This is a genomic window from Streptomyces sp. NPDC094143 (assembly GCF_040303825.1).
Taxonomy (GTDB): Bacteria; Actinomycetota; Actinomycetes; order Streptomycetales; family Streptomycetaceae; genus Streptomyces.
Genome location: NZ_JBEOTZ010000021.1, coordinates 1 through 55,484, shown reverse-complemented (window position 1 = coordinate 55,484; position 55,484 = coordinate 1). Strand labels below are relative to the sequence as shown.

The window sequence follows — 55,484 nt, the reverse complement described above, 5'->3', positions numbered from 1 at the left end:
GGTGCCGCGCATCATCGTCATCAGCAGCTCGTAGCCCTGCCGCTGGTGGAACGACTCCTCCTTGCAGATCCGCACCATGGCGCGCGCGTAGGGCCCGTACGAGGAGCGGCACAGCGGCACCTGGTTGCAGATCGCGGCGCCGTCGACGAACCAGCCGATCACGCCGACGTCCGCGAAGCTGAGCGTCGGGTAGTTGAAGATCGACGAGTACTTCTGGCGGCCCTCGATGAGCCGCTCGGTCAGATCGGCGCGGTCGGCGCCGAGGGTCTCCGCCGCCGAGTACAGGTACAGCCCGTGCCCGGCCTCGTCCTGGACCTTCGCGAAGAGGATGGCCTTGCGGCGCAGCGACGGGGCGCGCGTGATCCACTCGCCCTCCGGCTGCATGCCGATGATCTCCGAGTGCGCGTGCTGCGCGATCTGGCGGATCAGAGTCTTCCGGTAGCCCTCCGGCATCCAGTCGCGCGGCTCGATCCGCTGGTCCCGCGCGATCGTCGCCTCGAAGTGCCGCTGGAGAACCGGCTCGGTGCCGTCCGCCCCCGGGGGGCTGGAGTGTGTCGTGTCCATCCGTCCCACTTCCCAACCGACCATTCGTTCGGTCCATGGTATGACAAGGCGCCGCGCCTTGGTAAGACCCGATCCCTTGACAGGCACCGAGGCGAATTGATTACTTGGCGGCACCGAAGCTAACCGAATGTTCGGTCGGGCTACAAGGTGGTGCGAGAAGTGAGCCATACCGCTGACGCGACACCGGCCGCGGAGACGATGTTCGCCGCGGACGAGGCCTCCCGCGGGCTCGGCATCGAGCTGCTGGAGCAGGGCGAGGGGACCGCCACGCTGCGCATGACCGTGACCCGCTCCATGGTGAACGGGCACGGCATCGCCCACGGCGGGTACGTCTTCCTGCTCGCCGACAGCGCCTTCGCCTGCGCCTGCAACAGCCACGGCCCGGTGACGGTCGCGGCCGGCGCCGACATCACCTTCGTGGCCCCGGCCCACGAGGGCGACGTCCTCGTGGCACGGGCCGAGGAGCGCACCCGGTACGGCCGCAGCGGCCTCTACGACGTGACCGTCCGGCGCGGCGACGAGGTGATAGCGGAGTTCCGGGGCCGCAGCCGCAGCATCAGCAGCACGAGGTCGGAGGAGCCGGCATGACCAGCGAGACGGGGACCACGACGGACGGCGCGGCCGGGGCCGGCCGCCGACGGGGCGAGCCCCTCCCCCACGACCTGCTGGACGACGCCGAGCGCCTGACCCGCGAGCAGCTGCGCGAGCTCCAGCTGGACCGGCTGCGCCGGAGCCTGCGGCACGCCTACGAGAACGTGGAGACGTACCGCAGGAAGTTCGACGCGGCCGGGGTCACGCCCGAGGACTGCCGCTGTCTGGAGGACCTGGCCCGCTTCCCCTTCACCACCAAGGCCGACCTCAGGGAGACCTACCCGTTCGGCATGTTCGCGGTCCCGATGGACCAGGTGCGGCGCGTCCACGCCTCCAGCGGCACCACCGGACGCCCCACGGTGGTCGGCTACACGGAGAACGACCTGTCGATGTGGTCGGACCTGGTGGCCCGCTCGATCCGGGCGGCCGGCGGGCGCCCTGGCCACAAGGTGCACATCTCCTACGGCTATGGACTGTTCACCGGCGGCCTCGGCGCGCACTACGGCGCCGAGCGGGCCGGGTGCACGGTGATCCCCGCCTCGGGCGGCATGACGGCCCGCCAGGTGCAGATCATCCAGGACTTCCGGCCCGAGATCATCATGGTCACCCCGTCCTACATGCTCACGCTGCTCGACGAGTTCGAGAGGCAGGGCGTCGACCCGCGCACCAGCAGCCTGCGCGTGGGCATCTTCGGGGCCGAGCCGTGGACGGAGGAGATGCGCCGCGAGATCGAGGAGCGGACGGACCTGCACGCCGTCGACATATACGGGCTGTCGGAGGTGATCGGCCCGGGCGTCGCGCAGGAGTGCGTGGAGACCAAGGACGGGCTGCACGTGTGGGAGGACCACTTCTATCCCGAGGTCGTCGACCCGATCACGGGCGAGGTGCTGCCCGAGGGCGAGGAGGGCGAGCTGGTCTTCACGTCCCTGACCAAGGAGGCACTGCCGGTCGTCCGCTACCGCACCCGCGACCTGACCCGGCTGCTGCCCGGCACGGCCCGGCCCGCGTTCCGCCGCATCCAGAAGATCACCGGCCGCTGCGACGACATGATCATCCTGCGCGGGGTGAACGTCTTCCCGAGCCAGATCGAGGAGATCGTGCTGCGCACCCCCGGGGTCGCCCCGCACTTCCAGATCCAGCTGACCCGTCGGGGCCGCCTGGACCACATGACCGTGCGGGTCGAGACCCGCCCCGGCACCGGCCCCGGGGAGCGGGAGGCGGCGGCCCGGGCGATCGCGCAGGCCGTCAAGGACGGGGTCGGCGTCTCCGCCGAGGTGACGATCGTCGAACCGGAGACCCTGGAACGCTCCCTGGGCAAGCTCCGCCGGGTGAAGGACCTGCGCGAGAAGTGAGATGAACAAAGCGACGCCCTACCGGCCGTAAGCGGACATCAGGGACGAAACGCCGACGTGGTCCTTCGTGGCCCCGCCCCGACCGGCGACGATGCCGTGTCATGGACATCTTGCTCGTCGCCAGCGCGTTCAACAGCCTGTCCCGGCGTGTGTACACCGAACTGTCGGACGAGGGACACCGGGTGGACGTCGCCCTCACCTCGCACGGGACCGACGCGGTCCGCGCCGCCGTGCGCGAGCGGCGTCCGGAACTGATCGTCGCGCCGATGCCGACGTCGGCCCTGCCCGAGGACGTGTGGCGGGAGCACACCTGTCTGATCGTGCGGCCGGGGCCGCCCGGCGACCGGGGCCCGTCGTCCCTGGACTGGGCGATCGAAGAGGGCGCGTCCGAGTGGGGCGTGACGGTGCTCCAGGCCGAGGCGGCACCGGACGCGGGTGACATCTGGGCGGACGCGGCCTTCCCGGTGCCGCCGGCCGGCAAGAGCGACGTGTACCGCAACGAGCTGTCCGACGCCGCCGCGGCCGCGGTGCTGCTCGCGGTGCGGCGCTTCGCCGAGGGATCGTTCAAGCCCCGGCCGCAGAGCGACCCCGGGATCCGCGTGGTGTGGCGGGACTACTTCCGCCAGGAGCAGCGGCGGATCGACTGGGAGAACGACGACACCCGGACGGTGCTGCGCAAGCTGCGCGGGGGCGACTCGCGACCGGGCGTCCTGGACGAGCTGTGCGGCCGGGAGGTGTATCTGCACGGCGGGCACCCGGAGGACCGGCTGCGGGGCGCGCCCGGCGAGTTGCTCGCGACCCGGTCCGGCGCGCTCTGCCGGGCCACCCGGGACGGCGCGGTGTGGATCCCGGAGCTGCGCCCCCGCCGGAGCTCGGGCGATCCGGCCCCGTTCCGCCGCCCGGCGGCCTCGGTGCTCGCCGGCTTCCCGGCGCCGCCCGACAGCGGTCCCGGCATGCCGGGTTCGCAGGACCGTCCGTACTGGCTGCCGGAGATCGCCGCCCCGCTCGAACTGCCCCCCGGCCGCACCACCTGGGCCGACATCCGCTACCGGCAGCGCGGTGCCGTCGGCTTCCTGTCCTTCTCGTTCCCGGGCGGGGCGATGAGCACCAGGCACTGCCGCAGGCTGCTCGCCGCCTACCGGTACGCGCTCACCCGGCCCACCTCGGTGCTGGTGCTCGGCGGTGCCCGCGACCTCTTCTCCAACGGCAGCCACCTGCACGTCATCGAGGCCTCCGGCGACCCGGCGGGCGAGTCCTGGTCCAACCTCCTCGCCATGAACGACCTGATCGAGGCCGTGCTGCGCACCACCGACCGGGTGGTGGTCGCGGCCCTCGGCGGCAACGCGGCGGCCGGCGGCGTGATGCTCGCGCTGGCCGCCGACGAGGTCTGGTGCCGCACGGGGTGCGTCCTCGACCCGCACTACCGGAACCTGGGCCTGTACGGCTCGGAGTTCTGGACGTACTCGCTGCCGCGCCGGGTGGGCGCCGAGACGGCCGAGCGGCTGACGAGCGAGGCGCTGCCGGTGAGCGCGGCGACGGCGGAGCGGATCGGTCTGGTGGACCGTCTGGTGCCGGTGGCGCCCATGGAGTTCACGGCGGAGGTCGAGCGTCTGGCCGCGGAGGTGGCCGCCGACCCGGACCTCGCGCGCCGGATCACGACCAAGACCACGGCACGGCACGCGGACGAGCTCCAGCAGCCCCTCGCCGAGTACCGGCGGAGCGAACTCGCCCGCATGCGCGCCGCGTTCTTCGACCCGGAGGCCCCGTACCACGCGCTGCGGTCGGCTTTCGTGCGCGGGCTCCCGAACGGCTCCGCCCCTCCGCCGGCCCCGGCCGGCACGGCATGAGCGCGCGTCCGCTGCCGGCGGGCGCCGGCGTCCCCGTCCAGGCCGTCTCCCAGGCCCCGGCGGGTGCCCGCGCCGCGTGCCCCCGGGCATGACGACGGCCCGTCGGCGGAGCGCGACGGGCCGGTGCCGGGAGGTGCGGACCAAAGGGGCCTGGGGCGTCACCGCCGGATGCCGGAGAGCCGGCGGGCCAGCAGCGGGATGATCACCGCGGCGGCCACCACGTGGGACACGGCCAGGACGACCTGGGTGGACACGGCCGTGTGCGGGGCGACGGCGGGACCGGCGAGGGACAGCGCGGTGAGGGCGACGGTGGTCACCGTGAAGGTACGGGCGGGCTTGCGGGCCCAGCGGGCGAGCACGACCGCGAGGACGATCCCGGCTACCGACCAGAACACCACCCCGCCGAAGAACCCGCCGACCGGGATCCGCGCGGCCTCGGTGGCCCCGGGGCTCGCCGCCTCCATCGGGACGCCCGCAGCCCGGGCCAGGAGCGCGAACGCCTCCGTCACGACGGCGCCGGCCAGGGTCGCCAGTACGCCGACCAGCCAGACGGGACGTGCCGAGAGGAAGCCCGTGACGGTCCGGGAGGGGGCCGGGACGGTCCGGGTCTGCGGGGTCGTGGCACTCATGTCACTGTCTCCTGAGGGAAGTCGAGGCGCCGGGTGCGCCTTCCGCAGAGGTGGACGGCGGGGCGCGGCGGAACTCATCGGTCGTCAGGCGAATTTCACGAACGGCCGGCCGTTGGTCCGGATGGCACACGTCACCCGCACCAACCCGCGCGTCGCGGGAAGGCGTCACCGCATGGACCAGCCGACGAACCACCCCCGCCCCACCACGAGCCCCGCCGCCACGGCCCTGGCCGACCCGCTGGTCAACAAGGGCACCGCCTTCACCCGCGGCGAGCGCGAGGCACTCGGTCTCGACGGGCTGCTCCCGCCCGCCGTGGAGACCCTGGACGAACAGGTCGCCCGCGCCTACGAGGCGTTCCGCGGCTACGACAAGCCCTTGAACCGCCACATCTACCTGCGGCAGCTGCAGGACACCAACGAGGTGCTCTTCTACCGTCTGGTCACCGAGTGCCTGGAGGAGCTGCTGCCGGTCGTCTACACGCCGACGGTGGGCGAGGCCTGCCGGCGGTTTAGCGAGATCTACCGCCGGCCGCGCGGGCTGTTCCTCACCTGGGAGGACCGGCACCGCTTCCGCGACATCCTGCGCAACCGCCCGCACGGCGACCAGGACGTGGACGTCATCGTCGTCACCGACGGGCAGCGCATCCTCGGGCTCGGCGACCAGGGCGTCGGCGGCATGGGCATCCCCATCGGCAAGCTCAGCCTCTACACGGCGATCGGCGGCATCCACCCGGCCCGCACCCTGCCGATCCTGCTGGACGTGGGGACGGACAACGAGGACCTGCTCGGCAACCCCCGCTACCTGGGCCGCCGGGACCGCCGGCTGACGGGCGCCGAGTACGACGAGATGATCGAGGCGTTCGTCTCGGCGGTCGAGGCGGAGCTGCCCGGGACGCTGCTGCAGTGGGAGGACTTCGCCACGGCCCACGCGTACCCGATCCTGGAGCGCTACCGGGACCGGCTGCTCACGTTCAACGACGACATCCAGGGCACCGCGGCCGTCACGCTCGGCGCGCTGTCCACCGCCGCGGACGTGGCCGGCACGCCCCTGCCCGAGCAGCGGCTGGTGATCCTCGGGGCCGGGTCGGCCGCGATCGGCGTCGCCGAGATGATCAGGACCGCCATGATCGACGAAGGGCTGACCGAGGACGAGGCCACGGCCCGGTTCTGGATCCTCGACGTGGACGGCCTGCTGGTGTCGTCCCGCTCCGGACTGTCCCCGCAGCAGCGGGTGTTCGCCCGGGACGACAGCGAGGTCGCCGACTGGGACGGCACCGGCCTCGCCGAAGTGGTGCGCCGCGTCGAGCCGACCGCGCTGATCGGCCTGTCGACGGCGCACGGCGCCTTCACCGAGGAGGTCGTGCGGCAGATGGCCGGCACCTGCGAACGGCCCGTCATCTTCCCGCTGTCCAACCCCACGTCCCACTCCGAGGCCGAGCCCGCCGACCTCACCCGCTGGACGGACGGCCGCGCGCTGATCGCCACCGGCTCGCCCTTCCCGCCGCTCACGGTGGACGGGCACGAGGTGCCGGTGGCGCAGTCGAACAACGTGTACGTCTTCCCGGCCATGGGTCTGGCGGTGACGGCGAGCCGGGCCACGCGCGTCACCGACCGGATGCTGGTGTCCGCCGCCCGGGCCGTCGCACGGTGCGCGGTGCGGGCGGCCGACGGCGTCGAGGGCCCGGTGCCGCTGCTGCCGCCCCTGGCCGGGATGCGCGACTCCGCCCGTGAGATCGCCCTCGCCGCGGCCCTCGCCGCCGTGGAGGACGGGGTGGCCCCGCGGGCGACGGAGGAGGAACTGCGTGAGGCGATCGCTCGGACGCAGTGGACACCCCGCTACGCGGACTGAGCGCCGCGCCGCGGGTCCGCCCCGGGGGACGTACGGTCCAAGCTCAACGGTCGCCCCGGGGAGGCATCGGCCCCTGGACCAGCGGCACCCCCTCACCGGCGGCGTGCTGGACGCCGCCGCGGACGCGTTCGAGCGGCTGCGCCCGCGGCTTTCGGCATCGCCTACCGCGTCCTGGGCAGCGTGTCCGAGGCCGGGGACGTGGTGCAGGACGCGCGGTGAGCAGCCGCAGCGCCACCTCGCGGTAGGCGAGCCTGCCGTCGGCCGCCGCCAGCTCGATCAGGCCGCACGCCGTGATCGCGCCGACCGACGCGTCCTTGATGTCGTGCGGCTGCTGCGGAGCCCGGTAGTCCCACACCGGGACGTGGTGTCGCCGTTCTGGGAGTAGACCCACCTCTCGAACTTCGTGCCGACCGGGAAGGCCGTCACGGCCGGGCGACGGTGCGCAGTTTCTCGACGGCGCAGTCGGCGGCCGCGCGCAGCGTCCGCGGGGTGGGCACGGGTGCCGGAGCGGCGACGGCGGGTGCCGCCGCCGTCACCGTCGCCGCGGCACCGGCCGCCGCCGCCGGCACCGAACGCCGGGAAACACGCATGCAGATCCCGCCCGGACAGTCGCCCTTTTTGACACGTTTGCCACGCTTGGGAACGGTCAACGATGTCGAGGACCGGACGGAGAGCGAGCGCATCCGGAGGCGGACGCGGGATGAGCCCCACCAGACGCAAGGTGCGCGACGGGTGGCACCGGCTGGGGGCGCACACCCTCGTCCGGCGGGGCCGCGAGGTGGAGTTGATGCACCGGGCCATGGGGTTCGCCACGCTCGCGCTGGTCACGCTGGCGCCGCTGCTGATCGTGGTGGCCGCCGCCGACCCGCTCGGGCGCGGCGGCTTCGCCTCGTGGCTGGCCGACGGCATGGGGCTGTCCGGGCGGTCCGCGCGGGTGCTGACGGACATCATCAGCCCGCCGCGCGAGGTCATCGGCACCACCAGCGTGCTCGGCGGCGTCGCGCTCGCCGTCTTCGGCGTGGCCTTCGCGGGGAGCGTGCAGAACGGCTACGAGCGCATCTGGGGTCTGGCGGCCGGTCCGTGGCACCGCGTCTGGCGCCAGGCGGTGTGGATGATCGCCATGACGGTGTACCTGTACCAGGAGGTGCAGACGCGCAGCCTCGTGTCCGGGCCGGAGCGGATCGTGCTGAGCGCGGCGTCCGGTGTGCTGTTCTTCTGGTGGGGGCAGCGCTTCCTGCTGGGCGGGCAGGTCCGCTGGAGCGAACTGCTCCCCGGGGCGGTGGCCACCATGGCGGGCCTGGTCGGCCTGCGCACGTTCTCCCACTTCGTCTTCACGCCGCTCATCGTCACCAACGCCATCAGCTACGGAGCCGTCGGCGTCGTCCTCGTCGTCGAGTCCTGGCTCATCGGCGTGGGCTACGTCTTCTTCGGCGGGACGCTGCTGGGCCGCTGGCTCCTGGAACACCAGGGGCGGGGACGTACGGCCGAGCCCTGACGTGATGGCCGCCAGGTCGCGGCCCGCCTGCCCGACGACCCGCGTAACCGCCCGGGTGGGGCCCGGCCCGATCGCCTATCTTGGCGCCCATGCAGTCCTACACGATCGGCCAGGCCGCACGGCTCCTCGGCGTGAGCCCCGACACCGCGCGCCGCTGGGCGGACGCCGGGCGGGTGGCGACCCATCGGGACGAGGGCGGGCGGCGCCTGATCGACGGCCGGGACCTGGCCGCCTTCTCCGTGGAACTGGCCCGGAGCGACGGCGCCGACGAGGACGCCGCCCCGTACACCTCCGCGCGCAACGCCTTCCCCGGCATCGTCACCGCCGTGAAGCTCGGCGACGTCGCCGCCCAGGTGGAGATCCAGGCCGGACCGCACCGCCTGGTGTCGCTGCTGACCCGGGAGGCCGTGGAGGAACTGGGGCTGGAGGTCGGGATGGAGGCCACGGCCCGGGTGAAGTCGACGAACGTGCACATCGACCGGGCCTGAGACGTCCGTACGAACGCACATACCAGCCTCGTGAAGCACTTCCCCCGCTCATGCGAACCCACAGGAGACTTCCCCCTCGCATCTGCGGCACTATCATCGACGTACGCATGCACGCCCACCGCACAGGGGGCGCGGCCGTGTCGCCCGAGAGTTGGCCAAGGGAGTGCACCCGTGATGACCCGTACCGCGCGCCGCCGTCCGTTCCACACCGCGATGGCGTCAGCCGCCGCCCTGCTGGCCCTGGGCGCGTGCTCGTCGTCCGGGCCGGACACCTCGGGCTCCCCGGCCGCCGGTGAGTCGCCGGGCCAGGTGACCGGCGAGGTGACCGTCTTCGCCGCCGCCTCGTTGCAGGACGGCTTCACGAAGCTCGGCAAGCGCTTCGAGCAGGAGCACCCCGGCACGAAGGTCACCTTCAGCTTCGGCGGCAGCGACTCCCTGGCCGCGAGCATCACCGGCGGCGCCCCGGCGGACGTGTTCGCCGCGGCCAGCCCCAAGACCATGAAGATCGTCACGGACGCCGGTGACGTCTCCGGCACGCCCGCCCCCTTCGTCCGCAACGAGCTGGAGATCGCCACGCTGCCGGGCAACCCGGACCGCATCTCCTCCCTGAAGGACCTCACCGCCAAGGGCCTGAAGGTCGTGCTGTGCGCCCAGGAGGTGCCGTGCGGCGCCGCCGCGCGCAAGGCCCTCGACGCCGCCGGGCTGAAGCTGACCCCGGTCTCCTACGAGCAGGACGTGAAGGCCGCCCTGACGAAGGTCGAGCTGAAGGAGGCCGACGCGGCCGTCGTCTACAAGACGGATGTGCGCGCGGCGGGTGACAAGGTGGAGGGCGTGAAGTTCCCCGAGTCCGCCGACGCCGTCAACGACTATCCGATCGCCCTGCTCAAGGACGCGCCCAACGCCGGGGCCGCCGAGGCGTTCATCGCGCTGGTGCGGTCCGCCGAGGGCCGCCGCGTCCTGGGCGAGGCCGGGTTCCGCACGCCGTGACCGCCCCGTCCGACAAGCCGGGCGCCACGGCCGGCGCCCTCCGCGGCGGGCCGCGGCGCCGGGGTGCGCGGACCGGCGTCCCGCTGCCGCTGCTCCTCCCCGCGCTGATCGGCGTGGCCTTCCTGACCGTCCCGCTGCTCGCCCTGCTCGTCCGCACCCCGTGGCAGGGCCTGCCCGAGCAGCTGACCAGTGCCGCCGTGTGGCAGGCCCTGAGGCTTTCCCTGCTCTGCGCCACGGCGGCGACCGCGGTGAGCCTGGTCATCGGCGTGCCCCTGGCCTGGCTGCTGGCCCGGGTCGACTTCCCCGGCCGCGGGATCGTCCGGGCCCTCGTCACGCTGCCCCTCGTGCTCCCGCCGGTCGTGGGGGGTGTGGCCCTGCTGATGGCCCTCGGGCGCAACGGCATCGTCGGGCGGTGGCTGGACGCCTGGTTCGGGATCACCCTGCCCTTCACCACGGCGGGGGTCGTCGTCGCGGAGGCGTTCGTGGCGATGCCGTTCCTCGTCATCAGCGTCGAGGGCACCCTGCGGGCCGCCGACCCGCGCTACGAGGAGGCCGCCACGACCCTGGGCGCCTCCCGCTTCACCGCGTTCCGCCGGGTCACGCTGCCGCTGATCGCCCCGGGCATCGCGGCCGGCGCGGTGCTGGCCTGGGCGCGGGCGCTGGGCGAGTTCGGCGCGACCATCACCTTCGCCGGCAACTTTCCCGGCCGCACCCAGACCATGCCGCTGGCCGTCTACCTGGCCCTGCAGAACGACCCGGAGGCCGCGATCGCCCTGAGCCTGGTCCTGCTGGCGGTGTCGATCGCGGTGCTGGCCGGGCTGCGGGACCGCTGGATGAGCGCGGGGTGACCGGCATGGGCGAGAGCCGCATGAGCGGCCGGGGCAGCCGGACGGACGAGGCCCGCGGGGCCGGGGCCCCGGACCACGACGTCCGTGCCGGCTCCGGCGCGGACGGGCTGGACGCCCGTCTCGTGGTGGACCGCGGCGGTTTCCGCCTCGACGTGGCCCTGACCGTCGCACCCGGTGAGGTGGTCGCCCTGCTCGGCCCGAACGGCGCCGGCAAGACCACCGCCCTGCGCGCCCTCGCCGGTCTGACCCCGCTCACCGGCGGCCATCTGCGGCTGGACGGCACGGACCTGGACAGGGTGCCGCCGGAGTCCCGCCCGGTCGGCGTCGTCTTCCAGGACTATCTGCTCTTCCCTCACCTCACGGCCCTCGACAACGTCGCCTTCGGCCCCCGCTGCCGGGGCGCGACGAAGGCGGAGGCCCGCGCACAGGCCGCCGCGTGGCTCGACCGGCTGGGGCTCGCCGACCACGCGGGCGCCAGACCGCGCAGGCTCTCCGGGGGCCAGGCCCAGCGCGTCGCCCTGGCCCGCGCCCTGGCCACGCGCCCCCGCCTGCTGCTCCTGGACGAGCCCCTGGCCGCCCTGGACGCCCGTACCCGCCTGGAGGTGCGAGCCCAGCTCCGGCGGCACCTGGCCGACTTCGAGGCCGTCGCCGTCCTGGTCACGCACGACCCGCTGGACGCCATGGTGCTGGCCGACCGCCTGGTCGTCGTCGAGCACGGCCGGGTCGTCCAGGAGGGCACCCCGTCCGACATCGCCCGCCATCCGCGCACGGACTACATCGCGCAGCTGGTCGGCCTCAACCTGTACCGGGGCGAGGCCGACGGCCACACCGTCCAACTCGCCGACGGCCCGTGCCTCACCACCACGGAGCTGCTGTCCGGCCCGGTCTTCGTGGCGTTCCCGCCCGGCGCCGTGACCCTCCACCGCAGCCGCCCCACCGGCTCCAGCGCCCGCAACCTCTGGCGCTGCGAGGTCGCCGGCCTGGAGACGCACGGCGACCAGATCCGCGCCGACCTCACCGGCGAACTCCCCCTCGCCGCCGACCTCACCACGGTCGCCGCGGCCGAACTCGACCTGCACCCGGGCGCCGAGGTCTGGGCGACGGTGAAGGCGGCACAGACCCACGCCTATCCCGTCTGAGCACGGACCGCGACGGTGCCCCACCCCAGGCGGCGCAATACGGTCCGGGCGTTGTACGACGCTCCCGCCCATCGGGCATGGTGGTCTGACTCATAGCCGTGGCCTGAACTATGTTGCCTCACCACATGTGCGCCTGACCTGCGGGTTTCTACGGTGTGCCGATACGTACCCGTCCCCACCGCACACGAGGAAGTGGCGCACATGGCCTCCGCAGCATCCGCTCCCCCGACGCCGAACAGCCTCAAGCGCATCGTCGCCGCGTCCCTCATCGGCACCACCATCGAGTGGTACGACTTCTTCCTCTACGGCTCCGCCGCCGCGCTGGTGTTCAACAAGCTGTTCTTCCCCGACTCCGACCCGCTCGTCGGCACGCTGCTGTCCTTCCTGACGTACGCCGTCGGTTTCGCCGCCCGGCCCCTGGGCGCCCTGGTGTTCGGGCACTACGGCGACCGGCTCGGGCGCAAGAAGCTGCTGGTGCTCAGCCTGCTGCTGATGGGCGGGGCGACCTTCGCGATCGGCCTGCTGCCGACGCACGCCACCATCGGCTCCGCCGCGCCGGTCCTGCTCACCGTGCTCCGGCTGGTGCAGGGGTTCGCGCTGGGCGGCGAGTGGGGCGGCGCGGTGCTGCTCGTGTCGGAGCACGGGGACGCGCGGCGGCGCGGCTTCTGGGCCTCGTGGCCGCAGACCGGCGCACCGGCGGGACAGCTCCTCGCCACCGGCGTGCTGTCCCTGCTGACCGCCGTGCTGTCGGACGCCGCGTTCACCGACTGGGGCTGGCGGATCCCGTTCCTGCTCTCCGGCGTGCTGGTCATCGTCGGTCTGTGGATTCGTCTGTCCGTCGACGAATCGCCCGTGTTCAAGCAGGCGCTGGCGCAGGCCGAGGCCCGCAGCGCGACCAAGGACGCGGAGGCGGAGAAGCTGCCGCTCGTCGCCGTGCTGCGCCACCACTGGCGTGACGTCCTGGTCGCGATGGGCGCGCGCATGGCGGAGAACATCAGCTACTACGTGATCACCGCGTTCATCCTCGTCTACGCCACCACCTCGGCCGGTGTCTCCAAGCAGACCGCGCTCAACGCGGTGCTGATCGCCTCGGCCGTGCACTTCGCGGTCATCCCGGCGTGGGGCGCGCTGTCCGACCGGATCGGCCGCCGGCCCGTGTATCTGGTGGGCGCGGTCGGTGTCGGGCTGTGGATGTTCCCCTTCTTCGCGCTGATCGACACCGGCGGCTTCGGCAGCCTGCTCCTCGCCGTGACCGTGGGGCTGGTGCTGCACGGGGCGATGTACGCGCCGCAGGCCGCGTTCTTCTCCGAGATGTTCGCGACGCGGATGCGCTACTCCGGGGCGTCCATCGGCGCCCAGTTCGCCTCCGTCGCGGCCGGCGCGCCGGCGCCGCTGATCGCCACCGCGCTGCTGTCGGACTACGGCAGCTCCACGCCGATCGCCCTGTACGTCATCGCCGCGGCCGCGCTCACGGTCGTCGCGGTGGTGGCGGCCAAGGAGACCCGCCACCGGGACCTGGCCGATGTCGCCCCGCAGGCCGACGCGGAGCCGGCGGCGGCCGCGCCGAGGGACGCCCGGGTCCTGTGAACCGTGTGGCTCCAGGCCGGCCCCCGTTCGCCGCAGGCGTGCGGGGGCCGGTGCCGTGCCCGAGGGGGGCAGGGCCGCCAGTGCCGTGCCGGGTGTGCGGGAGGTCCGTACGGGGTGCCCCGCGGGGTCAGTGCGGCGCGGGTGCCGACAGCCGGTGCAGTCGCAGCGCCAGCTGGATCTCCAGGGCACGGGCCGGGCTCTGCCAGTCGTCGCCGAGGAGCCGGCCGACGCGCTCCAGGCGCTGGGCCACCGTGTTCACATGGACGTGCAGTTCGTCCTTGGTGCGCGCCGGGCTCATGCCGCAGGCGAAGTACGCCTCCAGCGTGCGCAGCAGCTCCGTACCGCGGCGCCGGTCGTACGCCACGACCTGGCCGATGGTGCGGTCGACGAAGCCCGGGATGTCCCGGTCGCCGGCCAGCAGCAGCCCCAGGAAGCCGAAGTCCTCGGCGGCGGCCCCGTCCCCGGTGCGGCCGAGGAGGCGCAGCGCGTCGAGACAGCGGCGGGCCTCGCCGTAGGCCGTGGCCACCGCGTCGGGGCGGGTGGCGAGGTCCTCGGCGGGCGCGGAGGCACCGACGGTGACCGGGGCGTGGACCGCTGTGCCCAGCTGGCGGGCGGCGCCGCGGGCCAGTCCGGTGGCGGTGGCGCCGGGGCCGAGCGGCAGCAGCAGGACCGTGCCGCCGTCCCGGGCGGCGGCGAGGCCGTGCCGCGTGGCAGCCAGGTGGGACGCCGCGGCCGCCAGGCGTCTGCGGACGTCGGCCTCCTCGTCGGCGCCGGCGGCGCCGCCCTCCAGCCGTGCGGCCAGCACCACGTGGACGGCGTCGAGGTCGGCGTCGAGGCGGGCCGCGCGCTCCCGCAGCACGCGCGGGTCGCGGTCCCGCGCGTCGAGCAGGTCGTCCAGCAGCTCACCGCGCACGCGCTGTTCGGCCTCGGCGGCGGACCGGCGGGCCAGGAGCAGCAGGGACGTGACCATGGCGGCCCGCTCCAGCGTGCGCTGGTCGACCGGGTCGAGGCCCGGGTGGCCGCGCAGCACCAGCGCGCCCAGCAGTTCGCCGCCGGCGGCCACGGCCGCGATCCAGTCGTCCTCGTGGCGCACCGCGTGACCCTCCGCGCGGGACGCCTCCAGGGCCCCGGCCGGTGCCGCGGCGGCCTCGGCGAACTCGACCGTGCCGTCGAGGACCTGTGAGACCGCGGCCGCCACGTCGTGCACCCCGCCCCCGCGCAGCACCAGTTCGGCGAGCCGGTCGTGCACGTCGGAGGCGCGCTCGATGACACCGCTGCGGTCCCGGATGATCTCGTTGGCCCGCTCCAGGCCGGCGAGGGCGGACCGGGTCTCGGCGAGCAGGTTGGCCGTGTCGATGGCGGCCGCGGCCAGGGCGGCGAAGGAGCCGAGCAGGGCGATCTGCTCCCGCTCGAAGACCCGGGCCCTGCGGTCCGCCGCGAACAGCACGCCGATGACGTGGTGCCCCAGCGTCAGAGGCACGCCCAGGATCGCCACGAGCCCCTCGTCGCGCACGCCCGCGTCGATGGTGTGGGTGTGCTGGAAGCGGTCGTCCTTGAAGTAGTCGTCGGTGACGTAGGGGCGTGCGGTCTGGGCGACCAGGCCGCCGAGGCCCTCCCCCATGCCGAGCCGCAACTGCTGGAACCGGGCCGCGACCGAGCCCTCGGTGACCCGCATGTAGGTGTCGCCCCGCGCCGGGTCGTTCAGGCTGAGGTAGGCGACGTCCGTGCCCAGCAGGGAGCGGGCGCGCTGCACGATCGCCTGCAGCACGGCGTCCAGGTCGCGCAGCCCGGCGAGGTCGTGGGCGGTCTCGAACAGCGCGGACAGCTCGGCCTCGCGGCGGCGCCGTCCCTCCAGCTCCGCGCGGACGCGCAGGGCGAGTGGCTTGGCCTGCTGGAGCGCCGCGATCCACTCCGCGGGCCGCCCTTCGGCGCGCGCGAGCAGCACCGGCTGCTCGTAGGCGTCGGCGGACGCGCCCCGGGCCAGGAGCTCCAGGTACGGAGTCTCGGCACTCGCCGGGCGTTCCCCGGCGCCGGCGGGGCGCTCGGCTTGCTGCACGTGATCGCTGGACATGCTCACAGGATTCACCATGACCCCGCCGTCCCGTCAGGCCTGTGGACAACCGCCGGGCGGCCCGGCCCTCAGTGGGCGGTCCAGCCGCCGTCGAGGACGAGCGAGGTGCCGGTCACGAAGGAGGCCTGGGGGGCGCACAGGTAGGCCACGGCCTCGGCGACCTCCTCCGGTTCGATGAGCCGTTTGACGGCGCTGTCCTGGAGCAGCACCTCGGACAGGACGCGCTCCTCGGGGATGCCGTGGGCCCGCGCCTGGTCGGTGATCTGGCTCTCGACCAGTGGGGTACGCACATAGGCGGGGTTCACACAGTTGGAGGTGACACCGTGGGGCGCGCCTTCGAGGGCGGTGGTCTTGGACAGACCCTCCAGGCCGTGCTTGGCGGCCACATAGGCCGACTTGTAGGCCGAGGCGCGCAGCCCGTGGACGGACGACACGTTCACGATGCGGCCCCACCGCTGCCCGTACATGTGGGGCAGGGCGCCGCGGATGAGCCGGAACGGCGCCTCCAGCATCACGGTGAGCACCGTGTGGAACACCTCGGGCGGGAAGTCCTCGATGGGCCGCACGAGTTGCAGTCCGGCGTTGTTGACCAGGACGTCGGTGCCCGCGGCGGCGAGTTCGGCGGCGTCCAGGTCGGTCAGGTCGAGCACGTGCGGTTCCACGGTGCCCGCGAGGCCGTGGCCCTGCGCGGCGAGGGCCTCCAGGCCGGCGGCGTCCCGGTCGACGGCTCTCACCTTGGCGCCGGCGGCGGCGAGCCGCAGCGCACAGGCGCGGCCGATGCCGCCCGCGGCGCCGGTGACGAGCGCGGTGCGGCCGCCGAGGTCGAGCGGACTGGCGTGGGGAGCCGGGAGGACACGGGGCGCGGTCATGTCTCGACCCTAGGCAGGGCCACGCCCTCGACCCATGTGGTCACACCCCACAGTTCAGCCGGATCCAGTGGGGTCGAACCATGTGGGGGCGTCCGACAGGGCCTGCTTGATCCGCAGCAGGTCGAACTCGTCCAGCTCGGGCAGGGCGTCGATGTCGAACCAGGCCACGTCCAGCGACTCGTCGTCGTTGACCCGGGCCTCACCGCCGACGGCCCTGCAGCGGAAGGTGATGTCCATGTACTGGCAGACGTCGCCGTTGCCGTAGGTGACGGGTTCCATGGCCTGGACGAGGACGACCCGTTCGGCGACGCAGCGCACGGCCGTCTCCTCGTAGACCTCGCGCACGGCGCAGGCCGCGGGCTGCTCCCCCGGGTCCGGGATGCCGCCGAGCACCGACCACCTGCGCGTGTCGGCCCTGCGGTTCAGCAGCACTCTGCCCTCGTCGTCGAAGACGAGGGCGGTGACCCCGGGGAGCCAGAGCAGCTGGTGCCCCGCGGAGGCGCGGAGCGTGCGGATGAAGTCGGGAGTAGCCATGGTCACGACCCTAAGGGGCCGGTCGGGGCGCCCCGGCGGGTTTCCGGCGGTGTGCGGACGGTGTACGGCTACACGTCACCGGCGCGTCGCCCGCGCAGGCCGGCGCCGACCGCCCAGCCCAGCCCGCCGGCCGCGACGAGCACCAGCGCGATCTCCGGCAGGACGCCGAGCCGGGTGGCGGGGGTCTGCGAGGAGCGCAGCGGCACCTTCTGCACCAGCGAGTCGGCCACGAACATGCCGGTCCGCTGCGTGATCCTCCCGTCCGGCATGATGAAGGCGCTGACCCCGCTGGTCACCGGCACGGCCACGGTCCTGCTGTGCTCGACCGCGCGGACGCGGGACATGGCGAGCTGCTGGTACGTCATCTCACTGCGGTCGAAGGTGGCGTTGTTGCTCGGCACGGAGATCATCTGCGCGCCGTCGGTGACCTCGGAGCGCACGGCCCAGTCGAACGCGGCCTCGTAGCAGGTGACGAGGCCGACCCGGGCGCCGTCCATGGTGAACACGCCCGGTTCGGTGCCCCGGCTGAAGTCCTGGCGGACCATCGCCGTCCAGTCCGGATTGATCGCGCCGATGAGCGAGCGCAGGGGGAGGTACTCGCCGAACGGCTGGATCTGGCGCTTGTCGTAGATGTCGACCGGGCCCTTGGCGGGATCCCACAGGATCTGCTCGTTGTACAGCCTGCCGTCGCGTTCCACGACGCCGCCGACGGAGACGGGCACGCCGACGGCCCGGGCCGCCGCGTCGATCACGGTGCGGGCGTCGGGGTTGGCGAAGGGGTCGATGTCGGAGGAGTTCTCCGGCCACAGCACGAAGTCGGGCCGGGCGACCTTGCCGGCCCTCACCTCGGCGGCCAGACGCTCGGTCTCGCGCGCGTGGTAGTCGAGCACGGCCCGGCGCTGGGCGTTGAAGTCCAGGCCCGCGCGCGGGACGTTGCCCTGGATCACCGCGACGGTGACGCTGCCGTCCTCGGCCTTGTCGCTGACCAGCGGGCGGGCGGCGAACGCCCCGAGGAGCGGAACGCCCACGCTCAGCACGGCGACGGCGGCCGCCGCGGGCCGTACGACCCCGGTGGCCCGCCTCCTGAGACCGAGGCGCACGGCCTCGTGGAGCCCGAAGCCGCACAGGACGACGGCGAACCCGAGCACCGGAGTGCCGCCCACCGCGGCGAGCGGCAGGAACACCCCGTCCGCCTGCCCGAACGCGACCTTCCCCCAGGGGAAGCCGTCGAAGGGCGCACGCGCGCGTGCCGCCTCGCCGGCGATCCACACGGCGGCCGCCCACACGGGCGCGCCGGGCAGCTTCGACACGGCCGCGATACCCGCGCCGACCAGCGCGACGAAGACCGCCTCGATGGCCACCAGGGCGAGCCAGGGGCCCGGCCCCACCTCCACTCCGGTCCACACCAGCAGCGGCAGCAGGAAGCCGAGGCCGAAGAGGTAGCCGAGACCGAGTCCCGCCTTCCAGCCGCGGCCGCGCAGCACCCAGCCGAAGACCGCGAAGGCCGGCGGGGCCAGCCACCACAGGGTGCGGGGCGGGAAGCTGACGTAGAGGAGCAGGCCGGAGAGCGCGGCTGCGGCGGCCGGGACGAGCCGCCGGGCCCAGACCCGCGCCCGGGGCGCGGTCCGCGGCTCCAGCTGGTCCGACTCGTCGACGGAGGTTGCGGTGACGGTCACTCCCGGAGTCTAAGTCGGGTGGCCCGCGCGCCGACAGCGCGGTCCGTGGCACCGCCGGCCGGCCGCCGCCCCGGGTGCGGCGGCACGCGGCCGCCCCCGCCCGGCCGGGCCCGGGCCCGTCGGCCGCAGCAGCCCTCCTGCTCATTTCGTCACGAGACATCCCCAAAACCTCCACCAGCCGTTACGGTGTGCCGAAGCCCCGGTCGCGCTGCCGGTGGCCGGCCCCGGTGACCGGGGTCATCACAGGTCGGGGGCGACTGGTGCGGGGGGCTGGGCGGGGTGGGTCGAGGCGGGATGGCGTCCGCGTCCGGGGTGGACGCCGACGGCGAGAGAAGAATCGTTTTGGACGCGGCGGGCGTTGTGGTGCTGGGGGCCTGTGCCGGCTGGTCCCTGATCACGGCGGCGGCGCACGACGGCCGGCCGGAGGGGGTACTGCTCGCGGTGCTGGCCGTGGCGGCAGGGTACGCGGCGGGCCGGATCGGCGGGGCGCTGTCGCCGGTCGTGGCGCCGTGCGCCGGTGCGCTGGCCGGTGTCGGGCTGACGCTGGCCGTTCCGCACCTGGCTCCGGGCCCGCAGATCTCCACGCCCCTGGGCCACGCCGGGGCCACCGCCGCCGTGCTGACGCTGTCGGCGGGCGCCGCGTGCTGCGCGGCCTGGGCCGCTCCCGGGCCGGCCGCGCGGTTCGTGCTGCGCCTGCTGGCCGCCGGGACCGCGGTGCTGGCGGCGGTGCTCGGTTCGGCCACGGGCTGTGTCACCTGTACCGCGGTGCTGCTGTGCTCGCTGGCCGCCGGTCGCACCCGGCACCGCGGGGCCGGTCTCGCCGCGCTGGCCGGGGTGGCCGGGGTGGTGACGGGACTGACCTGGGCGATCGCCTCGGGGGCCGTGCCGGGCGGGTTGGCCGCCGCCCTCGAAGAGCGGCTGACGCCGCACCGGGTCCGGCTGTGGCAGGACGCCTGGTACCTGCTGCGCGAGAACAGCGCCCTGGGCGCGGGCCCGGGGCGCTTCGGGGAACTGAGCCCGGCCTCCGCCCCGTCCCTGCTGTCCGACGGCAAGCCGCACTCGGCGCCCCTGCAGCAGGCGGCCGAGCAGGGCCTCATCGGGCTGGCCCTGCTGGTGGCGGCGTTCGGCTGGATGATGTACGCGCTCTGGCGCGGCCCGCGCCCGACCCCGGTGGCGCTGACCGCGGGCGCGGCCCTGACGGCGCTCGCCGCCATCGCCGCGATCGGCAACGCGCTGAGCTTCACGGCGGTGTCGGTGGGGGCCGGCCTGCTGGCCGGCCTGGCCACGGCCCGCCCGCTCGCCGACGAAGGACCGGGCCGCTCCGCGGACGCGCAGACGCGGGACACCGGCCGCGCTCCCGCGTGGTGACGCTGGATACGTCTAGTGGGCGGGGGCCCCGGGCTTCCCGGGCCGCAGCCGCGCCTTGATCACCTGTACGGCCGCCTCCGCGTCGTCCACGGTGATCGTGAAGGTATGTCCGTCCCACAGGTCCAGCACGACGCCCTCCCCCCGTCGCACCACCACCGCGGTGCCCTTCTCGGGCCGCCACCGGTAGCCCCAGCCACCCCAGTGGCGGGGCGTGACGTGGGAGGTGTAGCTGGCGCCCGCCACTTGGGAGAGGGGGATACGGCGGCGGGGCACGCCGATGTGGCCGCAGCGCACCTCCAGGTGGTCCTCGTCGACCCGCAGGGCGACGTGGACGAAGGCGAGGGTCCCGAAGAGGACCAGCAGCCCGGCTGCGATGCAGCCGACGACGGCCATGACGAGCGGGGCCGCGCCGGAGGTCCACGCCGAGTCGACGGCCAGTTCGATGCCGAGCGCCATGCAGGCGGCGCCCACGAGCGCCAGCAGCCACTGGACCCGGTTGGTGGCCCGGCCGGTCCAGACCTCGGGAGGCACGTGGGGGGCGTTCTCGCCGTGGCGGTGGTCCCTCATGCCTTTGAGGGTACTCAGCTTTCGCTCCGCCGGTACCTCGTGGCGGAGCGTGACTGGGCCGGGTGGGCGGACCGCCCATCCGGCCAGGCGGTGTGGGCGGACCGCCTCTGCGGCCGGGCGATGTGGGCGGATCGCCGGTCCAGCAGGGCGGCGCCGCGCGCCGGGCCGCGACCGGCGACGTGCGTGTCGTGCGGTGTGCGTCTCGTGCCGTGTGCGACGGGCGGCGTGCGACGGGCGGTGTGCGTCAGCCCGCCGGGGTGACCGCCTGCAGCAGCCGCCCCTCCTCATAGGCCAGGGCAGGCGCGGGCAGCGCGCCCTCGCGTCCGCTGAGCAGCACGGTCAGCGTGCCGTGGGACGTCGCCCCCGGCGCGGGCCGCGCGCCGAGCCGGCGCAGGGCCTGGGCGGCCACGGCACCCGCGGAGCCGTGCAGCACGAGCGGCGGGCGGCCGGGGCGCTGCACGGCGGTCCGGATGCGCTCGGCGACCAGTTCGTAGTGGGTGCAGCCGAGGACGACGGTGGTCACGTCCTCGGGCGTCAGCCCGGCCGCCGCGGCCACGGCGGCGTCGATCGCCGCCTCGTCGGCGTGCTCCACGGCCTCGGCCAGCCCCCAGCAGGGCACTTCGGTGACGGGCACGCCACCGGCGAAGTCGCGGATCAGGGTCCGCTGGTACGGGCTGCCGGTGGTGGCGGGGGTGGCCCAGATGGCGAGGTGGCCGCCGCCGGCCGCGGCGGGCTTGATCGCCGGGACGGTGCCGATGACCGGGAGACCCGGTTCGAGGCGGGCGCGCAGGGCGGTGAGGGCGTGCACGGTCGCGGTGTTGCAGCCGACGATCAGGGCGTCGGGGCGGCGCACGGCGGCCGCCTCGGCGACGGCGAGGGCGCGCTCGGTCAGGTCCTGCGGGGTGCGCGGGCCCCACGGCATGCCGTCGGGGTCCAGGGAGAGCACGAGATCGGCGTCGGGGCGCAGCCGCCGAACCGCGGCGGTGGCCGCCAGCAGACCGATACCGGAGTCCATGAGCGCGATCTTCACCCGATCACGATAGACGATGAGCGGTCCCCGGCCGCTCCCGTGGGGCAGACTGCGCGCGTGAGCGCCCTTGTATGGACTGCCGCTGTGTCGCTTCTCGCCTGGCTGTGGCTGCTGCTCTGCCAGGGCTTGTTCTGGCGCACGGATGTGCGGCTGCCGCCGCGCCGGGAGCCGGACGCCTGGCCGTCGGTGTGCGTCGTGGTCCCGGCCCGCGACGAGGCGGCGGTGCTGCCCGCCGCGCTGCCGTCGCTGCTGCTGCAGGACTATCCCGGTCGCGCGGAGGTCTTCCTCGTCGACGACGGCAGCAGGGACGGCACCGGCGATCTCGCGCGCAACCTGGCGGAGCGGCACGGGGGGCTGCCGCTGACCGTGTCCTCGCCGGGCGAACCGCCGGCGGGCTGGACCGGCAAGCTGTGGGCGGCACGTCACGGCATCGGCCTGGCACGCGCGCGTGACCCGGAGTACCTGCTGCTGACGGACGCCGACATCGCGCACGCCCCGGACAGTCTGCGGGAGCTGGTGGCGGCGGCCCGCGCGGGAGGTTTCGACGTCGTCTCGCAGATGGCGCGGCTGCGGGTGGAGAGCGTGTGGGAGCGGTTCGTGGTGCCCGCCTTCGTCTACTTCTTCGCGCAGCTGTATCCGTTCCGCCGGATCGCCGCAGCCGGGACCCGGACGGCGGCCGCGGCCGGGGGCTGTGTGCTGCTGCGGGCCGGGACCGCCGAGCGGGCACGGATCCCGGACGCCATCCGGCACGCCGTGATCGACGACGTGGCCCTCGCGCGGGCCGTCAAGCGCGCCGGCGGTCGCGTCTGGCTGGGGCTCGCCGACCGGGTCGACAGCGTGCGGCCGTATCCGCGGCTGGGTGACCTGTGGCGGATGGTCTCGCGCAGCGCCTACGCCCAGCTGCGCCACCACCCGCTGCTGCTGGCCGGGACGGTGGCCGGTCTTGTCCTCGTGTATCTGGTGCCGCCCGCGGCCGTGCTCGCCGGCCTGGCCGCGGGCGATGCGGCCGCAGCGGTCGTCGGCGGGCTGGCGTGGCTCGTCATGGCGGGGACGTACCTGCCGATGCTCCGCTACTACCGCCAGCCGCCGTGGCTCGCCCCCCTGCTGCCGTTCACCGCGTTCCTCTACCTGCTGATGACCGTCGATTCGGCCGTGCAGCACTACCGGGGACGCGGTGCGGCCTGGAAGGGCCGCACCTACGCCCGCCCGGACGCCGTGCCCGACGAGGGCTGACGGCCATCGCGGGGTCACTTCCTGCCAGGGGTCCAGTTCATGCCCCACCCGTAGGCGTAATCGACGGTGCGCTGGGGGCTCACGCCGCGCTCGGGCACCAGGTACCGCGCCTCGCGCTGGACGACCAGGTCGTCGCCCGTGTTGGTGATCAGCGCCAGGGCGCACACGAGGGAGGGGACCGTGCACTCGTCGAGGGAGAACTCGATCGGTGCCCCGTGCTGCGGCCGGAGGGTGACCGTCGCGTTGAGCTCGGCGAACGAGCGGGCGCCCTCGTAGATGGTGACGAAGACGAGGATGCGCCGGAAGACGTGCTTGTGGTCGAGGTTGACGGTGAGGTTCTCACCGGACGCCACGGCACCGGTGCGGTCGTCGCCGTCGAGGTGGATGTACGGGGGCTGGTGCAGCGCCCCGAAGGCGTTGCCGAGGGCCTGTACGACGCCCTTGCTCCCGTCGGTGAGTTCGTACAGCGCGCACAGGTCGAGGTCGAGGTCGGAGTGCAGCGCGGTGGGGCGCCCGAACTTGCTGCTCCACCCCGAGAACTGCTTGCGGACCTCCCAGTTGAGGTTCACGTGCAGCGCGCCGGAGGTGCCGCCCTGCTTGGTCAGCGAGACGGAGGGGGCCGCCTTGGTGAGCGTCACCTTGGTGAGGCGGACGGGCGTCGCAGGGGGCGCGGCGGGCGCGGGCGGAGCCACCGGGGGCGTCGCCGGCGGGCGGGTGTACGCCGCAGCGGCGGGAGGCGCCGGGGCCGCGGCGGGTGCCGGGGCCGCCTGCTGCGGTTCGTCGACCGTGATGCCGTAGTCCGTGGCCAGCCCTTCGAGGCCGCTGCTGTAGCCCTGCCCGACGGCACGGAACTTCCAGGCGCCCTGGCGACGGTAGAACTCGCCGAGCACGAAGGCGGTTTCGGTGGTGGCGCCGGGGTTCTCGAAGCGCGCGACCGGTGTGCCCCGGTCGTCCCGGACCTCGATGTACAGGTCCGGGACCTGCCCGAACGTGCCTCCGTCGGCGGAGGCGGCGAGGACGACCGTGTCGACGGCGGGCTCCACGCGCGCGAGATCGACCAGGAGCGTGTCGGTGATGCGGCCGCCGGCGTCGCGCTTGCCCTCGTGCCGGATCGCGCCGGAGGAGTGGGCGGGCTGGTTGTAGAAGACGAAGTCCGCGTCGGAGCGGACCTTTCCCGCGACGAGCAGCAAAGCGGAGGCGTCGGCATCCGGCACGCCCGGTCCGCCGCGCCAGCCCACTTCCACGCGCAGTGCCGCCGCGGGCACCGGAGTGTTCGACCCTTTCAGCATGTGCATGTCCGCCCCCATCGCCTGGCACCGGGCCGGGACCGCCCCGGCCGTCCGTCCGGATCCGTCGCGTTACGTCGAGTCCGTCGGCACAACCTATTCCTCCCGGCCGCGAACGCCCATGCACCGGTCGCCGGAAGATCGATGGCCAACCGCCGGTAACCCGCCCGGAACTCGGCCTTTACATGACCAGGAACGGGTCCGGCGCCCCTTTTTGCCGAATTCGCTCGTATTGGGGATCCCAGGTCACTGCGGGAACGGAAAACAACCCTCTTATCGGTCTCCCCAACCAGCACATCGTGGGCTTAACTTATGTGCCATGACCTCCCCCCGCTCCACCTATGGCGGCGGCTACTACTCCGCCTCCTTCCCGGACACCCCGATCTACGACAAGCTCGTCGCCGAGCGGGGCACCCCGCAGATCGCCCCGATCCGGGTCCCCGCGCAGTACGACATGCCGGGCAGCCACCTGCCCGCCCTCCCGTCGGCGCTTCCCGCGCTGCCGGCGGCGCCTTCCCAGTCCGCCTACGGCTATCCGCAGGCCCAGCAGCCGGCCCCGCTCCAGCAGGCGCCCGCGGCGTACATCCCGCAGCAGGCCACCGCTCCGCGCGGCTACCCCGGCCCCCAGCCGCAGCAGCCCCGCCCGGCGGTACCCGCGGGTTACGAGGCGATGCGCCCGGCGGCTCCCCGGCCGGCCCCGGCTCCCTACCAGGACCCGTACAACAACCAGCAGTACCGCGGGTACTGAGCCGCACCCGGGGGCCGTCCGCGCCGGCTGGCACGATGGCCCCATGGGGAACGCACACCTGCACGCGATTCACGTCCATCCGGTCAAGGCGGTCCGGGGCCTCGCGCCCCGGGAGGCCGCCGTGGAGCCCTGGGGGCTGGCCGGAGACCGGCGCTGGCTGCTGGTCGACGACGTGGGAAAGGCCGTCACACAGCGCCAGCAGCCGCGCCTCGCGCTGGCCGCCGCCGAGCTCCTGCCGGACGGCGGCGTCCGGGTGTCCGCGCCCGGCAGGGAACCGCTGACGGTGCCCGTGCCCCGGCCGATCGGCACGGTGCCGGTGCAGATCTTCCGCGACAAGGTCGACGCGGTCCCGGCCGGGGACGAGGCGGCGCACGCCTGGTGGAGCGGCTACCTGGGCATCGGCGTGCGCCTGGCGTACCTGGACGACCCGGCCACGCGCCGGCCGGTCGACCCGCGGTACGCCCGGCCCGGCGAGACGGTCTCCTTCGCCGACGGTTTCCCGCTGCTGCTCACCACGACGGCCTCGCTCGACGCCCTCAACACCCTGATCGCGCAAGGGGACCACGCGGACGAGGGCCCGCTGCCCATGGACCGCTTCCGGCCCAACGTGGTCGTGGCGGGCACCGACGCCTGGGCCGAGGACCACTGGTCGCGCCTCGCCGTCGGGGAGGTGACCTTCCGCGTCGCCAAGCCGTGCGGCCGGTGCGTGGTGACCACCACCGACCAGGGCACGAGCCAGCGCGGCCGTGAGCCCCTGCACAGCCTGGGGCGGCACCGGCGACTGGAGGGGAAGCTGGTCTTCGGGCAGAACCTGGTGCCGCTGTCCCGGGGCACGATCCGGGTCGGGGACCCGGTCACGATCCTCGAATGACGCGGGCGCCACCGTCGCGGGCCGGGTGGGAACCGGTCCGCCGGACCGGGCGTTTGCGTGAGGGGGGACGTTCGTGCGAGGCCCCGGCGAGAGGTGATTTCGCTCTCTCTCCACAGGTATCGCGCGTGGACGGCTCCGCCGGGGGGCTATCACAGAGCGGGAAGGGGGTGCGGGCGGTGCGAGCGATCAGCGGACTCTGGCGCTGGCGGCGCAACCCGCTGTGCCGCGCGACCGATCTGGCCGAGGCCTGGCTGGCGCTGGCCGCCCTGCTGCTCGTCCTGCTGGCCGCCCCGCTGGCCGGCGCCCTCGTCGGCGGCGCGGCGCAGGACGCCCTGCAGCGCTCCGTCCGCGAGCAGCACCAGGCGCGCCACCTGGTGACGGCCACCGTGGTCCGCACGCTGGACCGCTCCCCGCTGGACGCCGACCCCGAGACGTCGACCGGCCGGGACCTGCGCACACGGGTCCTCGCCGACTGGGCCGCCCCGGACGGCACCGCCCGCCAGGGCCCGGTGCTGGCGGGCCTGAAGGACCCGCGGCAGGGCGACGAGTTCCGCATATGGACCGACCGGCACGGCCGGCTGGTGGCCCGCCCGCTGGACTCCGCCACGGCGTCGACGCACGCGGTCCTCGCCGGGTTCGGTGCGGCCCTGGTGACCGGCGGCCTCGTCGAGGGCGGCAGACGGCTGATCGTCTGGCGCATGGTCCGCCGCCGGTACGCCCGTTGGGACCAGGCATGGGACAAGGCGGGCCCGGACTGGGGCAGGACGGGCACCGGCAGCTGACGGCCTTCCGCCTCTGGTCAACCCACCACCCGCGCGCACGCTACGGTGGTCCGGCCGAACCGTTCGGCACAACCCGCGTGCGAGCGAGCAGGAGGGGCGCGCCGGGTGTCGACGCCGCGCGCGACCGGCCCGCCGGGCCGGGCACCGCCGCGGTCCCGGCACCGCCCGGCCCGCCCCGAGGGCGAACGAGCCATCAGTACGACCGAGGTGGGGGCACAGCTACACCATGGCACAGGGCACGGTCCAGGTGACGCACACCGGCACGTCGCGGTGGCGGCGCCGCACGGGTGAGTACGCATCGCTCGCCGCCGCCCTGGAGGCCGCGGCCGACGGCGACGTCCTCACCGTCGCCCCCGGCACCTACCGGGAGAACCTCGTCGTCCAGCGGGCGGTGACCCTGCGCGGCCCGGAGAACGCTCCCGGCTCGGTGCGGATCGCGCCCGTGGACGGGGTGCCGCTGACCGTGCGCGCCTCGGCGGTGGTCCACGACCTGCACGTGGAGGGCCAGGACGCGGCCTCCCCGGCCGTGCTGGTGGAGGAGGGCACCCCGGAGCTGCGGGACGTGCGGGTGGTGACGCGGTCGGCGGCCGGGATCGAGGTGCGCGGCAGTGCCCGGCCCACGGTCCGGCGGTGCGCGGTCGACAATCCGGCGGGCGTCGGCATCGCCGTACTGGACGGCGCGGGCGGGGTGTTCGAGGAGTGCGAGGTCGTCGCGGCCGGCCAGGCGGGCGTGGCGGTCCGCGGCGGCGCCCACCCCCGTTTCGAGCGCTGCAAGGTGCACCACGCCTCGGGCTCGGGCCTGTCGGCGACCGGGGAGAACTCGGCCCTGGAGGCGGTGGGCTGCGAGATCTACGAGGTGCGGGGCAGCGGCGTGCACATCACCGGCCGCGCCACCGCGCACCTCACCGACTGCGATGTGCACCGCACGACGGCCGACGGGGTCACGCTCGACACGGACGCGGTGCTCACGCTCGCCGACTGCCGTATCCACGACATCCCGGAGAACGCGATCGACCTGCGTTCCCGCTCGGTCCTCACGCTGACGCGCACGACGGTGCGGCAGTTCGGGCGCAACGGCCTGTCGGTGTGGGACCCGGGCACGCGCGTGGACGCCAACCAGTGCGAGATCTTCGACAGCACCGGCGACTACCCGGCGGTGTGGGTCAGCGACGGCGCCACCGCCGTCCTGGACTCCTGCCGGGTGCACGACGTGCCCGACGCCCTGTTCGTGCTCGACCGGGGCTCGCGGGCGGACGTCGTGGACAGCGATCTGTCGCAGGTGCGCAACACGGCCGTGTCGGTGAGCGACGGCGCCACCGCACAGCTCGACGACTGCCGGATCCGCGACGCGGCCACGGGCGCCTGGTTCCGCGACCACGGCAGCGGCGGCACGCTCAGCAACTGCACGCTGGACGGCACCCAGACGGGCGTGATCGTCACCAAGGGCGCCGACCCGACGGTGGAGCGCTGCACGGTCGACTCCCCGGCGGAGGCGGGTGTCTACGTCTCGGCCGGGGGCCGCGGCAGCTTCCTGAACTGCCGTGTGACGGGCAGCGGCGGCTACGGCTTCCACGTGATCGACGGCAGCCGCACGACGCTGCGCAAGTGCCGGACGGAGCGGTGCGCGCGCGGGGGCTACGAGTTCGCGGACGGCGGGGCGGACGCGGCGTCCGGGACGGGCCCCGTCGTCGAGGAGTGCACCAGCGACGAGAGCGTGGGGCTGCGGGCGCCCGCGGCGGCGCCGGAGGCGGCCGTGCAGACGGTGAGCCACTCCGCCGGGCTGCTGGGCGCGGTCCCGGGGCAGCGCACCGAGGCGGAGCCCTCCCCACCGGTCGCGGAGCCCGCGCCGCCGGCCCGAAGCTCCAAGGACGTCCTCGGGGAACTGGACGCGCTGGTGGGCCTGGAGAGCGTCAAGCGGGAGGTGCGCGCCCTCACCGACATGATCGAGGTGGGCCGGCGGCGGCAGCAGGCGGGCCTGAAGGCGGCGTCGGTCAAGCGGCACCTGGTCTTCACGGGCTCCCCCGGCACCGGCAAGACGACGGTCGCGCGGCTGTACGGCGAGATCCTCGCCTCCCTCGGGGTGCTGGAGAAGGGCCACCTGGTGGAGGTGTCCCGGGTCGACCTGGTCGGCGAGCACATCGGCTCGACCGCGATCCGCACGCAGGAGGCGTTCGAGAAGGCGCGCGGCGGCGTGCTGTTCATCGACGAGGCGTACGCGCTGTCCCCGGAGGACGCGGGCCGCGACTTCGGCAAGGAGGCCATCGACACGCTGGTGAAGCTGATGGAGGACCACCGGGACGCCGTCGTGGTGATCGTCGCCGGTTACACGGCGGAGATGGAGCGCTTCCTGTCGGTCAACCCCGGTGTGGCCTCCCGCTTCTCACGGACCATCACCTTCAGCGACTACGGCCCCGAGGACCTGCTGCGGATCGTGGAGCAGCAGGCCGAGGAGCACGAGTACCGGCTGGCGCCGGGCGCGGCGGAGGCGTTGCGGACGTACTTCACGCAGCTCCCGAAGGGCCCGGCGTTCGGCAATGGCCGCACCGCGCGGCAGACGTTCGAGGCGATGGTGGAGCGGCACGCGAGCCGGGTCGCCCAGCTCGCCGAGCCGAGCACGGACGACCTGACGCTGCTCTACGCCGAGGACCTCCCCGAGCTGCTCTGAGACCGGCTACGCGGCGGGCGGCTCGGGTGTGTCGCGGGGCGCGGGCACCCCGGGCCGCAGCCGGGCCAGCAGCGTGCGCCGTTCCTCGGCGAACACCGGGTCCGCCTGGTAGTCGGAGTGGCCGAGGATCGGCGCGGGCAGGGGCAGCAGGTCGGTGCGGCCGTAGGCGAGGGGGTCCCGCAGGGGCGGGTGGTCGACCTGGGGGCCGCGGTCGCCGGGCAGGCGCATCGGGCCGCCGATGGGGTCGGTGAGCCGGTACAGGTTGCGCCAGCAGTCGACCTCGCGGTGCAGGGCGCCGAGCGCGGCGGGCCCGAAGTGCGCCGGGAACCAGCGGCCGTAGAGGCGCTCCAGCGGGGAGCCGTAGGTGAGCAGGGCGACGCGCCTGCGGGCGGACGGGGCGAGCTGCCAGGCGGCTGCGGCGGCGAGGACGCTGCCCTGGGAGTGCCCGGAGATGACCAGCCGTCCGCCGGTGGCGCGGGTCCAGGTCGCCATCCGCCAGGTCAGGTCGGGCACGGCGCGCTCGGCGTAGCAGGGCGGGGCGAACGGGTGGGCGGCACGGGGCCAGAAGGTGCCGACGTCCCACAGGATGCCGATGGTGCGGCGGGCTGCGGCGTCCTTGTAGGCGCGGCGGCCCCAGGTGACGAAGAGTATGAAGCCGAGGCCGATCAGCCAGGAGCCGAGGGCCTGGGCGGTCTCGGCGGCGCCGTGGAGAAGGGGGGTGGTGCCCCGGGCGGCCTCCCCCGGTGTCTCGTCGGTGGCGAGGGCGCCCACGAGGGCACCGGCGCCGAGCAGCAGGGTGACGCCGGAGGTGACGGCGACGATCCGGGGTCCCCGGTCGGTGAGGGAGGCCATGGCGCGGGTGGAGGCGATGCGGCGGGTGCGGGCCCGGTCCAGCGTCTCCTCCGGGTAGTCGCGGGCCACCGCGTCGCGCTCGGCGCGGGCGAGGGTCCACGCCCGGTGGGCCAGCCAGCCGAAGAGCCCCAGCACCACCACCAGCAGGGGCGGGATCACGGACGCCTGCCAGGTCAGCAGGACCGGAGGCCCGTCGAGCGACGCCCCGGTGCCGTCCAGCCAGTCGGAGACGCGCTGCGCGACGCCTCCGGACATCACCCCGCCGAGGGCGCAGGCCAGCATGGCGACGGCCGGGCCGCCCAGGCCCCGCAGCACCGCCCGCCGGTCGGGGTCGGTGCGGTGCAGGGTGTGGGCGACGACCGCGAGGACCACCACGAGCAGGCCCTGCACCAGGGTGATCCCCCCGAAGGCCGTGTCGCCCGGCAGCCGTCCGTCCGACTCCCAGCCGGGACGGTCCCACCCCGCGTACAGCAGGGTGAGGGCGAGCAGGACGAGCGCGACCGCCGGCAGGCGCCGTACGTACCGCTCGTCGAGTTCCCGGTCGACGCGCTTCTCGCTGCGGCCCCTGCGGCACACCACCCAGACGACGGCGACCGCGCAGGCCGCGAGGGCCGCCTCCAGGAGCAGACCGAGGGTGTCCAGGACGGCCGGTCCGCCGGGCGCGCGGTCCTGGCGGGCGGCGGCGCTGCCGACCGCCGCGGCGACGGTCAGCAGCCCGGCGGCGGTGTGCGCGGCGCGCAGCCGGGCCACCAGCCGGCGTCCGTACCAGAACCCGGGGCGGCCGAGCGCGGTCGCCCCGGGGTCCTCGTCGGGTTCGGGGTCGCGGGCGATCGGCTGCTGTGACTCGTAGTCGCTCCAGGTGCGTCGGGAGAGGTACCACAGGAGGCCGGTCAGGGCGGTGGGGACGAGGGCGGCGAGGGCGAGCCTGCGGCCCGGGGCGCTCCACCAGCCGCCGTCCGAGACGGTGGGTGAGAGGAAGCCGAGCCAGGAGTGGCGGTCGGCGCACGCGGGCGTGCCCGCGCACTGCCAGGCGGTCAGGTCGAGGGCGACCTCGCACGCCGCGGCGACGAGCAGCACGGTCAGGGTGAGTCCGGTGAGCCGTACCAGCAGGCCGTACAGACGCACGGTGCGGCGGCGGCCGCGGGCGCTGGGGCGCATCCAGTGGGCGAGGTTGACGACCATGAAGGGCAGCAGCAACAGCCACAGGGCCCGGGTGCCGTTGCCGGAGGTGAGGTTGCACCAGACGTAGGCCTCGGGCACCGGCCCGTCGCGGCGCGCGGCGCCCGGGCTGTGCTCCGCGTCGACGTCGTCGGCGCGCCGGAAGACGGCCGCGGTGTCGTCGCCGGTGATCCGTACCGTCCGCGGATCGCCCAGCATGTCCTGGGGCGTGGTGCCGCCCACGCCGTGGACCAGGAGTTCCAGGGCGGTCCCGGTCTCGCCCGCCCGTGCGGCCGGACCGTCGGGTCCGCCGGTCGACGCATGTTCCTGCGCACGTTCCACTGATTCGCACTTCCCCCGTGACACGCCGTCGGCTCTGCCCGTGCGGGCACAAGGATCTCCACTTCGGGGGCGCCCCACACCTGCTGTCACGGAATCTCCCCGATCCGTGACGAAGCCGCGCCCGGGAGGAGCCATCGGTGGCATGCGCGCGACGAGCGGGCGGGTGGCGCCCTCCGTGACACGACATGCGAGGATGGGACGTCCGCGCACCGGTGCCCGGGGGAAATGTCCCGGTCGGGGAGGGTGCGCCGGGCGTGTCGGACGGCATTGAGGCGAAAGGACCGGAGCGTACGTGAGCGAGAATCAGAACCTCCTCGCGGAGCAGCGGCGATCCCTGATCCTCGACGAGGTCCGCCGCCGGGGCGGGGTCCGGGTCAACGAGCTGACGCGCAAGCTCGGCGTGTCGGACATGACGGTCCGCCGCGACCTCGACGCGCTCGCCCGCCAGGGCGTTCTGGAGAAGGTGCACGGCGGCGCGGTCCCGGTGGTCGAGGCGAGTACGCACGAGCCCGGCTTCGAAGCCAAGTCGGGGCTGGAGCTGACCGCCAAGGAGGACATCGCCCGGGCCGCGGCCAAACTGGTCGCACCGGGCGCGGCGATCGCCCTGTCCGGCGGCACGACGACCTACGCGCTGGCGCACCAGCTGCTGGACGTGCCCGACCTCACGGTGGTCACCAACTCGGTGCGGGTCGCCGACGTCTTCCACGCCGCCCAGCGCACCTCGGGCCCCCGGCAGGGCGCGGCCACGGTCGTGCTGACCGGGGGCGTGCGCACGCCGTCCGACTCGCTGGTGGGGCCGGTGGCCGACCAGGCGATCGCGGCACTCCACTTCGATCTGCTGTTCCTCGGGGTGCACGGCATATCGGTGGAGGCCGGGCTGTCGACGCCGAACCTCGCGGAGGCCGAGACCAACCGGCGGCTGGTGCAGTCGGCGCGGCGGGTCGTGGTCGTCGCCGACCACACCAAGTGGGGCAAGGTGGGGCTGAGTTCGTTCGCCGCGCTGGAGCGGATCGACACGCTCGTGACCGATGCCGGTCTGCCGGACGAGGCGCGCGGGGTGGTCGCGGAGCATCTGCGGCGGCTGGTGGTGGCCGGGGAGCCGGAGCCCGACGAGGCCGCGGACATCTGACGGGGCGCCAGCCGGGGTGACGCCCTCGGTCGCTCACCGTCCGGCTGTGCGAGGAGGGCTCCGTCCGTGGCTCACCGTCTGCGCCCGGTCGGTCTCGACCTCGTCGGGATGGCACCCGTACGGCACGTCTTCACCCGGCGGATCCCGGTTCGGCCGGCGGCGGTCCACGGCGCGCCGGTGGACGTCCCCGGCTGGGCCGACTGGTTCCCCCGGGTGAAGGCCGCCCGGGCCCTCGACGGTGGCGCGGGGCGTTCCGGGACGCCGTGACGGCTTCGGAGCGGTGGCTCACGGCCTGACACCGGTGCCGCGGGAGCCGCCCCCGCGTGAATTGCGGTCCCGCGGCGGCCGAAGGCCCGCGGGCCTCAGCAGGGCCAGGTGCCCGTCCGCAGGAACGTGTCGATGGCGGCCGTGTAGGGCGCGATGTCCAGGCCCTGCCCGGCCAGCCAGGTGTCCGAGTAGTACTTGTCGAGATACCGGTCCCCGGGGTCGCACAGCAGGGTCACGACACTGCCCTGCCGCCCCTCGGACACCATCTCCGCGACGATCTTCAGCGCGCTCCACAGGCCCGTGCCCGTCGAACCGCCCGCCTTGCGGCCGATGGCACGTTCCAGGGCCCGGACCGCGGCGACGCTGGCCGCGTCGGGCACCTTCATCATGCGGTCGATCGCGCCGGGCACGAAGCTCGGTTCCATGCGGGGCCGCCCGATGCCCTCGATCCGGGAGCCGCAGTCACACGTGACGTCCGGATCGCCGGTGGTCCAGCCGTCGAAGAAGCAGGAGTTCTCGGGGTCGGCCACGCAGACGCGGGTGTCGTACTGCATGTAGTGCACGTAGCGCGCGAGGGTCGCTGAGGTGCCGCCGGTGCCCGCCGTGGCGACGATCCACGCCGGCTCGGGGAACCGCTCCATGCGCAGCTGGCGGAAGATGGATTCGGCGATGTTGTTGTTCCCGCGCCAGTCCGTGGCGCGTTCGGCGTAGGTGAACTGGTCCATGTAGTGGCCGCCGGTCTCGGCCGCGAGGCGGGCGGACTCCTCGTACATGGTCCGGGGGTCGTCCACGAAGTGACAGCGGCCGGAGTGGAACTCGATGAGGCGGATCTTCTCGGCGCTCGTCGTGCGCGGCATGACGGCGATGAAGGGCACGCCGATCAGTTTCGCGAAGTACGCCTCGGAGACGGCCGTCGAGCCGCTGGAGGCCTCGATCACCGGTCTGTCCGGCCGGATCCAGCCATTGCACAGGCCGTACAGGAACAGGGAGCGGGCGAGCCGGTGCTTGAGGCTGCCGGTGGGGTGGGTCGACTCGTCCTTCAGATACAGGTCGATGCCCCAGCGCTCCGGCAGCGGGAACCGCAGCAGGTGCGTGTCGGCCGAGCGGTTGTGGTCGGCCTGGACCCTGCGGACGGCCTCTTTCAGCCACGCGCGGTAGCCGGTGTCACTGTGGTCGACGTCGAGGGTCACGCCGGTCCGGGTCTGCTGGGGAGTACTCACGAGGGGGCTCCTAACGCTGCGCGCCGACGACGGATCGCGCGGCCGACACCCCGATCATAAGCACCCGGCGCACGCTTCTCACCTGCATAAACGCACCTTTGAGCCCCCCAAAGCGCCCCCTGGGGCAGAGCCGGTGCAAGGGGGCGCGCGCTGCCGGGGGCGCATCCGCGAGCGTGCTGCGGGCGCCCCCGGCCGAGGGGTCCGCATCCACTGGTGCTCGACGCCGGGTGGGGGCAGACTGCACCGCGGGACCGAGGCCCGGTACGTGCCGGGCCGAGGCTCCCGGCAGGCCACGACGCAGCCCGTGAGCAGTTCCCGGGCGGGGCACACTGGGTCAGGACACGAGCCCGTACCGGGCGCCGCGGGGAGCGGGCCGGTACACCGACACGCACAAGGGGGCGGGTGACATGGCGGAGCCGGAGTTCAGGGCCACGGGTGTGCGGATCGGGAAGCGGCTGCGTTCGCTCACCCGGGCCGGACAGGTCCGGATCAGCGGCGGCCGGCTCGAACTGCTGACCAGCTACGGCAGTGAGATCGACAGCGCCCCGGTGCAGGCCGTGCGGGCGTCCAGGCCCTGGTTCGGCCCCGAGGACCGGGCGACGGCCGACCTCAACGGCAAGCGGTACCTGCTCACCCTGGGCGAGCGCGATCCCGCCCCGGGCGAGCCGGGGCCGCCGGCCGCGCGGCGCTTCATCGAGGCCGTGCGCCGGGCGGCGGGGCGTGACGACTGAGATGTCCGCGAGTTGCGCTCCCCCACCCCCTGCGTCACTCTGGTCTCACGTCACTCTGGGTTTACCGGCGATAACGCTGCGAACCAGCCCGCCGGCCACGACAGCGGGCGGCAGCGTGACGAAGGCGCCCTGCTGGATCCGAACTCCGTGTTCTTCCGGACCTCACGTCGGGGAGTCGCAGCCGTGATCAGTTACCCAAGCAGGCACTGCACGGTGGAGCTCCAAGCCCTGCCGTCGCGGATCGGCCAGGTCCGCAGAATCGTATCTGCGCAATTGCGCTACTGGCACCTGGACGCCCTGATCGACCGGGCCTCGCTCGGCGTGACGGAGCTGTTGTCCAACGTCCACCGGCACGCCCAGCCCGACAAGACATGCACAGTGGAGATAGAGCTGCTGCTCGACCGGCTCACGGTCTCCGTGCGCGACGGCGATCCACGGATGCCCGTGGTCGACGACGCCGAGCCACTGGCGACCTGTGGTCGCGGGCTGGCGATGGTGGCCGCCATGAGCGAGAGCTGGGGCGTGCGGCCGGACGGCGAGTCGGGCAAGGTCGTGTGGTTCACCCTGCCGACGTCCGCTCCGGCGGTGGCGGCTGCGCCGACGCGCCGGCGGCGCGCGGCCCAGGAGAATCCCGCGCGCCGGTTCGCCGAGGTCGGGCACTCCGCCGAGGTACTCCTGCCCGAACATGCTCCCGCCCGGTCCGCCGTTGCCGGCTGACCGGGCGGTGACCACCGTCCTCGCGGGGTCGCGCTACGCGGACCTTCACCCACCCACGCGCCGCCTGTAACGGCCGGTTGCATCGTCGAGGTCGGCCGTGGGCGGTGATCTCCGTGGGCGGCTTGCGGGGCGCCGGGGGGGCCGGCCCACCCACCCGCTGCCCGTGACGGCCGGTGGTCGTCGCGGTCAGGGCTTGCCCTTCGCATGGCCGAACTCCTCGTTCAGGACGGACAGGCGGCGCCAGTACTCCTCCTCGTCGATCTCGCCGGAGGCGAAGCGGTGGCCGAGCACCGCGACGGGTGAGTGCTCGGCCACCCCGAACCGGCGGCCGCGGCCCACGGTGCGGCGCAGCAGTGTGATGCCGCCGCCGATGACCAGCGCCCAGATCACCGGGAAGAGCAGGATCGACGGGCCGGGCCCGCCGTCGCCGAAGTGCGCCAGGGTCTGCATGTCGTCGATCTCCTCGTTCCCGTGCCGGAATCCGTGTCGTCCCGAGCGTCGCCCCGCCAGGGGCCCTCGGTCGTCGTACGGTCAGCGGCACTGCGCGTACCTCGCCCGGAGTACGGACCCCGGAGTACGGACGGAGTTGTAACTACTGGTATGTACACTGAGGGCATGAGCACCTCGGAACGGCTGATCGAGTCGACCCGCGAACTGCTGTGGGAGCGCGGTTACGTGGGCACGAGCCCCAAGGCGATCCTGGAGCGGTCGGGCGCCGGGCAGGGCAGCATGTACCACCACTTCAAGGGCAAGCCCGACCTCGCGCTCGCCGCGATCCGGCGGACCGCCGAGCAGATGCGCGCCACCGCCGCGAGCGTGCTCGACGGGCCGGGGACACCGTACGAACGCATCGAGGCGTATCTGCGGCGCGAGCGGGACGTGCTGCGGGGCTGCCCGGTCGGCCGGCTGACCATGGACCCGGACGTGATCGCGAGCGCCGAGCTGCGCGCCCCGGTCGACGAGACGCTCGACTGGCTCCGCGGGCGGATCGCCGCACTCGTCGAAGAAGGCCGGGAGCAGGGGCAGTTCGACCCCGCCCTGGACGGCGGGGAGATCGCTGCCGCGATCGTCGCGACCGTCCAGGGCGGCTATGTGCTCGCCCGCGCCTCCGGCTCCCCCGCCGCGTTCGACGCGGGCGTGCGGGGGCTGCTCTCCCTGCTGGCACCCCGCACCCCCTGAGGAGGCCTCCGGTGCACGCCCTGCAGTACGAGATCACCCTGCCCGCCGACTACGACATGGGCGTCATCCGCGACCGGGTGGCCCGCCGGGGGCATCTGCTCGACGACTGGGACGGGCTCGGCCTCAAGGCCTATCTCGTGCGCGAGCGCGGCCTGCGCGGCTCGCCGGTCAACGCCTATGCGCCGTTCTACCTGTGGAACACCGTGGAGGGCATGAACGCCTTCCTCTGGGGCGGCGGCTTCCAGGGCATCGTCGACGACTTCGGGCGCCCGTCCGCACGGCAGTGGACGGGTCTGGCGTACGAGGAAGGAGCGGGCGGGCGGCCGAGGTTCGCAGTGAGGAGGAGGCAACAGCTCGCGGCCGAGAGGCCGTTGGCGGGGGTCGCGCAGGACGCGGCCGCCCGGGCGCGGCGGTTGGCGACGGAGGACGGCGCGCTGCTGGCCGCGACCGCCGTCGACACGAGCCGCTGGGAGCTGGTGACGTTCTCCCTCTGGGAACACGAGACGGCTGATGCCGAGGGGGACCTTTTCGAGGTGCTGCACCTGTCGGAACCGGGCCGGGACCGGATACGCCGGGGACGCCTGTGGTGAGCGCGGTCCGCACGGTGCTGGGGGACGTCCGCCCCGGGGAGCTGGGCGTGTGCGACGCCCACGACCACCTGTTCTTCGGCAGTCCCCGGCTGCCCGGTCAGGAGCTGAACAGCGTGGCGGCGGCCCGGGCGGAGCTGACCGCCTTCCGCGGGCAGGGCGGCGGGGCCGTGGTGCAGTGGACGCCGTACGGGCTCGGGCGGCGGGCCGCGGACCTGCCGGCGCTGTCCCGGGAGACCGGTGTGCACGTGGTGGCGGCGACCGGGCTGCACCAGGCCGCGCACTACGACGAGGACACCCTCGGCCGGCTGCGCGGCCGGCTCGCCGGCCTCTTCGTCTGCGAACTCACCGAGGGCATCGGCACGTCGGGGGTGCGGGCCGGGCTCGTGAAGGTCGCGGGCGGCTTCCACGCCCTGGACGCGCACGCCCGGTGGACGCTGGCGGCGGCCGCCGAGGCGCATCACGCCACGGGGGCGCCGATCGCCGTGCACCTGGAGCTGGGCACCGGCGCCCTCGACGTCCTGGACGTGCTGTGCGGGGAGTGGGGGGTGCCGCCGCACCGGGTGGTGCTCGGGCACCTGAACCGCTCCCCCGACCTCGTGACGCACCGGCAGGCCGCGGAGTCCGGCTGCCATCTCGCGTTCGACGGCCCGTCCCTCGCGCATCACACCACGGACTGGCGGATGCCGGACGCCGTACGGGCCCTGGCCGACGCCGGGTTCGGCGACCGGCTGCTGCTGGGCGCGGACACCACCACGGCCGCCGCCCGCTCGGTGAACGGCGGCCCCGGGATGCCCTACCTGCTGCGCCGGGTGCGGCCCCGCCTCGTCCGGGCCGTGGGCGAGGAACTGGTGCGGCGGATCCTCACGGAGAACCCCGGCCGGGCCTTCGGGGCCGAGTGGCGGTGCTGAGCGGCCTCAGCCGGAGGCCTGGTCGTTGTCCTTCATCGCGCCCCAGCCGTGCCAGCGGTCGACCTCCACCCAGGCGCTGACCCGGGGCCGGGCCCGCTCCGGGTAGGGCTTGCCCGTGTAGTGGCGGGAGAGCAGGTCGATGTCGGTCAGGCCCTCGTCGTCGTACATCTCGGTGACGCGGCCGATGAGGGTGACGTGGGTATACCAGTCGTCGCCGGCGAGGACGGTGAGGGTCACGCGCGGGTCGCGGCGCAGGTGCTTCAGGCGGACGCGGCCGGCGTCGAGGTTGATCAGCACCCGGCCGTCCTTCCACACGTACCAGGTGGCGGTCGAGACCGGGGCGCCGTCGGAGCGCAGGGTGGCCATGACGCACGGGTTGGGCCGGCTCAGCAGGGCCTCGGCCTCGGGCGGCAGCGGCGGCTTGGACATGGTGGAACCTCCTGGGTTCTCGAGGGGTGTTCAGGCGGACGGGCTGTCGTCGAAGCTGGCGAAGTAGGCGGCGGCCATGTCCTCGTCGCCGTGGCCCCGGGCGGCGGCGCGCTCCATGCGGGCGGCGGCGGCCTCGGCCACGTCCAGGCGGACGCCGTGCTCCGCGCCGGCCCGGACGATCAGGTGGGCGTCCTTGGCGGCGGTGCTCACCGCGAACTGGGGCGGGGTGAGCCTGCCGTCGAGGACCAGGTCGGACTTGGCGCGCAGATAGCCCATGTCGAGCGGGCCGCCCGAGACGAGGTCGAAGAAGTCGCGCGGATCCACGTCGAGGGCCTTCGCCAGGGCGAGGGTCTCCCCCGCGGCGGCCGTGACGGCGAGGACCCAGCTGTTGGCGACCAGCTTCAGCCGGGTGGCGGCGGCCGTGGCCCCGTCCTCGCCGGTCCACACGGTGCGCACGCCGACGGCGTCGAAGACCGGCGTCACCCGGTCCCGGCCCCCGGTCGGCCCGGCGGCGAGCACGGTCAGCTTCCCGGCCTCGGCGGGCTGCCGGGTGCCCAGGACGGGGGCGTCGTAGAAGACCAGGTCGTGCTCGCGGGCGAAGGCGGCCAGCGCGGCGACGTCCTCGATGCCGGCGGTGCTGGACTGCACCCACGGGGTGCCGGGGCGCAGGGCGGGGGCGGCCTCGCGCAGGGTGTCCAGGGCGGCGGGACCGTCGTGGAGCATGGTCAGGACGACGTCGGCGCCCCGGACCGCCTCGGCGGGCGTGCCGGCGATGTGGGCACCCTCGGTGGCCAGGGGTTCGGCCTTGGCGCGGGTGCGGTTCCAGGCGCGGACGGTGTGCCCGGCGCGGGCGAGGTTGCGGGCCATCGCGGCGCCCATGATGCCGGTACCCAGAACGCTCACGGTGAGCTGATCGGTCATTGCGTCGACTTCCTCGGTGGTGCGGGCCTGCTGTCTGCCCACCAGCCTGCCCGTTCGGCGGCTCGCCTTCCCGGAAGCGACGAGGTCAAGCGCGATACCAGTGGGGTCAGGTTCCGGTTCGGCCGTGAGTGCCCGGCGGACGGGTGACGCCGGGTCAGTGACGGTCCGTCAGGGCTGCCAGCGGATCGTCGAGGACCGGCTGCCAGGCCAGTTCGGCCGCGCCGACCAGGCTGTTGTGGTCGAGGGTGCACGCCAGGATGGGGACGCCGCCGCTCTGGCCCCACAGGCTGCGGTCGGCGACGACCGCGCGCAGGCGGCCCGGGTCCGCCTCCAGGAGCGTGCGGTGCAGGCCGCCGAGGATGATCCGGTCCGGGTTGAGGATGTTGACCAGGCCGGCCAGTCCGAGGCCGAGCCGGTCGATGAGGGCCTCGGCGGCGGTGCGCACGCCCGGGTCGTCGTAGTGATGGCGCACCAGGTCGATGGACTGCTGGAGCAGGGACACCTCGGGGCCCGGCTCGCGCCCGGCCTCCGTGAGGAAGGCCAGCGGGTCGGTCTCCACGTCGAGGCAGCCGCGGCTGCCGCAGTGGCAGGGGCGGCCCTCGGGGTGCACGGTCAGGTGGCCGACCTCCAGCGCGAGACCCGAACTGCCCCGGTGCAGGCGGCCGTCGAGGACGAGCGCGCCGCCGACGCCCCGGTGGCCGGTGGCCACGCACAGCAGGTCGCGGGAGCCTCGTCCGGCGCCGTGCCGGTGCTCGGCGAGCGCGGCGAGGTTGACGTCGTTGGCTGCGAAGGCGGGACCCTCGATGCCGGCCGCGCGCACCTGCTCGGCGAAGATGTCCCGCACGGGCGCGCCCGCGGGCCAGGCCAGGTGCAGGGGGTTGAGGGCCAGGCCCTCGGGTTCGGCGACGGCGGACGGTACGGCCAGGCCCGCGCCGACGCATCTGCGCCCGGTCTCGCGCAGCAGCTCGGCACCGGCAGTGACGACGGAGGCGAGGACCTTCGCCGGGTCGGCGTCGACCGTCTCGCACCCGGGCGCGGTGGCGACGATCCGGCCGCCCAGCCCGACCAGCGCCGCCCGGAACCCGTCGGTGTGGACCTGGGCGGCGAGGGCGACGGGCCCGTCCTCGGCGACGGCGAGCCGGTGCGAGGGCCGGCCCTGCGAGCCGGCCGCCGCGCCGGGCCGGGCGTCGACCCGGATCAGCCCGAGCGCCTCCAGCTCGGCGGCGACCGCGCCGGCCGTCGCCCGGGTCACACCCAGCTCGGCGGTGAGCACGGCCCTGGTCGGGGCGCGTCCGGTGTGCACGAGCTCCAGCGCGGGTCCGAGGGCCGTGCGCCCCCGGTCCAGCCGTGTCCTCGACGTGCTCCCGTCCCCCGGCCGGGGGTCCGCCTTCCCGCTCATGAGGGCGAGTCTGTCATGATCCGCCGGAGCGGCGGCCTACAGGCCGCTGACCCGGAGCGTGATGTTGAGCCGTCCGGTCAGGCCGAGCCCGGGCGGTGCCGTGCCCGCGTGCACCCGGGGCACCCCGTGGTGGGCGAGCCGGGAGGGGCCGCCGAAGACGAACAGGTCGCCGCTGCGCAGCTCGACGTCGGTCCAGGGCCGGGTGCGGGTCTCGGTGTTGCCGAAGCGGAAGACGCAGGTGTCGCCGAGGCTCAGTGACACCACCGGCGCGTCCGACTGCTCGTCGCTGTCGCGGTGCATGCCCATGCGGGCGTCGGCGCCGTAGAAGTTGATCAGCGCGATGTCGTAGGCGGGCGCCGGGCCCCCGAGGGTGTCGCGGACGGCCCGGCGGCCCAGGTCGCCCAGCCAGTGCGGGAAGGGCTTGACCGGGGCGCCGTCCCCGTCGGTGACCGTGCGGGCGTAGCCGTAGGGGTACCAGTGCCAGCCCAGGCACACCTGCCGGGCGGTCATGGTGCCGCCGCCGGGGGTGCGGACCGTGCGCAGTCCGGCCGGCGGCCGGGCCCAGTCGCGGCACGCGTCGAGCAGGGCCCGCTGCTCGTCGGCGCCCAGCCAGTCCGGCACGTGCACCGCGCCGGGCGCGACCTCGGCACGGGCCCTGGGGAACAGCTCGCCGTCCATGCCCTCCATCCTGCCCGACCGGGACTGAGCTGCGGCTCGGCTAGCCTGGACGCACGATGAACGACCGTATGACGACGCCGTGGGGCGCGCTCGCGCTGACCCGTTTCCCCGAGGACCCGCGCGAGACGCTGCGCGCCTGGGACGCCTCCGACGAGTACCTGCTGCGGCATCTGGCCGCGGAGGACGTCCCGCTGTCGGGCACGGTCGTGGTGGTCGGGGACCGCTGGGGCGCGCTGGTCACGGCGCTCGCGGAGCACCGGCCGGTGCAGATCACCGACTCGTACCTGACGCAGGAGGCGACGCGCGCGAACCTGGCGCGGGCCGGGGCCGAACCGGGCGGGGTACGGCTGCTCACCACCCAGGACCCGCCGCCGGAGCGCATCGACGTGCTGCTGGTGCGGGTCCCGAAGAGCCTGGCGCTGCTGGAGGACCTGTTGCTGCGGCTGGCGCCCGCGGTGCACGCCGGGACGGTGGTCGTGGGCACGGGGATGGTGAAGGAGATCCACACCTCGACGCTCCGGTTGTTCGAGCGGATCCTCGGCCCGACCCGCACCTCCCTGGCCGAGAAGAAGGCCCGCCTGATCCGCTGCACGCCGGATCCGGCACGGGAGCGGCCCGCCCGTCCGTGGCCGTACGTCTACACGCTGCCGGACGGGATCGGCACCGTCTCGGGGCGCACGGTGGTCAATCACGCGGGGGTCTTCTGCGCGGACCGGCTCGACATCGGCACCCGGTTCTTCCTGCGGCACCTGCCGGAGGGCCGGGGCGGCCGGGTGGTGGACCTCGGGTGCGGCAACGGGGTCGTGGGGACGGCGGTGGCGCTGGCCGACCCGGACGCCGACGTGCTGTTCGTCGACGAGTCGTTCCGGGCCGTGGCGTCGGCGGAGGCCACGTACCGGGCGAACGGCCTGTCCGGGCATGCCGAGTTCCGGGTGGGCGACGGGCTCGACGGGGTGCCGTCGGGCAGTGTCGACCTGGTCCTCAACAACCCGCCCTTCCACTCCCACCAGGCGACGACGGACGCCACGGCCTGGCGGATGTTCAGCGGGGCGCGGCGCGCGCTGCGGCCCGGCGGGGAGCTGTGGGTGATCGGCAACCGGCACCTGGGCTACCACGTCAAGCTGCGCAAGCTGTTCGGCAACAGCCGAGTCGTCGCGAGCGACCCGAAGTTCGTGGTGCTGAAGGCCGTCAAGCGGTAGGCGCGCCGAGTGTCCGGAGGGTCCGGGCCACGGCCCGGGTCATCGCCTCCCGGGCGGCCGTGAGGTAGCCGCGCGGGTCGACCGCTTCCGGGCGGTCGGTGAGGAACTCCCGGATGGCGCCGGTCAGCGCGATGTTCAGGGCCGTGCCGATGTTGACCTTGGTGATGCCGCCCGTGACCGCGGCGGTGAGTTCGCCGTCCGGGACGCCGGAGGAGCCGTGCAGGACCAGCGGTACGTCCAGGGCGGCCGACAGGCGCTTGAGGAGCGCGTGGTCGAGGGCCGCCGTGCGGGTGGTCATGGCGTGGGCGCTGCCGACGGCGACGGCCAGGGCGTCCACGCCCGAGTCGGCGACGAAGACGCGGGCCTCCTCGGGGTCGGTGCGGGCGCCCGGGGCGTGGGCGTCCAGCGGGGGTCTGCCGTTCTTGCCGCCGATCTGGCCCAACTCGGCCTCGATCCACAGGCCGTGGGCGTGGGCCCAGTCGACCGCCGCCCGGGTCGCGGCGAGGTTCTCCTCGTAGGGCAGCCGGGCCGCGTCATACATCACGGAGCTGAAGCCGGCGTCCACGGCCTGGTACAGCAGGGCGTCGCTCTGCACGTGGTCGAGGTGGAGGGCGACGGGTACGGCGGCCTGTTCGGCGGCCGCGGCGGCGGCGCGGGCGAGCGGCAGCAACTGTCCGCCGCGGAACCGGACCGCGTTCTCGCTGACCTGGAGGACGACGGGGGCCCGCGCGGACTCGGCGCCCGCGACGACGGCCTCGACGTGCTCCAGGGTGATGATGTTGAACGAGGCGACGGCGCAGCGGGCGGCGGCGGCGCGGCCGACGAGTTCGCCGGTGGTGGCAAGGGGCACGGGGTCTCCAGGGTCAGGGCGCGAGGATCACCGAGCGGGTGAGGTGGCGCGGGCGGTCGGGGTCCAGTCCGCGGGACGCGGCGACGGCGACCGCGAGGCGCTGGGCCCGGACCAGTTCGGCGAGCGGGTCCAGGTCGCCGGCGATCCACAACGCCCCGGTGGCGCGCACCTGTTCGGCGAGGCCGTCCGGCGCGTCGCCGAGCATCCAGGTGACCGTGCCGGTGGTGCTGACGCTGATCGGGCCGTGCCGGTACTCCATCGCCGGGTACGCCTCCGCCCAGGCCAGGGCGGCCTCGCGCATCTTCAGCGCGGCCTCGTTCGCCAGGCCGGCGGTCCAGCCGCGTCCGAGGAAGGTGAACTGCCCGCGGTCCACGAGCCCTTCGGGCAGGGGCTGGGCCAGGGCGGTCCGCGCGTCGGTGACCGCGGTGTGGGGGTGGAGGCCGAGGTGCGCGCGCAGCAGGGTGAGGGCGGTGGTGGCGAACCGGGTCTGGACGACGGACCGTTCGTCCGCGTAGGCGAGGACGGCGAGGTCGTCGGCGGCCGTCCGGACGGGGGTGTCCGGGTCGGCGGTGATCGCGGTCGTGCGGGTGCGGCCCTTCAGCCGGCCGAGCAGGTCGAGGACCTCGGTCGTGGTGCCCGAGCGGGTGAGGGCGACGACCCGGTCGTAGGGGCGGCCGTGCGGGAACTCGGAGGCGGCGAACGCGTCGGTCTCGCCCTGGCCCGCGTCCTCGCGCAGGGCGGCCGCGGCCTGCGCCATGAAGTACGAGGTGCCGCAGCCGACGAGCGCCACGCGCTCACCCGGGGCCGGCAGCGCCCGCGCGTGATCCGCCGCCTCCGAGGCGGCCCGGATCCAGCACTCGGGCTGACTGGTCAGCTCGTCCTCGACATGCGTCATGCCGCACCCTCCGCGGTGATCTCAACCCGGTGCTGATCGTTGTTGCAAGATATCTCCAGCTTTCGAGCATCATCAAGCATGCGGCAGCATCGGCTGCGTTAAGGTCGCCCGGAGATCGAGACGTGGAGGTGCGGATGTCGCGTGACGCCCGCTGGAAGGCGCTGCTGGAACTGCTCGTGGAGCGCGGCCGGCTGGACGTCGAGGACGCGGCCGGGGAGCTGGGGGTGTCGGCGGCGACGATCCGCCGTGACTTCGACGGGCTGGCCGAGCAGCAGATGCTGGTGCGCACGCGGGGCGGCGCGGTCGTGCACGGCGTGTCCTACGAGCTGCCGCTGCGCTACAAGACGGCCCGGCGCGCCTCCGAGAAGCAGCGGATCGCCAAGGCCGTCGCGCATCTGGTCGCGCCCGGGGAGGCGGTCGGGCTGACTGGCGGCACGACCACCACGGAGGTGGCCCGGGCCCTGGCCGTGCGCGGGGACCTGGCGTCCGGCTCGCCGGCGCTGACCGTGGTGACGAACGCGCTGAACATCGCCGGCGAGCTGGCCGTGCGTCCCCAGTTCAAGATCGTGCTGACCGGCGGGGTGGCGCGGGCGCAGTCGTACGAGCTGGTCGGGCCGCTCGCGGACGGGGTGCTCGGGCAGATCACCGTCGACGTGGCGGTGCTCGGCGTCGTCGCCTTCGACGTCACGCACGGTGCCGCGGCGCACGACGAGGCGGAGGCCGCGATCAACCGGCTGCTGTGCGAACGGGCCGAGCGGGTGGTCGTGGCGGCCGACTCCAGCAAGCTGGGGCAGCGGGCGTTCGCCCGGATCTGCGCGGCGCAGGCGGTGGACACACTGGTCACGGACACGGCGGCCGCCCCGGAGACGGTACGGGAATTCGAGGAGGCCGGGCTGCGGGTGCTCACGGTGTGACCGCGGGTCCCGGCGGGCCGTTCGACGTGCTCACGGAGTGAGCAGGCCCCGGCGGGTCGTCCGCGGGTGCCCACGTGCGACCGCGGGTCCCGGCGGGCCGTTCGCGGGCCCCACGGAAGGACCGCGCCCCCGGCAGGCCGACACCGGCCCCCACCGAGTGACCACGACCCCGACAGGCCGACCGCCGGCCCCCACCGAGTGACCACGACCCCGACAGGCCGACCCCACCGAGTGACCACGACCCCGGTGGCCGTCCCCCGGTCCCCACGGCGCGACGGCGGCGCCGGGCCGGCCGTCCTACGCTGGGGCTGAGGCGCGTACCTGGGCAGGGAGGCTGTCATGGGCGGAACGGCACAGGACCGGGGCGGGCCGGGCGGGCGGCGGTACGTGCCGATCGCGGAGCACGGGCTGATCGGCGATCTGCGCAGCGTGGCCCTGGTGGGGACCGACGGCACGATCGACTGGTACTGCTGCCCCTCCTTCGACGCGCCGAGCGTCTTCGCCGCGATCCTGGACGCCGAGCGCGGCGGCTGCTTCGAGCTGGCGGCGGCCGTGCCGGCCCGGACCAAGCAGTTCTACTTCCCCGACACGAACGTGCTGATCACCCGGTTCTTCACCGAGGACGGCGTCGGCGAGGTGCAGGACTTCATGCCGGTCGGCGGCGGGTCGGCCGAGGCCGAGCGGCACCGGCTGATCCGGCGGGTGGTGTGCGTGCGCGGCTCGATCCCGTTCCGTACGCGTGTGGCGCCGCGGTTCGACTACGGCACCCGGCCGCACACCGTACGGCTGACCGGCGAGGCGGCGGTCTTCGAGGCCGGGCGGCTGTCGCTCGCGCTGACCGCGACCGTGCCGCTGGAGGCCGACGGGCCGGACGTGCGCGGGGACTTCAAGCTCTCCGAGGGCGAGTCGGCGGTGTTCGCGCTGGACAAGGTCGGCGGCGACGTGACGCCCCGCCGGTGCGCGCACACGGAGGCCGAGGAGCGGTTCACCGCGACCGTGGACTACTGGCGGCGCTGGCTGTCGGCGTCCCGGTACAAGGGCCGCTGGCGGGAGATGGTGCACCGCTCGGCGCTGACGCTGAAGCTGCTCACCTACGCGCCGACCGGGGCGATCGTCGCCGCGCCCACGACGAGCCTGCCGGAGCGGCTCGGCGGCGAACGCAACTGGGACTACCGCTACGTGTGGGTGCGGGACGCGGCCTTCTGCGTCTACGCCCTGCTCAGGCTGGGCTTCACCGGGGAGGCCGAGGCGTTCATGCGGTTCGTGTCCCGGCACATCAGCCCCGGGGACGGCACGCACTCCGGTCCGCTGCAGATCATGTACGGCATCGACGGGCGCACCGCACTGCCCGAGCGGGAGCTGGACCACCTGGAGGGCCACCACGGCTCGGCGCCGGTCCGGGTCGGCAACGCGGCGGCCGACCAGCTGCAGCTCGACATCTACGGCGCGCTGATCGACTCGATCTACCTCTACGACAAGTGGGCCCAGCCCGTCTCCAGCGACCAGTGGGACGACGTGTGCGCACTGGTGCACTGGGTGTGCACGCACTGGGACCAGCCCGACGAGGGCATCTGGGAGACCCGGGGTGGCCGCAAGAACTTCCTGTACTCGCGGCTGATGTGCTGGGTGGCGATCGAGCGGGCGATCCGGATGGCCAACCGGCGCGGCCTGCCCGCCGACCTGCCCCGCTGGCGGGAGTGCCGCGACACGATCTACCGGCGGATCATGAGCCGGGGCTGGTCCGAGCGGCGCCGGGCGTTCGTGCAGCACGAGGACGGTGACGTGCTGGACGCGGCCGTGCTGATGATGCCGCTGACGAAGTTCATCGCCGACCGACCCGAAGTGGCTGTCGACGCTGGACGCCCTGACCGAGGAGCTGGTGTCCGACTCGCTCGTCTACCGCTACGACCCGCGCTCCAGCCCCGACGGACTGCGCGGCGACGAGGGGACGTTCTCCATCTGCTCCTTCTGGTACGTCGAGGCGTCGGTGCACGCCGGCCGGATCGACGAGGCGCGCCTCGCCTTCGAGAAGATGCTGACCTACGCCAACCATCTCGGCCTGTACGCCGAGGAGATCAGCCACACCGGGGAGCAGCAGGGCAACTTCCCGCAGGCCTTCACGCACCTCGCGCTCATCAGCGCGGCCTTCAACCTGGACCTGGCCCTCGGGTGACACTCAGTGTCCGTGACCGTCGTCCGTGTGCCCCTCGGGGGTACCGGGGCCTCCGGCTGCGGCTCCCCCGGCCCGGACGGTGAACGCCGCCGTGTGGACCTCGCCGTCGTGCTGGAAGTCGAGGAACAGGCGGTAGGAGCCGGCGCTGGGTGCCGTGGCCGTGAACGAGATGTCCGGGCCGGGCCGGGTCTTTCCGTCGCCGGGTTCGCCGTTCGGATGGACGTGCAGGTACGCGAGGTCTCCGGAGCGCAGGGCGACCAGGTGGCCGTAGGCACCGAGGTAGGGCTGGAGGTCGGTGACGGGCTTGCCGTCGCGGGAGACCTTCAGTTTCAGTTCGCTCGCCTTGCCGGGGCGCAGGGCGCCGGCCAGCTCGACCTCGTAGCCGTTGGTCCCGGCGGTGGTGCTCGGTGCGGGCAGTTCCTGCGGCCGGTACGGGCCGGAGGCGGCGAGGTCCGCGCCGAGGGTGAGGTTCTTCGCGTCCTTCTTCGCCGGGGTGAAGTCGGCGAAGACGCGGTAGCCACCCGCGCGGGGCAGGTCGACGGGGGTGCTCCAGGTGCCGTCGGCGGCACGGGTGGGGTGCAGGTGACGGTAGGTGGTCAGGTCGCGTGAGGCGACGATGAGGTGGAGTTCCTTGTCGTGTTCGCGCTGGTAGGCGGTGACCGCGCGGCCGCCGCTGTCCCGGACGGTGAAGCGCAGGTCGGCTCGCTGCCCGGCGGTGACGCTCGGGGTCTTCAGGTCGAGGGTGTAGCCGTCCTCGGAGATCTGCAGCCCGCCGGCCGGGGGCGCGTCGTGCCCCGCGTGCCCGTCGCCTCGTGCGGACGGGGACGAGGGCCGGGCGTGCTCGCCCTCGTGCTTCGGCGGATCGTCGGCGATCACGGGGCCGACGCCCTGGCCGACGCCGTAGGCCGTGCCGAACGTGGCGGCAAGGGCGGCGGCGAAGGTGGTGATCTTCAGTCCGGTGTTCATGGCCTTCGGCTCCTTCGGGTACCGGGCCTCCCGCTCGGATGCGGGGCCTTCACGCTGTTCACCATACCCCTAGGGGGTACCAAGTCAAGTCGTTCTCACGCTTGCATCCTATACCCCTCGGGGGTATACATGAAGCCGGTGCGGGAATACCCCCGTCCCGTATCCACCGATCCCCAGGGAGGCTCCGATGCCCGCCACCACCTACGCCGTCTCCGGCATGTCCTGCGGCCACTGCAAGGCCACGCTCACCAAGGTCATCGGCGAGCTGGACGGCGTCAGCGGCGTCGAGGTCGATCTCGGCACCGGCCACGTGACCGTCACCAGCGCCGCCGAGCCCGACGACGCCGCGATCGCGGAGGTCGTCGACGAGGCCGGCTACGAACTCACCGGGAGGGCCTGAGCCATGAGTACGGGCACGACGACCGGCACCGAGGTGGAACTCGCCATCGGCGGCATGACCTGCGCCTCCTGCGCGGCACGCATAGAGAAGAAGCTCAACCGCATGGAGGGGGTGAGCGCCACCGTCAACTACGCCACCGAGAAGGCGAAGGTCAGCTACTCCGGTGCCGTGTCCGTCGGCGATCTGATCGCCACGGTCGAGGCGACCGGGTACACCGCGCAGGAACCCGCGCCCGAGGAACGGCCCGGCGAACCGGCCGCCGGGCCCGACGAACTCCGGCCCCTGCGCGAGCGGTTGGTCACGGCCGTGGTCCTGGCGGTGCCCGTCGTGGCCATGGCCATGATTCCGGCCCTGCAGTTCGAGTACTGGCAGTGGCTGTCGCTCACGCTGGCCGCGCCCGTCGTGACGTACGCGGCGTGGCCCTTCCACAAGGCGGCCTTCGTCAACGCCCGGCACGGCGCGGCCACCATGGACACACTGATCTCGGTCGGCACGTCGGCCGCGTTCCTGTGGTCGCTGTGGGCCTTGTTCTTCGGCACCGCGGGCACACCGGGCATGACGCACCCCTTCGAACTGACCGTCGAGCGCACGGACGGCGCCGGGAACATCTATCTGGAGGCCGCCGCGGGCGTGACCGCCTTCCTCTTGGCCGGGCGGTACTTCGAGGCCCGCGCGAAGCGCAAGGCGGGCGCGGCGCTGCGGGCGCTGCTGGAGCTGGGCGCGAAGGACGTCACCGTCCTGCGGGACGACGGCCGTGAACAGACCGTCGCGGTACACGAGTTGCGGGTCGGCGACCGGTTCCTGGTCCGGCCCGGGGAGAAGATCGCCACCGACGGGACGGTGGTCGAGGGGTCCTCGGCCGTGGACGCGTCCATGCTCACCGGCGAGTCCGTGCCGGTGGAGGTGGGCACCGGGGACCCGGTCACGGGCGCCACGATCAACGTCGGCGGCCGGCTCGTCGTGCGCGCGACGCGCGTCGGGGCCGACACCCAACTGGCCCGGATGGCCCGGCTGGTGGAGGACGCGCAGAACGGCAAGGCCGCCGCGCAGCGCCTCGCGGACCGGATCTCGGCCGTGTTCGTGCCGGTCGTGATCGCCCTGGCGCTGGGCACGCTGGGCTTCTGGCTCGGCAACGGTGCCGGGCTCACGGCCGCCTTCACCGCCGCAGTCGCCGTCCTCGTCATCGCCTGTCCGTGCGCCCTGGGCCTGGCCACCCCGACCGCGCTGATGGTCGGCACCGGGCGGGGCGCCCAGCTCGGCATCCTGATCAAGGGCCCGGAGGTGCTGGAGTCCACCCGCCGCGTCGACACCGTCGTCCTCGACAAGACCGGCACCGTCACCACCGGCCGGATGACCCTGCTGGCCGTGCACACCGCCGACGGCACCGACGAGGCCGAGGTGCTGCGGCTGGCCGGGGCGCTGGAGCACTCCTCCGAGCACCCGATCGCCCGGGCCGTCGCCGACGGGGCGCTGCAGAAGCTGGGCACCCTGCCCGTGCCCGAGGACTTCGCGAACGTCCCCGGGCTGGGCGTCCAGGGCGTGGTCGAGGGCCACGCGGTGCTGGTCGGGCGGGAGCGGCTGCTGGCCGAGTGGGCGATGGAGCTGCCCGAAGGACTGGCGCGGGCCCGGGCGGCGGCCGAGGACGCCGGGCGCACCGCCGTCGCGGTCGCCTGGGACGGCGAGGCGCGGGCGGTGCTGGAGGTCGCCGACGCGGTGAAGGAGACGAGTGCGGAGGCCGTGCGGCGGCTGCGCGCGCTGGGGCTCACGCCCCTGCTGCTGACCGGCGACAACAGGGCCGTCGCCGAGTCGGTCGCCCGCGAGGTGGGCATCGACGAGGTCATCGCCGAGGTGCTTCCGCAGGACAAGGTCGAGGTCGTCAGGCGGCTGCAGGCCGAGGGCCGTTCGGTGGCCATGGTCGGTGACGGCGTCAACGACGCGGCGGCCCTCGCCCAGGCCGATCTCGGGCTCGCCCTGGGCACCGGCACGGACGCCGCGATCGAGGCCGGCGACCTGACCCTCGTCCGGGGCGACCTGCGGGCCGCCGCGGACGCCATCCGGCTCGCCCGCCGCACCCTCGGCACCATCCGCTCGAACCTGTTCTGGGCCTTCGCCTACAACGTGGCCGCCCTGCCCCTGGCCGCGGCCGGCCTGCTCACCCCGATGATCGCCGGGGCGGCGATGGCCTTCTCCTCGGTCTTCGTGGTCGGCAACTCCCTGCGGCTGCGCACCTTCCGCGCCGCGAACTGACGCCGGTCAACGGCGGTGCCACACCAGCGTGTAGCGCCAGAACAGACGGCGGCGCAGGCGCGCGCCGGGCAGGACGGCGCGCGCCCCGCGGGCGATCTCGGGGAAGGTCATGTCCGCCGGCCGGGTGGGAGCGGACAGCGCGACGGGGCGCGGTGCCCGGCGGCCCCGGTTCCGCAGCAGCGCCATCACGATGTCGAGCGGCACCGACGCGAGACCCAGCAGGTGGTCGACCGGCGTCCGCGCCCGGTGCAGACCGACGACCACCAGGGTGCCGCCGGGGGCCAGGCGGTCCCGGAAGGCCTCCAGGGCTTCGGTGAACGGCAGATGGTGGAGCGCGGCGACGCAGGTGATGACGTCGAAGGACCGGTCGGGAAGCCCGGCCGACGCGTCCGCCACCGTGTACGTCACCGGGACCGCCGCGCAGGTCAGCTCCCGGGCCCGGGCCGTGATCGCCGGGTCGGCGTCGATCCCGTGTACGCGCCCGGCCCGGGCGGCCAGCAGCCGGACGAGGTCGCCGCTGCCGCACCCCACGTCCAGGGCGCTGTCCACCCGCGCGGGGAGGTGCCGCAGGATCCAGGGGTGGAAGCGGGCGTTGTGGTCCCAGGGGCCGGCTGCGTGGAACCGGTCGAGGGCGCGCAGGACCCGGTGGGGCGGGAAGGTCATGCCCCCGGTTCGGCACAGGGGCGCGCTCGGCCACCGTGCCGGTCCAGCACGGAGCGGTGGATCTCGCCCGCGCGGATCGCCGTCGTCGACAGCAGGGTCGAGGTCAGGCCGTGGGTGTGTTCCGTGCCGCCCTGGAGATAGATGCCGGCCGTCACGTCCGGGGCGGTCTCGGCGCGGTGGTCGCGTCGGACGCGGATGGCGTCCTCGTCGTCGCGCAGGCAGACCTTCGCCGCCTCACCGAGCAGCGTGGTGAGGTCCCGGGGGCGGTAGCCGGTCGCGTGCACGAGCACGTCGGCCTCCAGCACCCGCTGCTCCCCGGTCGGCAGGAACTCCACCACGACGTCCAGGGAGCCGTCGTCACGCGTGCGGACGTCCCGGATGCGGGAGACGTTGAGGAACCTCAGCCGCTCCCGGCCGGCGACCTTCTCCTGGTAGGAGGTCGCGTACAGGGCCTCGATGAGGTCCATGTCGACGACGGAGTAGTTGGTGGAGCGGTGGTAGTCGAAGAGGGACTGTTTGACCTCGGAAGGTGCGCCGAAGTACACGTCCACCGCCTCCGGGTCGAAGATGCGGTTGGCGAACGGGCTGTCGTCGGCCGGGGTGTAGCCGTACTTGGCGAAGACCGAGCAGACCTCGGCCTCGGGGAAGGAGCGGTGCAGGTAGTCGACCGTCTCGGCGGCGCTCTGGCCCGCGCCCAGGACGACGGCGCGGCGCACCGGAGGGCGGCGGCCCCGCAGTTCGGCGACCCGCGGCATTAACTGGCTGTTGTGCCAGACCCGTTCGGACAGCTCGACCCCGGGCGGCACGTGCGGCTCCAGGCCGACGGCGACGCTGAGGTCGCCGGCGCGGTACGTCACCCCGGAGTGGCAGCAGACCACGTCGAAGCCGGTCACGGTGCCCGACGCGTCGCGCACCGGGTCGACGGCGGTCACCTCGCGGTCGTAGGCCACCAGGTGCCGCACCCGGGCGGCGGCCCACTCGAAGTACTCGTGGAACTCCACCCGCAGCGGGAAGAGCGTCTTCTGGTTCAGGAAGTCGATGAGCCGGCCGCGCTCGCGCAGGAAGCACAGGAAGCTGTAGTCGCTGGCCGGATCGCGCAGGGTGACGAGGTCCTTGAGGAACGACACCTGCATCGTGGCGTCGTCGATGAGCATGCCCCGGTGCCAGCCGAAGCCCGGTTGGCGTTCCAGGAAGAGGGCGTTGAGCCGGCGCTCCGGCGGGACTCCCGCGTTGTGTTCCTCGATCGCTATGGCCAGAGCGAGATTTGACGGCCCGAAGCCTATTCCGAGGACGTCGTAGGTGGTGTCCGTGGTGTCCGATCCCGTGAGCGGTGAGTTCACCGTGGCATCGCCTCCCTCAGGCAGCCACATGTTAGATAAGGTTAGCCTTACCTTGCAATGGAGCCGCCGGAGAGGGAGAACCGCATGCGCGTCGCCATGTTCGGCTATCAGACCTGGGGTCACCGCACGCTCCAGGCCCTGCTGGACTCCGACCACGAGGTCACCCTCGTCGTCACCCACCCCAAGAGCGACCACGCCTACGAGAAGATCTGGGACAACTCCGTCGCCGAACTCGCCGCGAAGCACGACGTCCCCGTCCTCCTGCGCAACCGGCCCGACGACCCCGAACTCCTCGACGCGCTGCGGGCGGCCCGCCCGGACCTCATCGTGGCCAACAACTGGCGCACCTGGCTGCCCCCGGAGGTCTTCGACCTCCCCCCGCACGGCACCCTGAACATCCACGACTCGCTGCTGCCGTCCTACGCCGGCTTCTCACCGATCATCTGGGCACTCCTCAACGGCGAGGAGCGCGTGGGTGTGACCGCGCACCGCATGAACGGCGAACTCGACGCCGGTGACATCCTGGTGCAGCGCGCGGTGCCCGTCGGGCCGCAGGACACCGCGACCGACCTGTTCCACCGCACCGTCGACCTCATCGCCCCGATCGTGCGCGAGTCGCTCGGCCTGATCGCCTCCGGGCGGGACGCCGGGCGGTGGCTGCCCCAGGACCGCGCCCGGGCGAGCTTCTTCCACAAGCGCTCCGAGGAGGACAGCCGCATCGACTGGACCTGGCCCGCCGAACGGCTGGAACGGCTGGTGCGCGCCCAGTCGGACCCCTATCCGAACGCCTACACCTTCCACCGCGGGCAGCGGCTGCGGATCACCTCGGCCGCCGTGTCCGAGGGCCGCTACGGCGGCACCCCCGGGCGGATCTTCATCCGTGAGGGCGACGGCGTGGTCATCGTGGCCGGTCCCGAGGCACACACCGGCCGCTGCCCCGGGCTCGTCGTCCGGCGGCTGCGCACGCAGGACGGCACGGAGCACGCGGCGAGCGACTACTTCCGCACCATGGGAGGTTATCTGACGGCGCGTCCATAACTGACGCTCCATCACGTGGGCGTGGGGGAACGGCGATTGACCGGAGACCGTTGCTGAGGTAAGGCTTACCTTGCTTTACTGACGGCCGTATGACTCCTGCCTGTACCCGGCGACAAGGGACGCACATGCCGAGAAAGTTCCTCACCACCCTTCTCACCGTCACCCTGGCCGCCGGGTTGGCAGCCTGCGGTTCCGTCGAGGACGACTCCGCCCCGTCCTCCGGCGACGCGAAGGCGGACGCCTCGTCCGCCTTCCCCGTCACCGTCAAGCACAAGTTCGGCAGCACGAGGATCGCCAAGGAGCCCGAGCGGATCGTGGTGGTCGGCGACGGCGGCACCGACGACGTCGACGCCCTGTACGCCCTGGGGGTCACGCCGATCGCCGTCTCCAAGGACGCCTTCGCCGCCGACGGGGTCCACCCCTGGCTGAAGGACCGGGTCGACACCAAGAAGACCAAGCTGCTGAACACCATGAACGGGGTGGACTTCGAGGAGGTCGCGGCGCTCCGGCCCGATCTGATCCTCGCCACCTCCGACTTCACCCTGGACAAGAACTACGAGAAGCTCTCCGCGGTGGCGCCGACCATCGGCTACGAGACGGCGTGGGGCAAGCAGACCTGGCAGGAACACGTCCGGGTGGTGGCGAAGGCCGTCGGCAGACAGGAGCAGGCGGACAAGGCCGTCGAGGAGACCGAGGACAGCATCGCCGAGGTCAAGGCGGAGCACCCCGGGCTGGCGGGCAGGACCTACAGCCTGTCCATCGGGAACACCCCGGCCAAGATCTACACCATCGCCTCGGAGGACGACTTCGCGGCGAAGCTGATGAGCGAGGTGGGGCTGAGCCTCACCCCGTCGGTGAAGAACATCAAGACGGTCAGCGGCAGCCCCACCGGCGAACTGTCCTTCGAGCAGCTCGACAAGCTCGACGCGGACCTGGTCGTCATCGCCTTCACCACACCGGAGCTGAGGAAGGCCTTCGAGTCCAGCGCACTGGTGAAGAACATGTCCGCGGTGAAGAAGGACCGCTACGTCGTGACCGACGTGGCGACCATCAGCCAGCTGCGCAGCCCGTCCGTGCTGGGCATCCCGTGGGCGCTGGACAACCTGGAGCCCGGCTTCGCCAAGGTGGACGAGTAGTCCGGGCGGTGTCCCGAGGGGCCTCGACCTTGCCGGGGTCGCGGGCGTACGTGTACGCGCTCCTGGC

General features: G+C 73.9%; 51 protein-coding genes and 1 pseudogene (1 of these 52 running past the window's edge). 30 read left to right on the top strand and 22 right to left on the bottom strand.

Translation table 11 applies throughout. From position 1 onward, the window contains the following. Nucleotides 1-564 carry the 5' portion of a 1,2-phenylacetyl-CoA epoxidase subunit PaaA gene (paaA, locus tag ABTZ58_RS24955; RefSeq protein WP_351360715.1) on the bottom strand. It extends 423 nt beyond the left edge of the window, so 564 of the gene's 987 nt are visible here — the first part of the coding sequence; the start codon lies at nt 562-564; its stop codon lies off the left edge, out of view. A 198-nt stretch (nt 565-762) separates the two neighbouring features. Between paaA and paaI the strand changes: the two genes are divergently transcribed. From paaI to ABTZ58_RS24940, 3 genes are all read left to right on the top strand, one after another. Then, entirely contained in the window at nt 763-1,152 is a 390-nt protein-coding gene (paaI, locus tag ABTZ58_RS24950) for a hydroxyphenylacetyl-CoA thioesterase PaaI (protein ID WP_351360973.1), read from the top strand. Then, a complete protein-coding gene (paaK, locus tag ABTZ58_RS24945) occupies nt 1,149-2,507 on the top strand; it encodes a phenylacetate--CoA ligase PaaK (protein WP_351360712.1) in 1,359 nt (452 codons plus the stop codon). Before paaI ends, paaK begins: the two co-directional genes overlap by 4 nt. Before the next feature lie 101 nt (nt 2,508-2,608). Beyond that, nucleotides 2,609-4,354 (top strand): enoyl-CoA hydratase-related protein, encoded by a 1,746-nt coding sequence (locus tag ABTZ58_RS24940; protein ID WP_351360709.1) that lies wholly within the window; start codon nt 2,609-2,611, stop codon nt 4,352-4,354. A 158-nt stretch (nt 4,355-4,512) separates the two neighbouring features. On the opposite strand, the gene ABTZ58_RS24935 is transcribed toward ABTZ58_RS24940, so the two are convergent. Continuing rightward, entirely contained in the window at nt 4,513-4,983 is a 471-nt protein-coding gene (locus tag ABTZ58_RS24935; RefSeq protein WP_351360706.1) for a DUF6069 family protein, read from the bottom strand. A gap of 172 nt (nt 4,984-5,155) precedes the next feature. Between ABTZ58_RS24935 and ABTZ58_RS24930 the strand changes: the two genes are divergently transcribed. Beyond that, complete coding sequence (locus ABTZ58_RS24930) at nt 5,156-6,832, top strand: NAD-dependent malic enzyme (protein ID WP_351360703.1); 1,677 nt, start codon at nt 5,156-5,158, stop codon at nt 6,830-6,832. A 422-nt stretch (nt 6,833-7,254) separates the two neighbouring features. On the opposite strand, the gene ABTZ58_RS24925 is transcribed toward ABTZ58_RS24930, so the two are convergent. Continuing rightward, nucleotides 7,255-7,422 carry a hypothetical protein gene (locus ABTZ58_RS24925; RefSeq protein ID WP_351360700.1) on the bottom strand — a complete coding sequence of 56 codons (168 nt, stop codon included), beginning with the start codon at nt 7,420-7,422 and terminating at the stop codon, nt 7,255-7,257. A 110-nt stretch (nt 7,423-7,532) separates the two neighbouring features. On the opposite strand from ABTZ58_RS24925, the gene ABTZ58_RS24920 reads away from it, so the two are divergent. The 6 genes from ABTZ58_RS24920 (at nt 7,533) to ABTZ58_RS24895 (ending at nt 13,376) form a co-directional block, all read left to right on the top strand. Further along, nucleotides 7,533-8,327, top strand: coding sequence for a YhjD/YihY/BrkB family envelope integrity protein (locus tag ABTZ58_RS24920; protein ID WP_351360697.1), 795 nt, complete (start codon nt 7,533-7,535; stop codon nt 8,325-8,327). 89 nt (nt 8,328-8,416) lie between these two features. Further along, complete coding sequence (locus tag ABTZ58_RS24915; RefSeq protein WP_351360695.1) at nt 8,417-8,815, top strand: TOBE domain-containing protein; 399 nt, start codon at nt 8,417-8,419, stop codon at nt 8,813-8,815. Nucleotides 8,816-8,989: 174 nt separating this feature from the next. Then, nucleotides 8,990-9,802 (top strand): molybdate ABC transporter substrate-binding protein, encoded by an 813-nt coding sequence (modA, locus tag ABTZ58_RS24910; RefSeq protein ID WP_351360692.1) that lies wholly within the window; start codon nt 8,990-8,992, stop codon nt 9,800-9,802. After that, nucleotides 9,799-10,650: a molybdate ABC transporter permease subunit gene (modB, locus tag ABTZ58_RS24905; protein WP_351360689.1), complete on the top strand. Its 852-nt coding sequence runs from the start codon at nt 9,799-9,801 to the stop codon at nt 10,648-10,650. Before modA ends, modB begins: the two co-directional genes overlap by 4 nt. Nucleotides 10,651-10,655: 5 nt before the next feature. Beyond that, entirely contained in the window at nt 10,656-11,789 is a 1,134-nt protein-coding gene (locus tag ABTZ58_RS24900) for an ABC transporter ATP-binding protein (RefSeq protein ID WP_351360686.1), read from the top strand. A 201-nt stretch (nt 11,790-11,990) separates the two neighbouring features. Next, nucleotides 11,991-13,376, top strand: coding sequence for an MFS transporter (locus tag ABTZ58_RS24895; protein WP_351360683.1), 1,386 nt, complete (start codon nt 11,991-11,993; stop codon nt 13,374-13,376). A 127-nt stretch (nt 13,377-13,503) separates the two neighbouring features. On the opposite strand, the gene ABTZ58_RS24890 is transcribed toward ABTZ58_RS24895, so the two are convergent. The 4 genes from ABTZ58_RS24890 to lnt all read right to left on the bottom strand — a co-directional run bounded on the left by ABTZ58_RS24890 (nt 13,504) and on the right by lnt (nt 18,526). Continuing rightward, nucleotides 13,504-15,447: a helix-turn-helix domain-containing protein gene (locus tag ABTZ58_RS24890; protein WP_351360680.1), complete on the bottom strand. Its 1,944-nt coding sequence runs from the start codon at nt 15,445-15,447 to the stop codon at nt 13,504-13,506. Nucleotides 15,448-15,515: 68 nt separating this feature from the next. Beyond that, nucleotides 15,516-16,316, bottom strand: coding sequence for a 3-hydroxybutyrate dehydrogenase (locus ABTZ58_RS24885; protein ID WP_351360677.1), 801 nt, complete (start codon nt 16,314-16,316; stop codon nt 15,516-15,518). Nucleotides 16,317-16,370: 54 nt separating this feature from the next. After that, the gene (locus ABTZ58_RS24880; RefSeq protein ID WP_351360674.1) at nt 16,371-16,850 is read right to left on the bottom strand and encodes an NUDIX hydrolase; all 480 of its coding nucleotides are present in this window, start codon (nt 16,848-16,850) and stop codon (nt 16,371-16,373) included. A gap of 68 nt (nt 16,851-16,918) precedes the next feature. Further along, nucleotides 16,919-18,526 carry an apolipoprotein N-acyltransferase gene (gene lnt, locus ABTZ58_RS24875; RefSeq protein WP_351360671.1) on the bottom strand — a complete coding sequence of 536 codons (1,608 nt, stop codon included), beginning with the start codon at nt 18,524-18,526 and terminating at the stop codon, nt 16,919-16,921. A 294-nt stretch (nt 18,527-18,820) separates the two neighbouring features. Here lnt and ABTZ58_RS24870 point away from each other — a divergent pair, with 294 nt between their 5' ends. Beyond that, nucleotides 18,821-19,894 carry an O-antigen ligase family protein gene (locus ABTZ58_RS24870; protein WP_351360668.1) on the top strand — a complete coding sequence of 358 codons (1,074 nt, stop codon included), beginning with the start codon at nt 18,821-18,823 and terminating at the stop codon, nt 19,892-19,894. 12 nt (nt 19,895-19,906) lie between these two features. On the opposite strand, the gene ABTZ58_RS24865 is transcribed toward ABTZ58_RS24870, so the two are convergent. Together ABTZ58_RS24865 and ABTZ58_RS24860 are read right to left on the bottom strand one after the other, a co-directional pair. Continuing rightward, nucleotides 19,907-20,461, bottom strand: a complete 555-nt coding sequence (locus ABTZ58_RS24865; protein WP_351360665.1) for a hypothetical protein — start codon at nt 20,459-20,461, stop codon at nt 19,907-19,909. 244 nt (nt 20,462-20,705) lie between these two features. Next, a complete protein-coding gene (locus ABTZ58_RS24860) occupies nt 20,706-21,491 on the bottom strand; it encodes a glutamate racemase (protein WP_351360663.1) in 786 nt (261 codons plus the stop codon). Nucleotides 21,492-21,530: 39 nt separating this feature from the next. Between ABTZ58_RS24860 and ABTZ58_RS24855 the strand changes: the two genes are divergently transcribed. After that, nucleotides 21,531-22,724 carry a glycosyltransferase gene (locus ABTZ58_RS24855; RefSeq protein WP_351360660.1) on the top strand — a complete coding sequence of 398 codons (1,194 nt, stop codon included), beginning with the start codon at nt 21,531-21,533 and terminating at the stop codon, nt 22,722-22,724. 14 nt (nt 22,725-22,738) lie between these two features. On the opposite strand, the gene ABTZ58_RS24850 is transcribed toward ABTZ58_RS24855, so the two are convergent. Beyond that, nucleotides 22,739-24,013, bottom strand: coding sequence for a TerD family protein (locus ABTZ58_RS24850; RefSeq protein WP_351360970.1), 1,275 nt, complete (start codon nt 24,011-24,013; stop codon nt 22,739-22,741). Between the two features lie 316 nt (nt 24,014-24,329). Between ABTZ58_RS24850 and ABTZ58_RS24845 the strand changes: the two genes are divergently transcribed. The 4 genes from ABTZ58_RS24845 to ABTZ58_RS24830 all read left to right on the top strand — a co-directional run bounded on the left by ABTZ58_RS24845 (nt 24,330) and on the right by ABTZ58_RS24830 (nt 29,076). Beyond that, nucleotides 24,330-24,758, top strand: a complete 429-nt coding sequence (locus tag ABTZ58_RS24845) for a DUF6643 family protein (protein WP_351360657.1) — start codon at nt 24,330-24,332, stop codon at nt 24,756-24,758. A gap of 43 nt (nt 24,759-24,801) precedes the next feature. Continuing rightward, the gene (locus tag ABTZ58_RS24840; RefSeq protein ID WP_351360654.1) at nt 24,802-25,629 is read left to right on the top strand and encodes an MOSC domain-containing protein; all 828 of its coding nucleotides are present in this window, start codon (nt 24,802-24,804) and stop codon (nt 25,627-25,629) included. A gap of 176 nt (nt 25,630-25,805) precedes the next feature. Beyond that, nucleotides 25,806-26,411 (top strand): Rv1733c family protein, encoded by a 606-nt coding sequence (locus tag ABTZ58_RS24835; RefSeq protein ID WP_351360651.1) that lies wholly within the window; start codon nt 25,806-25,808, stop codon nt 26,409-26,411. A gap of 226 nt (nt 26,412-26,637) precedes the next feature. Continuing rightward, a complete protein-coding gene (locus ABTZ58_RS24830; protein WP_351360648.1) occupies nt 26,638-29,076 on the top strand; it encodes a right-handed parallel beta-helix repeat-containing protein in 2,439 nt (812 codons plus the stop codon). Between the two features lie 6 nt (nt 29,077-29,082). Here ABTZ58_RS24830 and ABTZ58_RS24825 read toward each other — a convergent pair whose 3' ends face one another. Continuing rightward, nucleotides 29,083-31,428 (bottom strand): hypothetical protein, encoded by a 2,346-nt coding sequence (locus ABTZ58_RS24825; RefSeq protein ID WP_351360645.1) that lies wholly within the window; start codon nt 31,426-31,428, stop codon nt 29,083-29,085. Nucleotides 31,429-31,720: 292 nt separating this feature from the next. On the opposite strand from ABTZ58_RS24825, the gene ABTZ58_RS24820 reads away from it, so the two are divergent. Both ABTZ58_RS24820 and ABTZ58_RS24815 read left to right on the top strand, forming a co-directional pair. Beyond that, nucleotides 31,721-32,557 (top strand): DeoR/GlpR family DNA-binding transcription regulator, encoded by an 837-nt coding sequence (locus ABTZ58_RS24820; protein ID WP_351360642.1) that lies wholly within the window; start codon nt 31,721-31,723, stop codon nt 32,555-32,557. A gap of 66 nt (nt 32,558-32,623) precedes the next feature. Next, the gene (locus ABTZ58_RS24815) at nt 32,624-32,824 is read left to right on the top strand and encodes a hypothetical protein (protein ID WP_351360640.1); all 201 of its coding nucleotides are present in this window, start codon (nt 32,624-32,626) and stop codon (nt 32,822-32,824) included. 95 nt (nt 32,825-32,919) lie between these two features. Here the strand turns inward: ABTZ58_RS24815 and cds1 are convergent, their stop codons facing one another. Then, complete coding sequence (cds1, locus tag ABTZ58_RS24810) at nt 32,920-34,044, bottom strand: L-cysteine desulfhydrase Cds1 (RefSeq protein ID WP_351360637.1); 1,125 nt, start codon at nt 34,042-34,044, stop codon at nt 32,920-32,922. A 407-nt stretch (nt 34,045-34,451) separates the two neighbouring features. Here cds1 and ABTZ58_RS24805 point away from each other — a divergent pair, with 407 nt between their 5' ends. Together ABTZ58_RS24805 and ABTZ58_RS24800 are read left to right on the top strand one after the other, a co-directional pair. After that, nucleotides 34,452-34,775, top strand: a complete 324-nt coding sequence (locus ABTZ58_RS24805) for a hypothetical protein (RefSeq protein ID WP_351360634.1) — start codon at nt 34,452-34,454, stop codon at nt 34,773-34,775. A gap of 213 nt (nt 34,776-34,988) precedes the next feature. Beyond that, on the top strand, nt 34,989-35,492 hold the full coding sequence (locus ABTZ58_RS24800; protein ID WP_351360967.1) for an ATP-binding protein: 504 nt from the start codon (nt 34,989-34,991) through the stop codon (nt 35,490-35,492). Nucleotides 35,493-35,678: 186 nt separating this feature from the next. Here the strand turns inward: ABTZ58_RS24800 and ABTZ58_RS24795 are convergent, their stop codons facing one another. After that, a complete protein-coding gene (locus tag ABTZ58_RS24795; RefSeq protein WP_351360631.1) occupies nt 35,679-35,942 on the bottom strand; it encodes an SHOCT domain-containing protein in 264 nt (87 codons plus the stop codon). A gap of 165 nt (nt 35,943-36,107) precedes the next feature. On the opposite strand from ABTZ58_RS24795, the gene ABTZ58_RS24790 reads away from it, so the two are divergent. The 3 genes from ABTZ58_RS24790 to ABTZ58_RS24780 are packed head-to-tail and all read left to right on the top strand — an operon-like array spanning nt 36,108 to nt 38,169. After that, a complete protein-coding gene (locus tag ABTZ58_RS24790) occupies nt 36,108-36,671 on the top strand; it encodes a TetR/AcrR family transcriptional regulator (protein WP_351360628.1) in 564 nt (187 codons plus the stop codon). An 11-nt stretch (nt 36,672-36,682) separates the two neighbouring features. Then, on the top strand, nt 36,683-37,261 hold the full coding sequence (locus ABTZ58_RS24785; RefSeq protein ID WP_351360625.1) for a DUF4865 family protein: 579 nt from the start codon (nt 36,683-36,685) through the stop codon (nt 37,259-37,261). Then, the gene (locus ABTZ58_RS24780) at nt 37,258-38,169 is read left to right on the top strand and encodes a phosphotriesterase family protein (protein WP_351360622.1); all 912 of its coding nucleotides are present in this window, start codon (nt 37,258-37,260) and stop codon (nt 38,167-38,169) included. Before ABTZ58_RS24785 ends, ABTZ58_RS24780 begins: the two co-directional genes overlap by 4 nt. A gap of 6 nt (nt 38,170-38,175) precedes the next feature. Here ABTZ58_RS24780 and ABTZ58_RS24775 read toward each other — a convergent pair whose 3' ends face one another. The 4 genes from ABTZ58_RS24775 to ABTZ58_RS24760 form a co-directional block, all read right to left on the bottom strand. Then, nucleotides 38,176-38,598 (bottom strand): PPOX class F420-dependent oxidoreductase, encoded by a 423-nt coding sequence (locus ABTZ58_RS24775; protein WP_309094602.1) that lies wholly within the window; start codon nt 38,596-38,598, stop codon nt 38,176-38,178. A 30-nt stretch (nt 38,599-38,628) separates the two neighbouring features. Then, the gene (locus ABTZ58_RS24770; protein ID WP_351360618.1) at nt 38,629-39,519 is read right to left on the bottom strand and encodes an NAD(P)-dependent oxidoreductase; all 891 of its coding nucleotides are present in this window, start codon (nt 39,517-39,519) and stop codon (nt 38,629-38,631) included. Between the two features lie 154 nt (nt 39,520-39,673). Continuing rightward, nucleotides 39,674-40,918 carry an ROK family protein gene (locus ABTZ58_RS24765; RefSeq protein ID WP_351360615.1) on the bottom strand — a complete coding sequence of 415 codons (1,245 nt, stop codon included), beginning with the start codon at nt 40,916-40,918 and terminating at the stop codon, nt 39,674-39,676. A 36-nt stretch (nt 40,919-40,954) separates the two neighbouring features. After that, nucleotides 40,955-41,596 (bottom strand): alpha-ketoglutarate-dependent dioxygenase AlkB family protein, encoded by a 642-nt coding sequence (locus ABTZ58_RS24760; RefSeq protein ID WP_351360612.1) that lies wholly within the window; start codon nt 41,594-41,596, stop codon nt 40,955-40,957. 68 nt (nt 41,597-41,664) lie between these two features. Between ABTZ58_RS24760 and ABTZ58_RS24755 the strand changes: the two genes are divergently transcribed. Beyond that, entirely contained in the window at nt 41,665-42,795 is a 1,131-nt protein-coding gene (locus ABTZ58_RS24755; protein ID WP_351360964.1) for a methyltransferase, read from the top strand. On the opposite strand, the gene ABTZ58_RS24750 is transcribed toward ABTZ58_RS24755, so the two are convergent. Both ABTZ58_RS24750 and ABTZ58_RS24745 read right to left on the bottom strand, forming a co-directional pair. After that, the gene (locus ABTZ58_RS24750) at nt 42,785-43,645 is read right to left on the bottom strand and encodes a class II fructose-bisphosphate aldolase (RefSeq protein WP_351360609.1); all 861 of its coding nucleotides are present in this window, start codon (nt 43,643-43,645) and stop codon (nt 42,785-42,787) included. The two genes, ABTZ58_RS24755 and ABTZ58_RS24750, sit on opposite strands and share 11 nt — an antisense overlap. A 13-nt stretch (nt 43,646-43,658) precedes the next feature. Further along, nucleotides 43,659-44,540, bottom strand: coding sequence for an SIS domain-containing protein (locus ABTZ58_RS24745; RefSeq protein WP_351360606.1), 882 nt, complete (start codon nt 44,538-44,540; stop codon nt 43,659-43,661). Between the two features lie 134 nt (nt 44,541-44,674). Between ABTZ58_RS24745 and ABTZ58_RS24740 the strand changes: the two genes are divergently transcribed. Together ABTZ58_RS24740 and ABTZ58_RS24735 are read left to right on the top strand one after the other, a co-directional pair. Continuing rightward, the gene (locus tag ABTZ58_RS24740) at nt 44,675-45,454 is read left to right on the top strand and encodes a DeoR/GlpR family DNA-binding transcription regulator (RefSeq protein WP_351360603.1); all 780 of its coding nucleotides are present in this window, start codon (nt 44,675-44,677) and stop codon (nt 45,452-45,454) included. A 339-nt stretch (nt 45,455-45,793) separates the two neighbouring features. Beyond that, nucleotides 45,794-47,627 (top strand): annotated as a pseudogene (locus tag ABTZ58_RS24735) (glycoside hydrolase family 15 protein). 3 nt (nt 47,628-47,630) lie between these two features. Here the strand turns inward: ABTZ58_RS24735 and ABTZ58_RS24730 are convergent. Then, entirely contained in the window at nt 47,631-48,593 is a 963-nt protein-coding gene (locus tag ABTZ58_RS24730) for a DUF8832 domain-containing protein (RefSeq protein ID WP_351360600.1), read from the bottom strand. Nucleotides 48,594-48,780: 187 nt separating this feature from the next. Here ABTZ58_RS24730 and ABTZ58_RS24725 point away from each other — a divergent pair, with 187 nt between their 5' ends. After that, on the top strand, nt 48,781-48,993 hold the full coding sequence (locus ABTZ58_RS24725) for a heavy-metal-associated domain-containing protein (RefSeq protein ID WP_351360597.1): 213 nt from the start codon (nt 48,781-48,783) through the stop codon (nt 48,991-48,993). Nucleotides 48,994-48,996: 3 nt separating this feature from the next. Next, nucleotides 48,997-51,240: a heavy metal translocating P-type ATPase gene (locus ABTZ58_RS24720; RefSeq protein ID WP_351360594.1), complete on the top strand. Its 2,244-nt coding sequence runs from the start codon at nt 48,997-48,999 to the stop codon at nt 51,238-51,240. 6 nt (nt 51,241-51,246) lie between these two features. Here the strand turns inward: ABTZ58_RS24720 and ABTZ58_RS24715 are convergent, their stop codons facing one another. Together ABTZ58_RS24715 and ABTZ58_RS24710 are read right to left on the bottom strand one after the other, a co-directional pair. After that, the gene (locus ABTZ58_RS24715; protein WP_351360591.1) at nt 51,247-51,903 is read right to left on the bottom strand and encodes a class I SAM-dependent methyltransferase; all 657 of its coding nucleotides are present in this window, start codon (nt 51,901-51,903) and stop codon (nt 51,247-51,249) included. Further along, nucleotides 51,900-53,243 carry a lysine N(6)-hydroxylase/L-ornithine N(5)-oxygenase family protein gene (locus ABTZ58_RS24710; protein WP_351360588.1) on the bottom strand — a complete coding sequence of 448 codons (1,344 nt, stop codon included), beginning with the start codon at nt 53,241-53,243 and terminating at the stop codon, nt 51,900-51,902. The genes ABTZ58_RS24715 and ABTZ58_RS24710 overlap by 4 nt, the downstream gene beginning before the upstream one ends. Nucleotides 53,244-53,327: 84 nt before the next feature. Between ABTZ58_RS24710 and ABTZ58_RS24705 the strand changes: the two genes are divergently transcribed. Both ABTZ58_RS24705 and ABTZ58_RS24700 read left to right on the top strand, forming a co-directional pair. Beyond that, nucleotides 53,328-54,281 carry a methionyl-tRNA formyltransferase gene (locus ABTZ58_RS24705; RefSeq protein ID WP_351360585.1) on the top strand — a complete coding sequence of 318 codons (954 nt, stop codon included), beginning with the start codon at nt 53,328-53,330 and terminating at the stop codon, nt 54,279-54,281. Between the two features lie 125 nt (nt 54,282-54,406). Beyond that, nucleotides 54,407-55,417 carry an iron-siderophore ABC transporter substrate-binding protein gene (locus ABTZ58_RS24700; RefSeq protein ID WP_351360582.1) on the top strand — a complete coding sequence of 337 codons (1,011 nt, stop codon included), beginning with the start codon at nt 54,407-54,409 and terminating at the stop codon, nt 55,415-55,417. Nucleotides 55,418-55,484 lie beyond the last annotated feature (67 nt).

Bases quoted from the DNA above. Each gene is read 5' to 3' on its own strand.
- ABTZ58_RS24930 (WP_351360703.1), top strand. From the start codon at position 5,156: ATGGACCAGCCGACGAACCACCCCCGCCCCACCACGAGCCCCGCCGCC.
- ABTZ58_RS24865 (WP_351360665.1), bottom strand. From the start codon at position 20,461: ATGAGGGACCACCGCCACGGCGAGAACGCCCCCCACGTGCCTCCCGAG.
- paaI (WP_351360973.1), top strand. From the start codon at position 763: ATGTTCGCCGCGGACGAGGCCTCCCGCGGGCTCGGCATCGAGCTGCTG.
- ABTZ58_RS24890 (WP_351360680.1), bottom strand. From the start codon at position 15,447: ATGTCCAGCGATCACGTGCAGCAAGCCGAGCGCCCCGCCGGCGCCGGG.
- ABTZ58_RS24900 (WP_351360686.1), top strand. From the start codon at position 10,656: ATGGGCGAGAGCCGCATGAGCGGCCGGGGCAGCCGGACGGACGAGGCC.
- ABTZ58_RS24830 (WP_351360648.1), top strand. From the start codon at position 26,638: ATGGCACAGGGCACGGTCCAGGTGACGCACACCGGCACGTCGCGGTGG.
- ABTZ58_RS24775 (WP_309094602.1), bottom strand. From the start codon at position 38,598: ATGTCCAAGCCGCCGCTGCCGCCCGAGGCCGAGGCCCTGCTGAGCCGG.
- ABTZ58_RS24940 (WP_351360709.1), top strand. From the start codon at position 2,609: ATGGACATCTTGCTCGTCGCCAGCGCGTTCAACAGCCTGTCCCGGCGT.
- paaK (WP_351360712.1), top strand. From the start codon at position 1,149: ATGACCAGCGAGACGGGGACCACGACGGACGGCGCGGCCGGGGCCGGC.
- ABTZ58_RS24795 (WP_351360631.1), bottom strand. From the start codon at position 35,942: ATGCAGACCCTGGCGCACTTCGGCGACGGCGGGCCCGGCCCGTCGATC.
- ABTZ58_RS24790 (WP_351360628.1), top strand. From the start codon at position 36,108: ATGAGCACCTCGGAACGGCTGATCGAGTCGACCCGCGAACTGCTGTGG.
- ABTZ58_RS24840 (WP_351360654.1), top strand. From the start codon at position 24,802: ATGGGGAACGCACACCTGCACGCGATTCACGTCCATCCGGTCAAGGCG.
- modA (WP_351360692.1), top strand. From the start codon at position 8,990: ATGACCCGTACCGCGCGCCGCCGTCCGTTCCACACCGCGATGGCGTCA.
- ABTZ58_RS24845 (WP_351360657.1), top strand. From the start codon at position 24,330: ATGACCTCCCCCCGCTCCACCTATGGCGGCGGCTACTACTCCGCCTCC.
- ABTZ58_RS24715 (WP_351360591.1), bottom strand. From the start codon at position 51,903: ATGACCTTCCCGCCCCACCGGGTCCTGCGCGCCCTCGACCGGTTCCAC.
- ABTZ58_RS24760 (WP_351360612.1), bottom strand. From the start codon at position 41,596: ATGGACGGCGAGCTGTTCCCCAGGGCCCGTGCCGAGGTCGCGCCCGGC.
- ABTZ58_RS24770 (WP_351360618.1), bottom strand. From the start codon at position 39,519: ATGACCGATCAGCTCACCGTGAGCGTTCTGGGTACCGGCATCATGGGC.
- ABTZ58_RS24885 (WP_351360677.1), bottom strand. From the start codon at position 16,316: ATGACCGCGCCCCGTGTCCTCCCGGCTCCCCACGCCAGTCCGCTCGAC.
- ABTZ58_RS24805 (WP_351360634.1), top strand. From the start codon at position 34,452: ATGGCGGAGCCGGAGTTCAGGGCCACGGGTGTGCGGATCGGGAAGCGG.
- ABTZ58_RS24895 (WP_351360683.1), top strand. From the start codon at position 11,991: ATGGCCTCCGCAGCATCCGCTCCCCCGACGCCGAACAGCCTCAAGCGC.
- ABTZ58_RS24880 (WP_351360674.1), bottom strand. From the start codon at position 16,850: ATGGCTACTCCCGACTTCATCCGCACGCTCCGCGCCTCCGCGGGGCAC.
- ABTZ58_RS24870 (WP_351360668.1), top strand. From the start codon at position 18,821: ATGGCGTCCGCGTCCGGGGTGGACGCCGACGGCGAGAGAAGAATCGTT.
- ABTZ58_RS24730 (WP_351360600.1), bottom strand. From the start codon at position 48,593: ATGAACACCGGACTGAAGATCACCACCTTCGCCGCCGCCCTTGCCGCC.
- ABTZ58_RS24850 (WP_351360970.1), bottom strand. From the start codon at position 24,013: ATGCTGAAAGGGTCGAACACTCCGGTGCCCGCGGCGGCACTGCGCGTG.
- ABTZ58_RS24765 (WP_351360615.1), bottom strand. From the start codon at position 40,918: ATGAGCGGGAAGGCGGACCCCCGGCCGGGGGACGGGAGCACGTCGAGG.
- ABTZ58_RS24700 (WP_351360582.1), top strand. From the start codon at position 54,407: ATGCCGAGAAAGTTCCTCACCACCCTTCTCACCGTCACCCTGGCCGCC.
- ABTZ58_RS24915 (WP_351360695.1), top strand. From the start codon at position 8,417: ATGCAGTCCTACACGATCGGCCAGGCCGCACGGCTCCTCGGCGTGAGC.
- ABTZ58_RS24755 (WP_351360964.1), top strand. From the start codon at position 41,665: ATGACGACGCCGTGGGGCGCGCTCGCGCTGACCCGTTTCCCCGAGGAC.
- ABTZ58_RS24920 (WP_351360697.1), top strand. From the start codon at position 7,533: ATGAGCCCCACCAGACGCAAGGTGCGCGACGGGTGGCACCGGCTGGGG.
- ABTZ58_RS24725 (WP_351360597.1), top strand. From the start codon at position 48,781: ATGCCCGCCACCACCTACGCCGTCTCCGGCATGTCCTGCGGCCACTGC.
- ABTZ58_RS24925 (WP_351360700.1), bottom strand. From the start codon at position 7,422: ATGCGTGTTTCCCGGCGTTCGGTGCCGGCGGCGGCGGCCGGTGCCGCG.
- ABTZ58_RS24740 (WP_351360603.1), top strand. From the start codon at position 44,675: ATGTCGCGTGACGCCCGCTGGAAGGCGCTGCTGGAACTGCTCGTGGAG.
- ABTZ58_RS24935 (WP_351360706.1), bottom strand. From the start codon at position 4,983: ATGAGTGCCACGACCCCGCAGACCCGGACCGTCCCGGCCCCCTCCCGG.
- ABTZ58_RS24745 (WP_351360606.1), bottom strand. From the start codon at position 44,540: ATGACGCATGTCGAGGACGAGCTGACCAGTCAGCCCGAGTGCTGGATC.
- ABTZ58_RS24705 (WP_351360585.1), top strand. From the start codon at position 53,328: ATGCGCGTCGCCATGTTCGGCTATCAGACCTGGGGTCACCGCACGCTC.
- ABTZ58_RS24720 (WP_351360594.1), top strand. From the start codon at position 48,997: ATGAGTACGGGCACGACGACCGGCACCGAGGTGGAACTCGCCATCGGC.